Source organism: Sphingomonas faeni, from assembly GCF_023195535.1.
Taxonomy (GTDB): domain Bacteria; phylum Pseudomonadota; class Alphaproteobacteria; order Sphingomonadales; family Sphingomonadaceae; genus Sphingomonas; species Sphingomonas faeni_B.
Genome location: NZ_JALPNF010000001.1, coordinates 57,480 through 115,150 on the forward strand (window position 1 = coordinate 57,480; position 57,671 = coordinate 115,150).

Sequence of the window (57,671 nt, forward strand, 5' to 3'; positions counted from 1 at the left end):
TGATCTGCAGAATTCCTATCGCATCGGCGAGGAAATCGTCGCGGGCTATGGCCGGGTCGATTTTGCCTCCTCGGTCGCCACGATCCCGGTGACCGGCAATCTCGGCCTACGCTATGTGCGGACCTCGACGTCCGTCGACGGCACCACGGTGTCGCCGGTGCAGGGGGCGAACGGCAAGGTGACCACCGCGGTCACGCCGCTGACCACCAAGGGCAACTATGCCGAGTGGTTGCCGAGCGCGAACGCCAACTTCAAGATCACGGACGGCGTGCGGTTCCGGCTTGCCGCCGCGCGCACGATGACGCGCCCGTCGCTGTCCGAACTGCGCAACTCGATCAACACCAACAGCGCGACCGTGACCAGCATCTTCAACGAAGGGGCCGCTGCGCTGCGCGATCCGTCGATCATCCTCACCGCCGCGGCGGGCAACCCCAATCTGCGGCCCTATACGTCGTGGAACCTCGACGCGTCGCTCGAATGGTATTTCCCCAGGTTCGGCGCGTTCACGGCGGCGGCCTTCTACAAGGATATCAGCGACTATATCGCATCGGACTTCGAAACCCGGTCGCTCGCCTTTGCGGTCCGCGACGGGACGACATTGCCGGTCGACGTGTTAGTCGCCACCCCCACCAATGTCGGCGATGCGAAGATCTCCGGTCTCGAATTCGGCTACACCAACAAGCTGCCGGTCGGCCTGGGTGTGACGGCAACGGCAACCTTCGCCACGTCGAAGCTGGAACTGAACCTGGCCGGGATCGGCGCGGCGAACGCCGGGATGCAGGGCGTGTCCGATCTCAGTTACTCGATCACGCCGTTCTTCGAAAGCGGACCGTTCGAGATCAACGCCAGCTACACCTATCGCAGCAAGTACCTGACCGATTCGGGGGCGGTGGTGACGTCGCTGCCTACGCTCGAGGACGTGGTGGGCAATTATCAGGACGGGTTCGGCATCGTCGACATGGGGGCCAGCTACCAGATCCGGCCGAACGTGGAGGGCTTCGTGCAGGCGACCAATGTCCTGAACGCCCGGCAGGTTTCCTATGCCGGAACCCGCGACGACGTGACCGAAATCCACACCTTCGGTCGCAGCGTCAATTTCGGCGTGCGGGCCAAGTTCTGAACGCAATCCGTCCTGATCACCATGATGGAAGGCGGTAGGAAGAAAATCCCATCCGCCAAGGGTGTCCATGAGCGTAGCGACGCGATCTTGAATGTTCACATCCCGGGCACAAACTCGGCCAGCCGCCGGGATTGGTGAATGACACTGGTCCGCCTCTTGACGCCCAGTTAATGAAGCGGACCTGCGTCGCCTTCGGCAACCAGCTGTTGCCATGGTGCCGTGCAGTGCCGTCAATGATATCCGAGATGCAGCACCCGACGCTCCTGCAATGTCTTCATTGAATTTACCGTATGACAGGACAAACCAAGATAGCAGGGGGATATATTCGATGCTCGTCGCACTCGCTTTGGCCACAGCCCACGCATCAGCCGGTAATCCACCCTCAGCACCCGCGCTTACCGGCAATATATCTACGGACATCATGTTTCGCCCGGTTTCTGCAACGACGGCAACGCTCACTATCCGATCGGCAGGTTCGCCACAGGCCATCGAAATCAAGCGCCTTGACGACACCTTGGCGCTGTTGGCGGACAAGCGCCTCGCAGCGATATGGCCGCAGGTTACGGAATGGGCCGGGATGGGACTCGAGAAGTTGCGCGACAGCGCGATCGGTGCAGCTCAGGTCTTATTTGCAAAAGGGCGCACGAAAGATGCCGATACTAGTCTTGGCTCCGTTGTCGGCCCCAAGCTTCGTGGCACCTTCCTGTTGGCGGACGCACTTCTGAACGCGGGCAGGATCGATGAAGCGACGCGCCTGATGGAAAACGCCCGTGGGACCGCCCCCAAAAAAGGCATGAGGGGACCAATCGAATGGGCAGCGACATCGACCTGGCTGGCGAAAGCCCAGCACGTACAAGGCCACGTCGATGCCGCTATCGGCATCATCGAGGCCAGCATTCCGCCAATGGGAAATGATCGGACGAAGGTAAATCTGGAAGTAAATCGCGCAGCGATGCTTCTTGAGGTCGGTAGAGCGGCTGAAGCCCTGTCTGCGATCGAAGCGGCACAAGATAGCTTCGCCGCGCCAGGCGGGGATGGGCCATTCACGACGAACGCCCGCGTTCGAGGAAGCGACCGTCAGTTCGCCTGGATCAAATCTTGCGCATTAAGCAAGCTTGGACGCACCGCAGAGGCTGCAGCCGCTGCGATGCCGCTGCACGCCGCGGTCGATCCGCAAGAAAATCGTTTCGTGATCGACCCTACTATCACGCTGCGCACCACATGGGCGCGCTGTACCGGAAATGTCGCGGATGCCGCGCAGGCCTATGCTGACGCTCTGGCAGGGGAGCCGTTCGGAGGGGATGCGTTACTAGAACTACAGCCTGCTCTGGTCCAACCTTCGTTCGATCCGGCTTTCATGGCGAAGGTTCGTCAGCACCCTGTTCTGGTCCCGCTACTCGCAGACCGAATGCAGCGTCTAACGGGTGATCTTGTTCTCGCACTCAACGGGTGGCGACCAATGCCAAGATCGAAGTCACTGACATTGGCTTCGGCTGATCGCTGACACCGAGTTCGGGAACTGACGGTTGGACCGGGCCTACTCAGAAGCCGCCGATTGAGACGATGAACGAACGTCCGATTTCGGTAAGCAAGAACGGGCTGCTGATCATCTGCAACTGGGGCGAATTGACACGGGCGAGACCGGTTGATCTTGATCAGTCTCCGCGAGTGTCCACAGCGCGCGCAGTCGCTAGCGGATGAAACCGGACATCGGTTCTCCGAGCTATTTTATCAAATTATGGAGCGCGCATATCGGCCGATGACGCTCAGCCTTTACGAAGCGCCAGCGTTGCTTCCAATCCGCCGCCGGGATGATTGGCAAGGCTGATATGCCCGCCGATCGCGGCAGCCTGCGCGCGCGCGATGGTGAGGCCGATCCCGGTTCCGTCGCCGCTCGACCGTGATGTGTCGGCGCGCACGAACGGGTCGAACGCGTGCGCCAGCATGTCTTCGCTCATCCCGGGTCCGTGATCGCGGACGGTGACGATCACTGTCTTGCCGGCCCGCCTCGCCGCGATATGGGCGTCGCCGCCATGTTTGATCGCGTTGTCGACCAGGTTCGACAGGCACCGGGTGAGCGCGTCGGGGCGTACGCGGACAATTTCGCCGCAGGGCTGCGTGAAGCGGACGGCATGGCCGAACTCCGCGGCGTCGTCGGCGATGCTCGACAGCACGGAGTCGAGATCGACCGTCGACCAGTCTTCGCCGCTTTCGCCGCTGCGGGCGAGGTCCAATCCGCGCTTCATCATCGCGAGCGTCGCCGACAGGTCCGCGACCAGCCGTTCGCGCAGCGGCTCGTCCTCGACCTGTTCGAGGCGAAGGCGCAGCCGGGTCAGCGGCGTCTGCAGGTCGTGGCTGATCGCCGCCAGGATGCGGGTGCGCTCACGCAGGCCCGCGCGGACCCGCTCCTGCATCAGGTTGAAGGTGGCAAGAGCGGCGCGCACGTCGGTCGGACCGGTTTCCAGCACCGGCTCGGCGTCGATCGACCGCGCGAAGGCGTCGGCGGCGGCGGACAATCGGCGCAGCGGCGCGGTTGCCAGGCGCGCGACGATCAGCGAGAGGGCCAACGCCGCGGCGATGACGAGCAGCAGGAACAGCCGGTCGGTGGTCCAGCTCGGCGGTGCGGGCAGTTGCGGAAGGTTGAGCGCGACGACGAGCGAGCTACCATCCAATACCGTCGCCATCAGCCAGCAGTCTAGCACCAGGGGCTGGATACCGGCAGTACGCGGGCGTTCCTGCAAGGGGTCCTTGACGTGGCATGCGGTGGCGGGCGCAGGCGAGATCGCGACTTCCACGCCCGGTGCGCGTCGCGCGGCGAGCATCTCGCTCAGCGTGCTGTTCGGGTCGATCAACGGCCGTGTCCGGCCATCGACGAGATGGGCACCGACGAGTCTGCCGTCGCTGAGGTTGCGCAGCGTGCCCTGGGGATCGCGATGCAGGCGGGCGAGGACGTCAAGCGCGCTGGCGATCACGCGCTCGTCGCGGATCCGCATGAACTCGCTGCGCCGCCCCTGCTCGGCGATCAGCAGCGCGCCGACCGAGGCGATCAGGATGCCGACGGCGAGGATCATCGCGATCCGGCCGGTCAGCGAGCCGGCGAAGCGCACCATCCGGTCGATGGCGGGCTTCATCCGAACGTGACGGTCGCGGCGAGCATATAGCCCTGGCCGCGGACCGTGAGGATCAGGTCCTCGCCGTCGGGTTTCAGCTTCTGACGCAGGCGGCTGATCTGGTTGTCGATCGTCCGGTCGTACGACGCGGTCGCGGCGCGGGCAGGAACCAGCGCCTCGCGCGACAGCGGACGCCCTGCGGCGTGGACCAGATGGGAGAGCATGTCGAACTCGGCGGCGGATAGCATGACGACATTGTCGCCGGGGGCGAGCAGGCGGCGCTTGACGAGATCGAGCCGCCACCGGCCGAAGGTCGCGATCCGCGCCGGTGCCGCCGCGCCGACGTCGCGCGCACCGCGGCGGAGCAGGTTGCGGACGCGTGCGGTCAGTTCGCGCGGCTCGAACGGCTTGGTGAGATAGTCGTCGGCGCCCAGTTCCAGGCCGAGCACCCGGTCGATCGCACTGTCGCGCGCGGTGACCATGATGATCGCGCCCGGATAGCCCTCGCCGCGCAGTTCGCGGCACAGCGTCAGCCCGTCACCGTCGGGCAGCCCGAGATCGAGGACGATGAGGTCGATGCTGTGCGCCGCCAGCGCCGCGCGGATCCCCGCAACGTCGCCGGCAGCGGTCAGCGCATAGCCCTCGCGCGCCAGCTGTGCGGTCACCAGGTCGCGAATATCGGCGTCGTCGTCCGCGATCAGGAGGTGAGGGCGGTCCGCCGCCGTGCCGGGCATCATGTCGTCATCCATCCGATCGGGCGGCGTCATGTCGAGGCCGTGGCGCAGGCATAGCCCGCCCGGCCAGGCATGCCCAGCCGCACCCCGGTCACCCTAATCACAACGTGTCGTCCGACCCGATGGCCTGGTAGAGCGTCACCCGGTTCTGGAGATCGGTAAGCACGGTCGTGATCGCGGTCTGGCGGGCGGAATACAGCGTGCGCTGTGCGACGAGCGCGGTCAGGAAACTGTCGGTGCCTTCGCGGTATCGTGCCTCGCTGATCGTGTAGCTCTTTTGCGCGGCGGCGACGAGATCGGCCTGCGCCGCACGCTGGCGGGCGATCGTGCCGCGTCGGGCCAGGCCGTCGGCGACGTCGCGATACGCGGTCTGGGCTGCCTTGCGGTAGGCGGCGAGGTAATAGTCGACCTGCGCCCGCGCGTAATCGAGGTTGCCGCGATTGGCCCCGCCGAGGATCGGCACGCTGGCGGACGGCGTCGCGGACCAGGTCGAACCCGAGAATAGGCTGGTTAGCGCGGAGCTGGCAACGCCGAGCGCGCTGGTCAGCGAGATCGTCGGGAAGAACGCCGCGCGCGCCGCACCGACATTGGCGTTGGCGGATTTCAGCTGGTGCTCGGCCTCGACCACGTCGGGTCGGTCGAGCAGCACGGTCGAGGACAGCCCGGCGGGCACGGTGGCGATACCCGTATCGAGCGCACCGAGGCTGGCAGGCAGCAGTGTGTCCTCGACCGTTGCCCCGACCAGCAGCTCGAGCGCATTGCGGTCCTGCGCCACCTGCGTCGTGTATTGCGCCACGTCCGCCCGCGCCTGGGCGAGCAAGGTCCGCGCATCCGCGGGGTCGGAGCCGCTCACCAGCCCGACGTCGTGCAGTTCGTCGTTGAGCCTGACCGTGCGCTCGCTGCTGGCGACCTGTGCGTTGGCAACGGCGAGCAGGTCGCGGTCAGAGAGCAGCGTGAGATACGCCGTGGCGGTCTCGGCAACGACGGTGAAGCGCGTATTGCGCGCGCCGCTCTCTGTGCCGAGATAGGTCTCGAACGCGGCTTGCGACAGGTTCTTCTGGCGCCCGAACAGGTCGAGCTCGAAGCCGCTGATCCCGACGCTGCCCGAAAACAGCGTGCTCGACCCGGCCGAGGCGGTGCCGCCGCCGGTCACCGCACGGTTGATCGTCGCGCCTGCATCGGCGGACAAGGTCGGCAACTGGCTCGACTTCTGGACCTTGTACAAGGCGCGGGCCGAAGCGACGTTGGCGACCGCCTGGGCGAGATCCTGGTTGTTGGCCAGCGCGCGCTCGATGACCGTCCGCAGCTTCGCGTCGATCACCAGCGTGCGCCATGGCATCCCGGCCTGGCCCGCCGCATGGGGTGCGTAAGACGCGCCGGTCGGCCACGCCGGCGGCACGAAGTCGGCGACCGAACGGACATAATGCGGTGCGAGGTTGCAACCGCCGAGCGCGGTGGCCGCGATCAGCGCCGCCGCGATACGCACGCGGATCATGCCGCTTTCTCCTTTTTGCCGTGGAACAGTCGGGCGACGATGACGAAGAACATCGGCACGTAGAAGATCGCCAGCACGGTCGCGGTCAGCATCCCACCGACCACCGCGGTGCCGATCGCGATCCGGCTGTTGGCCCCCGCGCCGGTCGCGACCGCGAGCGGGAACACGCCGAAGATGAACGCGAGGCTGGTCATCAGGATCGGGCGAAGCCGGGTCCGCGCCGCCTCCAGTGCGGCCTCGACCACGTCCTTGCCGTCGCGTCGCGCCTCTTCCGCGAACTCGACGATCAGGATCGCGTTCTTGGCGGCAAGCCCGATCGTGGTGATCAGCCCGACCTGGAAGTAGATGTCGTTGTCGAGCCCGCGCATCGTGACCGCGATCACCGCACCGATGATCCCGAGCGGCAGCACCAGCAGCACCGCGATCGGCACCGACCAGCTTTCATACAGCGCCGCGAGGCACAGGAAGACGATCAGGACCGACAGCCCGTACAGCATCGGCGCCTGTCCGCTGGCCTGGTTCTCCTGGAACGACAGCCCCGCCCAGGCATAGCCGGTGCCGGGTGCCAGTTCCTTCTGCAGCTTGATCATCTCCTTCATCGCCGCACCCGAACTGCCGCCCACCGCCGGCTCGCCCTGGATTTCATAGGACGAGCGACCGTTGAAGCGGGCGACGCTATTCGGCCCCTTCTCCCACGACAGCGTCGCGATCGCCGAGAACGGGACCATCGTGCCGCTGGAGGTGCGGACGAACCAGCCATCCAGGTCGTTCGGCAGCATCCGGAACGGCGCATCGGCCTGCATGTAGACGCGCTTCACCCGGCCCCGATCGACGAAGTCGTTGACGTACACGCCGCCCCACGCGCTCGACAGCACGTTGGTCACGTCGTTCTCGGTGAGCCCGAACACCGCGAGCTTGGCATCGTCGAGCGTCACGCGAAGCTGTGGCGTGTCGGGCAGCGTGGAGGCGCGGACCTGCGCGAGCTTGGAATCCTTGTTGGCCGCCGCGATCAGCTTGTCGCGCAGCGCGACGAAGGCGTCCCGGCTGAGCCCGCTCGTGTTGGTCAGCTCGAACGTGAAGCCGTTGGACTGGCCCAGGCCTGAGATGGCGGGCGGGGTGAGCGGAATGACGGTCGCATCGCGGATCTGGCTGAAGCTCTTCATCGCGCGGGCATTGATCGCCGATGCGCTCTGGCTCGCATCCTTGCGCTCGTCGAACGGCGCGAGGCTGGCAAAGGCCATGCCTGCATTCTGACCCGATCCGCTGAACCCGAATCCGGTGATGCTGAAGGCGTTGGCGACCGTCCCATTCTCGTGATCGGTGAAATAGCTCTGGACGCGGTCGCGCACGGCCTCGGTCCGCTCGTTGGTGGCACCGGCGGGCAGCGTGTACATCACCATCACCTGGCCCTGGTCCTCGGTCGGCAGGAAGCTGGTCGGCAACCGGAGGAACAGCACGGCGAGGACGATCGTGATGACGCCGACCACCGCCATGTGCAGCCCGCGCCGGCCGATCACCGCGCGCGTCGCTCCGACATACCGATGCGTCGAGCGATCGAACCACCGGTTGAACTTGCCGAACACGCCGCGGCGCTCCAGCGGATCGCCATGCGTCGGCTTGAGCAACGTCGCGGTCAGGGCGGGGGTGAGGACGAGCGCGACCAGCACCGACAACAGCATCGCCGAGACGATCGTGACCGAGAACTGGCGATAGATCACGCCGGTCGATCCACCGAAGAACGCCATCGGCAGGAACACCGCCGACAGGACGAGCGCGATGCCGACCAGGGCCGATCCGATCTCGCTCATCGACCGGACCGTCGCGTCGCGCGGGCTGAGCCCTTCCTCCGCCATTACCCGCTCGACATTCTCGACCACAACGATCGCGTCGTCGACCAGCAACCCGATGGCGAGCACCATCGCAAACAGGGTGAGCGTGTTGATCGAATAACCGCACACCGCCAGCACCCCGAACGTGCCGAGCAGCACGACCGGAACCGCGATCGCCGGGATCAGTGTCGCCCGCCAGTTCTGGAGGAAGACGAACATCACGACGATCACCAGAATGATCGCGATCACCAGCGTCTCGACGACTTCCTCGACCGACAGTTTGACGAACGTGGTGGTGTCGCGCGGATAGGCGATGGCATAGCCGGCGGGCAGGTTGGTCGACAGTTCGGCCATCCGCGCCTTCACCGCGGTCGCGGTCTCCAGGGCATCGGCCCCGGTCGCCAGCTGGATCGCCATCCCCGACGCCGGATGGCCATCGAGTTCCGCCGAGGAATTATAGCTGTCCTGTCCCAGTTCGACGCGGGCGACGTCGGACAGGCGAACGATCGATCCGTCGGTCTTGGTCTTCAGCACGATCGCACGAAACTGGTCGGGGGTCGTCAGGCGCGATTTGGCACGGACGGTGGCGTTCAGCATCTGCCCCTTCACCGCGGGCAATGCGCCTACCTGTCCGGCCGAGACGTCGACGTTCTGCGCCTGGATCGCGCTCTGCACGTCGGACGGCATCAGCTGCACCGCCGCGAGTTTGGTCGGATCGAGCCATACGCGCATCGCATATTGCGCGCCGAACACCTGGGTCTGGCCGACGCCGTCGACGCGCGCGAGATCGTCCTGGAAATTGCTGATCAGGTAATCGGCGATGTCGTTCGCAGTGGCCTTGTCGGTCTTGTCGTACAGCGCGACGATCATCAGGAAGTCGCTGTTCGACTTCGACACGGTGACGCCCTGCGACGTTACCGCGCTCGGCAGGCGCGCCTCCGCCTGCTGGACCTTGTTCTGGACCTGGACCTGCGCGGTATCCGCATCGGTGCCCTTGACGAAGGTGACGGTGATCGAGGCCGATCCCGATGAATCCGAACTCGACTGGAAATACTGCAGGCCGTCGATCCCGGTCAGCTGCTGTTCGATGACCTGCGTCACGCTGGTTTCCAGCGTTTCGGCGGAGGCGCCCGGATAGGTGGCGCTGATCGATATCGTCGGGGGTGCGACGTCGGGATATTGCGCGATCGGCAGGGAGCGCAGTCCCGCGACCCCGCCGAGCATGATGACGATCGCGATCACCCACGCGAAGATCGGGCGTTCGACGAAGAAGCGGCTGATACCCATGTCAGTTGGTGGTCCCGAGCTTGACGGCGACCGGCTTCACGGTCGCGCCGGCCTGTGCCTTGTCCACCCCCTGGACGATTAGCCGGTCGCCGGCCTTCAGTCCGGCGGTGACGATCCATGTGTCGCCGACCGCCTGCGCGGTCGTGACCTGGCGGAGTGCGACCTTGTTGTCGGCGCCGACGACCATCGCGGTGGCGTTGCCCTTGGCGTCGCGGGTGATGCCCTGCTGTGGTGCGAGGACCGCGTTGCGGATCACGGTCTGCGGCACCGTCAGACGCACGAACATCCCGGGCAGCAACAGGTCCTTGGGGTTCGCGAACCGGGCGCGCAGCGTCACCGTCCCGGTGGTCGTATCGACGACGGCCTCGCCGAACTGGATCGTTCCGGTCTGCGGATAGGCGCGACCGTTTTCCAGCGACAGGCGGACGGTGGTGCTCGCCGGCAGCGCTTCGCCGGTGGCAAGGCTTTGTCGCAGATCGTACAGCGCACTGCTCGATTGCTGGATATCGACGAAGATCGGATCGAGCTGGGAGATCGTCGCCAGCGCCGTGGTCTGCGCCGCCGTGACGAGCGCACCCTGGGTATAGGTCGATCGACCGATCCGCCCTGAAATCGGCGCATAGACCCGCGTGAAGCCCAGATTGACGTTCGCGGTGCGCAGGTTTGCGCGATATTGCGCAATGCTCGCGCTCGCCTGCCTGGACGTCGCGACGGCATCGTCGACGTCCTGCCGCGCGACCGCATCCGCGCTTTGCAGGCGGTTATACCGCTGCACCTTGGCCTGTGCGGTGACGGCCGAGGCCTGGGCGCTCGCCAATTGTGCGGCGACCTGGTCCCGGGTGGCCCGGTACAGGCGGGAATCGATCTGGTACAAGGGCTGGCCGGCGCGGACCAGCGTGCCCTCGGTGAACAATCGGGCCTTGATGATCCCGTCGACCTGGGGACGTACCTCCGATATCGCCGTGGCCGCCGTTCGACCGGTCAGCTCGGTCGTGGTCGTTACCGGCTCCGTCTTCAACGTGACGATGCCGACCTCGGCGGGCGGCATTTTGGGCATGGCGTCCTTGGACGCGCCGCAGCCGGCGAGCGCCACGGTCAGCAGGAGCGTAACAGTCCCGCGCGAGGTCGATGAGATCATGGTCAGGGCCTGCTTAGCGAGGGCAATTCTGGCGCTTGCCGCGGGCGTCGCGAAATGTGTCGGTCCTTGCGTCATAGCCCTTGTGGGTCTTGCCGCAGGCCGCCGTCTGCGCGTGGTTGCGGGTCTGGCGCTGGTCCGTCTTGGCGGATACGCCGCGAGCAATGGGGCGGGTGGCGGCGGGGCGGGTGGCGGCGCGGGTAGCCGGCCGGACGGTTGCCGATTGGCGGTCGGGTTTTATATATTGTGGCGCTGCTGCCATACCCAGCAGGGCGGCCGCCAGTTCGAGTGCGATCATGACAAGGACCTTTTCTATGGTCCTCCCGAACTAGTCCCTATGCCCCACGCCAAACATGCTCAGTGGGTAAGCAAAGGTAAGCGTTCGTAACGGTCGTCCCGATCCCCACGAAAAAGCATTCCGATCCAGGCGACGAAAAGGGAAGAGCACGATCTCACTACGATCCGCCAGGTCGTTGATCGATACAGGTCAGCGACTAGGCAACGTTACGTCCGGCAACCCGACGACAACCGGACGTCCAAGTTAACGTCCGAAGACGCCCGATGCGGTATTCATCGCGTCGGCACAGGCGGTCGGTCGCTACGAGATCACGCGCTACGAGATCACCCGCCAAGGTACACTTATTGCTCGTGCCAACAACGCGGCCGCAGCGAGATTGCAGCGATTCTGAAGGAGACGCTGGACGAGGAATACGCAACCGATGATAAACCAGCCGCACTGGCTATATCGAAAGTCGATCCCACGGCCGAGGCGGTTACCGCTTGAATCATTTCGACTCTATAAGATGACGGGCCGGTGATCAGAATCGCCGGCCCGTTTTTGGTTTAGACCTTCTTTCGCGCGCGCTTTGGGCTCGCGGCGGCGGCAACGTCTTCATCCTCGTCCGGTGTATCTTCGCCGGCTTCGGTCAGCGCATCGCCGAGCATCTTCAGCTTCTCCTGCGACGTATCGGCCTTTTCGGCGATTTTGGTCGTCGCAGTGCCGAGACGGTGGAGCAGGGCGTGGACGCGATCGGCGTCAGGCTCGGACCGCTCCAGTTGTTTGCGAAGCGAACCCAAGTCGCGAAGAATGCCCTTGGCACCAGGGGTGTCGATCTCGGCCAACGCGGCTTCCCAATCCTCGACCATGTCGGTACCCTTGGAGGGCTTCGTCGCGTCGAGCCCACGATTGATCGCGTTCATCGTTCCTGCAAATTTAACGGCCATTTATTCTCTCCGCATGCCGTGATGGCTATCGTCAACGCGATGCCGCGGCGGAAATGTCCTCGTGATCGTACTGACCCGGATCAGTATCTAAAGCCAAGATAATGCTGGATATCGAGCGCTTGCGATTGTCAGATAAAGTTGCCAACCGCTCACTACTTCGACTCTTCGCCTGAGGTGGATCGCGGTCAGCACACGCGCCGTTCTCCCGAGATCTGGCGGCCTGAAGTGACGATCGACGATGGCGCGATCACCATTTCGTTGGCCACTAGATAAACCAAGCCGTCGGTTTAGGTCGGGATGACGATCGCGCACCGCCGCCGACCTGACCCGTCTCAGTGTCCGTATGGCCCGGGCGTCAAAATGAACGCCTGTCCAGAGTTGGCAATTCGCAAGGCCGCGGTGCATGTCGGCAGACGGGTCAAATCAGGCCCGTGCCGCGGCGAGTGAGATACGCGCCAACGGCTGCGCTCTGGAGTGTTGAAGGGATGACGATGCGCTACCTGATCCTTGCCGCTCTGGCTGCCGTGGCGACTCCCGCGTGCGCTGCGACATATGAATTGAAGGCGACGCCACAGACGGTCGCCTGGGGGCATTACGATGCCACGGACAAGCCGGTGCTGACGATTCGGTCGGGCGACACGGTGGTGATCCATACGCTGCTGACCAACAGTCCGGCAGGTCTCGAAAAGGCGGGAGTCGCGCCCGTGCAAATCGAACCGGCGCTGCGTGCCGTCTATGACGGCGTCCCTGCCAGCGCGCGCGGCCCGGGCGGCCATATCCTGACCGGGCCGATCGCGATCGCAGGCGCGGAGCCCGGCGACATGCTGGAGGTGCGCATCCGCAAGGTCGATCTCGCGATACCCTATGCCTATAACGCGTTTCGGTACGGGGCGGGCTTCCTGACCGACGATTTCCCCTATGCGCGCATGAAGATCGTCCCGCTGGATGCCAAGCGCATGGTCGGCCTGTTCGCACCCGGCATCGAAGTGCCGCTTGCGCCGTTCTTCGGCAGCATGGGGGTCGCGCCGCCGCTGGCGTTCGGCCGCTACGACAGCGCGCCGCCGACGATCAACGGCGGCAACATGGACGACAAGGCACTCGTCGCCGGGACGACTCTGTTCCTTCCCGTCTACGTCCCCGATGCACTTTTCCAGGTCGGCGACGGTCATGCCGCGCAGGGCAATGGCGAGGTCGATATCACGGCGCTGGAAACGTCGTTGACCGGCACGTTCGAGTTCGTGCTGCACAAGAAGGCTGCGATCACCTATCCGCGCGCCGAGACGCCCAAGGCCTATATCGCAATGGGCTTCGACGACGATCTCAGCCACGCGACCCGCAAGGCGCTGCGCAACATGATCGATTTTCTCGTCGCGGAAAAAGGCATGACGCGCGACGACGCCTACATGCTGATCAGCGTCGCGGGCGATGTCGAGATCACCGAGCTCGTCGACCGCAACAAGGGCGTCCACGTCGTCTTGCCGAAGGCGTTGTTCACGAAGGGCTAGCGCCAACGGCTTACGCCTGTTCCTCCGTCGCCGTGTATGCCGTTCGGGTAAGAGGCCTATGGCAAAGCGGCGGCAATGTCCGCCACGAACTGAGCGACGTTGAACCGGGCGGAGCCGGGATCCTCGCCACGCCTGACCACCACCAGGTGCCGGGACGGGATCACCATCACATACTGACCCCGGTTGCCTTGCGCGGCAAAGCTGCCCTCGGGCAGGCCCTGCTTGGGGCCGAACAGCCACATCGTCGCGCCATAGCCCGGTCCGCTCGCGGGCTGCGGTCCGCTGGGCGTTGTCATGGTGAGCATCCACCCTGCCGGCAACAGGCGCTTGCCCTGCCAGACGCCGTCCTGCGACCAGAACAACCCCAGCCTCGCCAAGTCGCGGGCGGTCGACCAGACCTGACTGGAGAGGATGTAATTGCCGTGCCAGTCCGTTTCGGCAACGGTGTGCGACATGCCGAGCGGGCGGAACAGGGTGCCCGGCAATGCGCGGTACCGGGGCTCGCCGATTGCCTGTCGCGTGGCGTAGGCCGCGAGTAGGATATCGGTGTTGGCGTAGCGAAAGCGTTTGCCGGGCAAGGCTTCCAGAGGCCATGACACCGCCTGTTCGTCGACGGTGGTGCCGCCGAAATAGATGGCATCGGTGCGATTGCCGGCGGTTTCGCTATGCAGCCCGGATGCCATGCGTAGGAGATTGTCGAGCGTGATCGCCTGACGTGGATCGCCCGTCTTCCATTGCGGCACGGCGGCGGGCGCCTTTAACGCGCCTGGATTGGCGAGACCTATAAGCGTGCCGGCGATCGACTTGCCGACCGACCAGGTCCGATTGGACACGAACGGCCCGAAACCGCGGCCATATTGCTCGGCAAGAACCTGGCCGTCCTGCACGACGATCACGCCGACCGTTTTGGTGGCGGCGCCATATGTGATCCCGAATGCCTTGCCGACGGCGCCGCTCAGTGTGGCCGACGGGCGCGGTGCGATGCCACTGTCACCCTGCGGCCAGCGACGAGGATCCGCCGCCGTAATCGACGGTGCCGCTGTCGACTTGCGGCCAGTCGGTGCCGTGTCGCCGATCGGCAGCGTCACGCACCCCCGTCCGCTGGTCCAAGCTGCGCGTCTTGGCGGTAGCTGGGGATCGAATGCTACGGAAACGGACTGAAGACCACGGTCGACGTTCGCCGTCAGAGTGGGCACGATCTTATCATATTCGGGGTAGATGCCGGCCAGTTCATCCGCATCGATCTGCTCAGGCGTGCGACCGGCGTTGAAGATGCCGGAGCAGTAGAGCGCCGCCTTGTAACCCGCTGCTACCGCGCGTTGGTACGGTCCTGCCGAGGGCTGTGCGACAATTTGGGCATTGCCGGGCGCTGACGCGAGGAGCACGAGGCCGGCCGCTTTTAGTATTTGCATGACCGCATCTTTCCATTGCACCACGCGATCGGCAATTCGTTTCTCTGATCTGGAGCAATCGGAGAGTCCCGGGCAGGCGTATCATCGATCCCAGGTCGGGCCGGGCGCGGTTACATATCGATCAGAGCCCGAGACCGCGACGCTTGATCTCGCCGAGCAGCGCTTCCGCCACCGGGTGGCCAACTTCACCGCCCGACTGGTCATAGGCGCTCGACAGATCGGCGTCCGATGCAGTGTTCAACAGGTCTCGGACGTCTGCGGTGAACTCGTCGACTTCCTCCGCCGCCGCCGCTGCGGCGTCGTCGCTGGTGATGGCGGGCTCGTCGCCTGGCGCGGGTGCATGGGCCATCACGGCATCCTGCTTGAACACGTCGAAGGCGTCGGCTGCTTCGTTGCGCTCCTCCAGGGCGATCTCAAGGAGGGTGAAAAGGTCGAGCGATTCAGTGTTTTCCATAGCGCAAGCCTACCCGGTTTGTCGTGTGGCGCAATATGGCACTAACCGAACGCTTCTTCGGCAATCCCGATGTCGCGTACTTGCAGGCGCATTACGCAACACGAGGATGTCATGCCGCTCGTATCATTCGGGCCGGACCTCTCGATTGGGTATCGGACCAAGCGAGTGCCGCACGCCGGGTCCTGACTCCGCGTGATCGGTCAAATCCTCAGGCGGCCCGGCGGGTCGCGCGGCGCACCACGTCGCGATAGCCGTGCGAGAGCGAATCGAACCCGTCATAGAAGCCGCGCGCTTTCAGCAGGCGGTGCATCCGCGCGAGCCGGTAGGGCGGGACACCCGCCGCCACGTGATGCTCGACATGATAACTGACGTGGTTCGGGGCGACCAGCAGCCGCTCCCACCAGGATACCATCGTGGTCGCGGTGTTCATGCGCGGATCTGCATCGCCGCGATCGGGCACGACACCATGTTCGCCGATCTGGCGGAGGCGCGCGATCACGGGGTAGGCGAAGATCTGCGCGACCCACCACAGCCCGTACGCCCACCAGCCGCCCGCCAGCGCAAGCACGGCGAACAGACCGATGTGAAAGGCGACCCAGGGCCATTGCTTGGCGATCGTGAAGCGCGCGAGCGACTGGACGAGATCGCGCCAGCCGGTGCGGCCGGTCACGTCGCGCATCAGCTTGCGGCGCAGCGCCTGGGCGGTGATCGGATAATTGGCGACGAAGCCGAGATCGGGATCGTCGGGGGTTCCGGCATGTCGATGATGCGCCAGATGGTAGGTGCGATAGTCCTGGAGCGACAGGTTGATCGGCGTCCCCGCGAGCCATTGCCCGACGACCTCGTTGGTGCGTCGGTCGGTGAACAGCGCGTTGTGCGCGCAATCATGCACGAGGATGCCGAGCCCGAGCTGGCGCGCGGCGATAACCGGGATCGCGGCGAGGATCGTCAGCGGGTTGGGCCAGATGATCGCGACGGCGAACGCGCCTGCGATCAACCCCCAGTTCACCGCGAACGCCCACCACGCCCGCAGATTCGATCGGCGCGTCAATGCGGCCAGTTCGTCCCTTGCAATAAAATCTCTTACCTTCATGCTGGCGATCCTTCCGCAGCCTGAGTAACACGATAGCGCAGCATGAGTCAAAAGATGTTATATGATTGGCGCGCGCCGGTGACGCCGAAGTCGCTCGCGCTGTGGTTCCTGTCGACCGCCGCGCCCGCGCCGCTGCGCGCCGGCACGCTGATCGATCGTGCCCGCATCTTCGACATCGAACCCGCTGCGATGCGCGTCGCGCTGGGACGGCTGGTGCGGGAGGGCCTCGCCGACCAGGCCGAGAGAGGCGTCTATTCGCTGGGCCCAAACGCGGCCGCGCTGCATGCAAAGGCGCGCCAGTGGCCGCGCCTCGAGGATGGCGTGCGCCCGTGGGACGGGGCGTGGATCGTCGTGCTGACGCACCATCTGGGCCGCATCAACCGGCCGCGGCTCCAGGCGGGCGAGCGGGCGTTGCGGCTCACCGGCTTTGTCGAGGCGGATACCGGTGCCTGGGTGCGGCCGGACAATCTGCGGCGCGATACGGCGTCGCTGGCCGGCGAACTCGCGGGGCTGGGGCTCGACGCGCAGGCGACCATCCTCGCCGGATGCGTCGCGCAGTCGGCGGACGATGCACGGTTCCGCGCCTTGTGGTCACCCGACCTGCTCGAGGACGGCTATCGCTTCTGGATCGGCGAGCTGGAAGCCAGCGAGGCCAGGACCGCGCGGATGCCCGTCACCGAGGCGGCGCGCGAAACCTTCCTGCTCGGGCAATCCGTCATCCGCGCGATCAACTCGGACCCGCTGCTGCCCGACGATCTCGTCGATACGGAGCTGCGCGGCACGCTCGTGAACGCGATGGTCGGCTATAACGCCATGGCCCTGCACCACTGGAGCAAGGTTAGCTGAGGCGGACGCGACAGGTGCGCGGTGATTCAAGCTTACGTCATGACGAGCACTTCCGTCCCCCCCGGCTCGACGAGAATTCAGCGCATCGCCAAGACCTGATCGCACTGGCCGTCGATATCCTCGCGGCCGGTGGGTGCGGATCGTCGCCGACCAATATGAACGCACGACCGAAGTCGGAGCCTCGGAACGCCCGCGCGAGCGTCCAAATATGGGTCAGCAAATCCGTCTAACCATATGCCAAAGGTTCGACTGGACTGCGTGACATCACGACCCTGCGTCATCCGCTATGTCGAAGGTTCGAGGGCAGTCAAGAAAGCCAGGTGCGGTTCATCTCGGCTGCCCTTCGAGGTCGCCGCAAGGCTGACGCACGCGTACGGGATTGCAACGTGCGACCTGCCCGCCGGGCAAGGCCACATGATAGCCGCCGACCAAGCGGGGGTCGGTCCAGAGATAGTCGGTCGAGGCATATTGCGCGCCGCCGGCCAACGCGGTGTCGCGCGGGACGGTATCGTTGGCGCGAGCCTCACGGGTGTTCGCGTCGGCGCGGGTGCGGACGATGAAGCCCGCGGCGACGTCGCGGCGGATACGCTCGGCATCGTGGACCGGGTCGTTGAGCGTCAGATAGGCGGCAGCGGGCGAGTCCTCGTCGGTGTTGATGAAGAACACGCGGCCCTCGAGCGAGCGCCGCGTGCCGCGGTACACCGCGACCTTCGCCGGCGGCTCGTCCATCGCGAACAGGAATTTGCCGCGCGACGCCTCCAGCAAGGGCCAGTTGTCGGCGAGCACGGCCTCGCGCAGTGTTGCATAATGGCCCTGCACGTCGTCGGGGACGATCAGCTTGCCGGGCGGCAGGATCGAGCGGATCTCCGCATCGAGCGCGTCGTAGGCCGCTGCGTCGAACGGCAGCGCGTCGATCCCACCGCGCGCCGCGTTCTGCTCGTCCTTGGTGTTGAACATCAGCATGATCGGCACGTGGCGCGGATGCTTGGCCGACCAGTCGCGGACGATCGTCAGGCACTCGGTCAGCAGCACGCAGCTCGACGCATTGTCGATGCCGGGAATGTGCAGCACCTTGAAGCCGGGTCTCAATAGCGTCGGATCGTTCGAGCCCCGCGCGTAATGGCCGCCGTGCGGATCATAATTGACGTCGATCTCGAGTTGTCGAGCACCGGCATCGAGTTGCGCGACGAGGCTGCGGTGCGCGTAATCGAGCGCGTCGGCCATCGCAGGATCGGTCGCGCGGATTTTCGCCATCGTCGCGGCGGGCATCGGCTGCTTGTAGCTGTTGTGCGTGCCGATGACCGCAACGTCGTTTATCCGCAGCGCACGCGTGGGGGCCGGGTCTTTGGCCATCGCGGTGGCCGCCATCAGCGCGAGGGCCGGTCCTATTGCGAACGATCGTGTCATGCGTCTTCCTGTCCGATTGCGAGCGACGACATGGTTCACCGCGGCAGCGCGCAGCCGGCGGGCGCGTTGACCGGGTTGCACCGCGCGGCACCGCCGCCGGGCAGCCGTACCACATAGGACGTGCCATAGCCGTTGCCGGGCCTGTAGAAGTCGGTCGAGACGATCTGCGCACCGCTGCGGAACGCCTGCGTCGCGCGCGCGGGGTCGTTGATCCGCGCTTCGAACGTCTCGATGTCGGCACGCGCGCGGACCAGATAGCCCTGCTCGACGAGCGCCGGGATCTCCTTGGCCCGCATCGTCGCGTTGTCCATTAGCAGGAACGCGGCATAGTTGTCGCCCGGACTGGCGCGCAGGAACGCGGCACGACCCTCGAGATTGGGGTGGCCCTCGTGATACGCCGCCAGCGCGATCGGATCGAGTGCGGTCAGCAGCAGGAAGACGAACTTGCCCCGCGCCGCCTGCAGCGTCGGCCAGTGATGCGCGCGAACACCGGCTTCGAGCGTCGCATAGCCGCCGCGGACGGCGTCCGGCGTCACGAGGTGATCGCGCCCGATCACGTCGTAGATCGACGCATCCATCTCCGCGAACGCCTTGGCGTCGAACGGAAGCGGCTTGGTCGAGCCGCGGAAGATCGGCAGCGGATCGCTCTTGGCCTCGACCAGGATGAAGATCGGTTCGTGGTTCGGATGCGCGTCGGACCAGGTGCGCAACTGGCCGAGGCAGGTGCGGAACAGGTTGCAGCTCGACCGCACGTCGAAATCGGCGATGTGGAAGACCTTGAGCCCTGGCTTGTCCATGTCGGTCTTGTCGAGCGGCAGCGGGTCGACGATGCCCTTCGCCTTCAGCGCCGCATAGCCGGCCGGGTGCGCGTAACGGCCGCCGTCGGGATCGTTGTTGATGTCGATCTCGAGGCTACGCATCCCGGCGTCGAGCTGGGACGCGAGCGATGTGTAGCGATAGTTCAGGCCCTGACTGAGGCTGCCGGGATTGGGATGATATTCGAGCCCGGCGGCTTTGGCGGCGCCGGTGAGCGAGGCGTTGCGCGCCATCAACTTGGGGCCGACGATGGCTTCCGCCATCGCCATCAGGCGCGGGTCGATGCCCTGCGAATAGCTGTTGTGCGTGCCGACGACCTGAATCTCGTTGAGCAGGAGTTCGGGCGCGCGGTCCTTGGCGGTGGCCAGCGCGGAGAGCGCGCCGGTCGTAGCCAAGGCGATTGCGAGTGTCTTCATGCGGATATCCCTCTGATCGGTATCGTCAGAAACCGAATTTCACGTAAGCACCGAGCGTCCGATACGCGGCCGGGGTGCTGTAATGGAGCAGGCCGAGCGTCCCGTAGATCTGGTAGCCGGTCGAGAAATACGTGTTGAACAGGTTGCGCGCGTAGACGCCGACTTCGACCGAGTCGTTGATCTTGGCGACGCTCAGGCGCGTGTTGACCAGGCCGTAGGCGGGGATGAACGAATAGCTCGCGTTCGGCGTGGTGGTACCGTCGGCGTTCTTGACCGGTGCGGCGAGCCAGTCGCCGAGCAGCGCGCCAGTGACGGTCTGCGTGCTGCTGCGATACGCATAGTCGATATGCGCCTTCACCTTGAGATCGGACGAGATTTCGGTGTCATAGTCGCCGTTGATCGTGAACGACCAGCGCGGCGCGTTGGTCAGACGCGTGCCGGTGTAGTTAGCGGTCGGGCTGGCGACGTAATCGGTGAACTTGGAGTCGTTGAAGGTCACCGCGCCGCCGAACGAGAAGTCGCGCACCGGCTTCACGGCCAGCGAAGCCTCGAACCCGCGCGAGCGAAGGCCGGGGGCGTTGCCGATCGCCGAGGCGAGGATGAAGCCGCCGATACCGGTGGTCACCGGGGTCAGGATCGTCGCCTGGAAATCGGTGTAGTTCGACGAGTAGACGTCGAAGTTGAGCCGCACGCGACGGTTGAGGAATTCGGACTTGATGCCCGCCTCCCAGCTTTTCACCGTCTCCGAGTTGTACGGGTTGTACTTGTTGCCGACGAAGGCGATGCCGCCCGGCTTGTAGCCGGTCGAATAGGTCGCATACAGCATCACGTCGGGGCTGATCGTGAACTGCGGCGCGATCCGATAGGTGAGCTTGCCGCCATTCTTCGAGCCATTGCGAAAGTCTTCGGTCGGCGCCGCGCTGGCCGCGGTGAAGGTTGGAAAATAGCCGGTGATCGGTACGGGATCGGTGTCGAAATAGCCGATCGACTGACCGTTCCAGTCGTAATTATAGCGCCCGCCGAGCGTCAGGCTGAGCTGCGGGCTGAAGGTGAACTTGGTCTGGCCGAACACCGCGGCGGTCTCGTTGTACGATTTGAACCGCGCGGTGTTGCCGAGCAGCTTGCCGGTCACCGGATCGTTCGCGCCGGTGTTTGCGGACAGGGTGGGGCGGCCGACGCCGTTCGCATCGTAAACCGGCGCGCCGAGCGGGCCCCATTGCAGCTGCGTCTGCGTGGCGTTCAGTCGGTTGTAGAACGCGCCGACCAGATACTCGAAGAAATGCCCGGTCGACGAGGCGACATGGACCTCCTCGCTGAACTTGTTCGAGCGCAACCGGCCCATGTTGAACGGCAGATACGCGTTGACGTCGACCGGCAGCAGATCGGCGGGGGTGTCGTTGTCGTACACCGTCTCACGGTAGGCGGTGATCGAGGTCAGCGTGACGGCGCCGAGATCGTAATTGGCGTGGAGCGAGCCACCCTTGTTGGTCATACCGATCGAGCCGAGATAGCTGTCGAGAGAATCGGTGTTCTTCTCGCTCGCCACCACGCCGAGCGCGGCCATCTGCGCGGTGATCTCGGCGGAGGGCGCGAAGACCGATCCGGCGGGGCCGCCGACGGGCGTGCGGACCGACGTGTCGTAATGGCGGGTGTATTCGCCCGCGAGGACGAATTCGAGGTTGTCGAGCGGCCGGTAGAGCAGCTTTGCGCGGACGCCGTATTCGTCGACGCGGTTGAGATTGCGGTTGAGCGTCACATAGCGACCGACGCCGTCCTGGCCCTGCTCGAACGCCGATACGCGCAGCGCGGCGGTATCGCTGATCGGCACGTTGACCGTCCCGTTGACGATGCGGTCGTTGCGCTCGCCATAACTGCCGTAGAAATTGCCCGAGCTCTGGCCGATCACCGGGTTGTTGGTGGTCAGCGAGATCACACCAGAGGTCGAGTTCTTGCCGAACAGCGTACCCTGCGGCCCCATCAGCACGTCGACGCGCGCCACGTCGACCAGTCCGATCAGCCCATTGTCGCGCTGGTTGTCCATGACCACGTCATCGACGACGACGTTGACCGACTTGGCGTTGGAGAGATCGAACGACGAGCTGCCGACGCCGCGAATCTGGAAGGCGGCGCCCTGGGTCGGGTTATACTGCACGCCGGGGACGACATATTGCAGGTCGGTGAGGCCGATATAGCCGGTCTTGGCGAACTGCTCGCCGCTGACCGAGGTGATCGAGATCGGCACCGACTGCGCCTTTTCCAGACGGCGCTGCGCGGTGACGACGATGTCGGTCAGGCCCTCGCTGTCCTTGGCCGCGTCTGCCGCCTGCGCGATGGGCTCGCCCGATTGGGGAGCAACCTGCGCATACGCGTGTTCAGCTACCAGGCCGCCAAGCAGCAAGGCCGTTCCCGTCATCAGATGTACGAGTTTCTGGATGTTCACTGCAGTTCCCCAATTGCCGTCGATCCAACGGCAGGCATGGCGGTCCTGTAGGAGCAGTCCGTGACAGGAGAATTACAGTTGTTCAGCGGCTATCAATTTCGATCCGGTTGGTAGCGATTTGCCCGAGGGGGTATTTGGCGTCGTTGTGCTGCGGGTCCTGACTATCCGGATCGAGGCCATCATCAGCAGCACCGCACACAGGGCTGGCATGAGCTGCACCGATAAATACGGGTGTTCAGCGCCTTGTGACGTCGCCGGATCGAATCCGAACAGCCGATAGCCTGCGAACAACAATCCCGTCGCAAGTGCGCCGCACAGATTGAAGGGCAGGTGGAAGCCGGCATAATGCGCCGCGGCGCGCGCATTCATATCGCCGGAGCGCGCCGCGAGATCGAGCCGCTCGCCGAGCAAGAGCCGCAACGCCATGAAGTCGACGGCGGATACCAGCCCGAACGATGCGGTCCAGAGCATCAGCGCCGCCGGCCGTCCGGCGGGAAGCGCGATCAGCGCGAGGGCGAGCAGCAGGTTGACCCAGAATACGGCTTGCAGTGTCCGCGCCGGCGGCACGCGTGTTCCACAGGCGATCGCCGCGGCGATGCCGATCGCGGCGCAGGCCGACTGGACCAGGACGCCGGTCGGTCCCCAACCCGGGAGCGCAAGCGCGGTGCCGACGAGGTAGAGATAGGCGGTGCCGGTGACGGCGGTATGCGCGCCGTTGAGCGCGAACAGCGCAGCGAGCCGGCTATTCTCGCGATCGGCGAACAGCAGGCGTACCGGTTCCAACAGCGTGTCGTGGTGCCGCGCCCTTGCCAGCGGCGCGCGGTCGGGGACGAACAGGATCAGGCCGGCATGGGCCAGCGGGGCGCCGACCGACACCACCAGCAGGATCGCCGCGAACGGGGACCAGTGGCCGATGTGTAGCGCGCCGATCGAGGAAAACGCCACCGTGCCGAGAATTCCTGCAAGCGACCGCAGGCCGAACACGCGGGCGCGGCCGGCACCGTCCCGCGTCGCCTCCAGCGCCCACGCGCCGTGAGTCACGTTGCAGATCGCCCAGCCGACGACCAGCGCGACCAAGGCGAGAGCGACAAGCGAAAGGCTGCTCGCTCGATCGAGACACAGCATCGTCACACCGCCGGCGACGAGCAACGCGGTGCCGCACAGCATCCACGATACGCGCGGCCCGAACCGCCCCGGTCCGCGATCGCACAGCGCGCCGGCGATCATCTCCGCCGGGATTGCGGCAAGACCTGCGAGGATCACGAGCCAGCCGACCACCGCGATCGGCAAACCCAGATCATAGGAGAGATAGGCCGCGAGGAAGGTGCGTCGCGCGAGGTCATAGCCAGCGAAAACCCAGGTAGGCATCGATAGCGCCAACATCTGGCCGGCTGATGGCGCACTCCGTTTGGTTATGCCGCGGTCCACGCCGCCGCTTAGGCGGAAAATGTTCCCGTTCGATGACAGCGGCGCGAGAGCACGGCGGTCAGTCGGCGCGTTCGTCGTTCCAGGCATCGAGCGCCGCGAACGCGCTACGATAACACGTATCTTCCGGGAGGTTGCGGCTCATCGCGACCATCCGCATGCCGAACAGCGCGATCGAGATGACCTGTGCGGTCGCGCGATCGAACCCCGCATCCGCGCGCGAACCGAACCCCAGCGTTACCAGATCGGCGGCGCGGATATTCTCGCCGCGCCGTCGGCGCATGTCGAGCGCATAGGGCCGCAGGCTCGGCTCACGCACACTGGCCAGCGCGATCATCGACGTCGCCTTGACGAGATCGCGCGCCTCCGCATCGTCACCCGGCGCGGTCCTGTCGGCACGTGCGCGGTCGCGTGTGCCGTGGAAACGAGCGATCACCGCATGGAGCCCCGCCACGACCAACGCCGCTCGGCCCCCGAAATGATAGACCACGGTCGATGCCGGCACCGCCGCTGCCAGTGCCACCGAGCGGTGGGTGACCGCGTCCATGCCGCGCGAGACGATGATCCGCGCGGCGCTGTCGGCGATGCGTTGGCGTTTCGGATCGTCGGGCATCGCGATGGGAAGATCGTCCGGTTCGAGCAGCGCGATCAGCCGTTCGATGGCCGAGCCGCGCGCGCCGCCGCGCGGCCGGAGCCCGTCGGCGAACCGTTGCAGGCACAGCACGCGCAACGACACGTAGGCGGGGTCTTCGCCTGCGCCGAGCGCAAACCCTGCCTCGTCGAGGACATAGCCCAGTGCGAGGTCGGCGAGCGTCGGGGAGCCGAACACCAGGGTCGACCAGAACGTGCCGGCTCGCGTGAGCCACCGATCGAGCATGCGCGACGGGGCCTGCTGCAACGCGCGATGATGGACGAGCTCGATCAGGAAGATCGCCTGCTGCCGCCCTGCGGTCATCCAGTCCCGGAACGCCAGATCCGCGAGTGCGGCGCGCACGGCATTGTCGCCCGGCGTTATCTGTGCGGCCAGGTCCGACCATCGGTCGAAGAAAAGCTGGTCGCGTTGCGCGGCATCATCGACGATACGGTCGATCAATTGGTCTTTGGTGCCCATCCGCGCCGAGATCGCAGCGACGCTGACCCCGAGGCTCGTCGCGAGCGGGCGCAACGTCAATCCGGCAAAACCGGTGCGAACGATGATGTCGATGGCGGCATCGACGATCGCGTCCTGACAGATGCCTTCCCGGCTGACAGAGTCGTGCACGTCCACGCGGCTGGAGCTAGCGTACGGCGCGCACAACGTCACGACCGATCGCTGCGCTTTTTGCGGGCTGCCACCAATCCGGTCCGCTTACGGCGAGGTGTGTCGAGGACACCGACCGTTCAACCGAAAATTATGATGCATTAGACACGTGAACGACCGGCTGGTTGCGGGATGCGGAATGGCAGCCGCGAACATCCGCTACTGATACGGCCGTTCGGGCTATCCGGTCAGCGTATGAAGAGGACTTCTCGACAGACCTGGCCACTTGGCTTTCGAGAGCAAGAATCCTTGACAGTGGAGCCGCAGGGTATCGCTGATGATTGGCGAAGCTCCGCGACCGGCCCGCGCGAGGGAGAAGCAGATCGCGTCGCCTGATTGACCGCGGTCAATGTCGCGCGCCAAAGCGCATGCGACCTAGGCTCATGGGGAGCCGCGATGATCGAGCATGACGAGTTTGCCGCGCGCGTCGTGCCGTTTGCCGGGCGCTGGCATGTCATCCACGAACTCGATCTGGCGCGGTTGATCGCCGCCCATGCACGGCTTCGCGACGTGTGCGATCGGCTGGAGGCATGCGCCGATGCGTTGCCCGGTTGGTTGCCCGATCCCGAGGTCGACGCGGTCTGTCATGACTTGCGTGCCGTCGTCGTCAGGCATCCGCGCGATGAAAATGCGGTGATCGATGCACTGTTCTCGCAGGGTCTTGGCGATCCGCTCACCGCCGCGGTGGTGGGGCGGATTCGCGCGCATCATGTGAGTAATGCGTTTCAGGCGGACAATATACTTGCCGCCTTTTCCGGCGTCGCGACGCCGTGCGCGGAAGCGTTCGGCTATATGTTGCGGAGTTTATTCGACGGGGCCCGGCAGGCGATGGACTTTACCCAGCTCGCGATCCTGACGCTTGGCGCGGGGCGGCTTACGCGTGGCGCGCGCGAGATGCTCGTAAGCGGACTTTGCGAGCGCGGCGTGGTTTAGGCCGCCTCGGCGCGCCCCTGCAGCGCATCCGGGTCGGAGATGGTGATCGCGCGACCGCCGGGCAGTGCGATCACGCCTGCCGTCTTGAGCCGGGTCATCTGGCGGCTGACCGTCTCGATCGTCAGCCCGAGCACGTCGGCGATCTGTCCGCGCGTGAGGGGCAGGTCGAACGTCATCGGCCCATTCGGCGTTGCGCGACATCCGGTCGCGGTGGCGCGCGTGGCCATGTCGAGCAGAAAGCCGGCGATCTTCTCCTGCGCGGACTGTCGTGCGAGCGACAGAATCCGCGTCCGGGCGACGCCGAGCGCGGCCAGCGTCCGCTGCAACAACAACCGCTCCATCCGCGCGTGATCGTCCAGTACGCGTTCGAAGGCGTCGCGCGGGAAGATGCACAGTTCGGACTCGGTCAATGCGGTGATCGTGAAATCGGCGTGGCCGGCATAGGGCTGGCCGACGAAATCGGCGGGATACAGCAGCCCGACGATCTGTTCGCGGCCGTCGGGCGTCGCCGCCACCAGCTTGAGCACGCCCGACAACAGGTTCGCGCAGATGATGCTCTCGTCGCCCGCCCAGATCAGCGTCTGGCCGCGCGCGATCTTGCGGCGACGGCCAAGTGTATTCAGCGCGCCCAGCTCGACATCGCTGAGGCTGCTGCACAGCGCCTTGTCGCGGACCGCGCAATCCGCACAGATGTCGTGGTGAGCCATTGATCGAGTATAGTATGAAAGCGCACGATATCCGCGCGAATTATTTACGAGACGGTTATGAGTTTGCTTGCGCGTCGGCGTCGTCTTCGATCGGCAAATGGAACTCGTGCCAGATGCCGTTGAGGATGCCGAAGCCGACCGCGAGGCCGAGGCCGAGTACCCAGGTGAAATACCACATGATCAGATGTCCTTAGTGATCGGGGATCAGTAGAAATCGGGGTTGGTCGCGACCTCCCGCGTCGTCACGCGGCCGAACATCACCTTGTACGCCCAGGCGGTGTACGCGACGACGATCGGCAGCAGCACCACGGTGACGAACAGCATGATGCCGAGCGTCTTGGCGCTCGACGACGCGTTCCAGACGGTCAGGCTGGAATGCGAGTCGATGCTGGACGGCAGTATGAAGGGGAACATCGACAGTCCGACGGTCGCGATGATGCCAAGCGCGGAGGCCGACGACCCCGCGAACGCCGCGCCTTCCGATCCGCGCCGGATCCCGAACAGCGCGAGCGCCGCGCCGCCGAACCCCAGTGCGGGAGCGATCATCATCCACGGATACAGGGCGTAATTGGCGAGCCAGCCGCCGCGGGCGAGTTCGCTGGTGGTGCGCAACGGATTGGACGGGCCCGAGGGATCGATCGCGCCGACGATCCGGTAGCCGATGTCGCCATACGCGACGAACCCCCAGCCGATCGCGAATAGCGCGAGCGAGGCGAGTCCAGCGACCGTGCCGAACTTGCGCGCGCGGTCGTGGACCGGGCCGTGCTCGATCTTGATCGCCAGCCACGCGCTGCCGTGGAGCACGAGCATCGCGACCGACAACAGGCCGCACAGCAACGTGAACGGCGTGAACAGCCCGAGAAAACCGCCGTCGAAGAATGCGCGCAGATCGCTGTCGAGACGGAACGGCGCGCCCGATAGGACGTTGCCGACCGCCACGCCGAACACGAGCGCCGGCACGAATCCGCCGACGAACAGCGCCCAGTCCCAGCGCGAGCGCCAGGCGGGGTCCGGCCGCTTCGAGCGGTATTTGAACCCCACCGGCCGCAGGATCAGCGCCGCCAGGACGAGGAACATCGCGAGGTAGAAGCCCGAAAAGCTGATCGCGTAGACGAATGGCCACGCCGCGAAGATCGCGCCGCCTGCGAGGATGAACCACACTTGGTTGCCCTCCCAGGTCGGGCCGATCGCATTGATCACCATGCGCCGTTCGGCATCGGTGCGCCCCACGAACGGGAGCAGCGCCGCGACGCCGAGATCGAAGCCGTCGGTCAGCGCGAACCCGATCAGCAGGATTCCCATCAGCGCCCACCAGATCAGACGCAGCGTTTCATACTCGAACATCGTCGTGTCTCCTGTCAGGCGGCCAAGGGAAGGGGTGGGGTCGGTGTTTCGAGGATCGGGCCCGCAACCGGCTGCGGATCCTCGTCATGCTCGAACGGCCCTTTTCGGATCGTCGCGAGGATCAGCCGCACCTCGATCACCGCCAGCGTGCCGTAGATCGCGGTGAAGCCGATGATCGTCGTCCACAGCACCCCGCGGGTCAGCGACGAGGCGGCCAGGAACGTCGGCAACACGCCCTCGATCGCCCAGGGCTGGCGACCGATCTCGGCGAGCATCCAGCCTAGCTCGATCGCAATCCATGGCAGCGGGAGGGCGATGACGGCGAGCTTCAGGAACCAGCGCGTCTGGGTGTGCATCCGGAGCGAGGTCAGCACGAACGCGGTGCCGAACAGCGCGATCATGAAGAAGCCGATGAAAGCCATGATCCGGAAGCTCCAGAACATCAGCGGGACGTTCGGCACCACGTCCCATGCGGTCGCGGCGATCAGTTGCGGGCTCGCCATGCGCGGATCGGCGACATGGCGTTTCAGCAACAGCGCATAACCCATATCGCGCTTGTGCGCCTCGAACCGTGCCCGCTGCGGGACGTCGGTTCGATCGACCTTTAGATGCTCGACCGCGTCATAGGCGATTACGCCTGATGTAATCCGCTCCTGCGCCTTCAGCACCAGTTCGGACATCCCCGTCACCTCCTTGTCGAGGCTGCGCGTCGCGATCAGGCCGAGCACCCAGGGGATCTGTACCTCATACCGCGTCTCGCGCGCGGCGACGTCGGGCAGGCCGAACAGTGTCAGCCCGGCGGGGGCAGGCGCGGTGTGCCACGCAGCCTCGATTGCCGCGAGCTTCATCTTCTGGTTGTCGGTCAGCGCGTACCCGCTCTCGTCGCCGAGCACGACGACCGACAGCGACCCGGCGAGCCCGAACGCCGCGGCGACCGTCATCGAACGGCGCGCGACCGCGGTGTAGCGCCCCTTCAGCAGCCAGAAGGCGGAGATGCCGAGCACCACCACCGCGGCGCAGACATAACCGGCGCTGACGGTGTGGACGAACTTGGCCTGCGCGATCGGGTTGAACAGCACCGCGCCGAAGTCGCTGACCTCCATCCGCATCGTGTCGGTGTTGAACTCGGCGCCGGTCGGGTTCTGCATCCAGCCGTTCGCGACCAGAATCCACAGTGCCGACAAATTGGTGCCGAGCGCGACCATGAAGGTGACGATCAGGTGGCCGAGCTTCGACAGGCGGTCCCAGCCGAAGAACATCAGCCCGACGAACGTCGCCTCGAGGAAAAACGCCATCAGCCCCTCGATCGCGAGCGGCGCACCGAAGATGTCGCCGACATAATGCGAGAAATACGACCAGTTCGTGCCGAACTGGAACTCCATCGTCAGCCCGGTGGCGACGCCCAGAACGAAATTGATCGCGAAGATCCGCCCCCAGAACCGCGTGATCACGCGCCAGATCGGCCGGTTCGTCATCACGTACACGGCCTCCATGATGACCAGCATCATCGACAGCCCGAGCGTCAGCGGTACGAACAGGAAATGGTACAGGGCGGTCAGCGCGAATTGCAGCCGCGACAGATCGATGACCCCAAGGTCCATGATTAAGCTCCCCACAGTGCCGTCGACGGCCCTGTCTGGGTGCCGGGCTAGCTGCGGGCGGCGGCGCGAACATTGACCGCGGTCAAAGACGCGCGCGGTTTCGGCCCTGCATGCGATCGGCATGAACAGCATCGCCAAAGACCGGACACTGGCATCGCGCGCCTATCTGAAGGGGGTCGTCGCGGACGGCGGCGGGGTGCGGCTTTCCACCAGCCTGCTTCTGCTCGACACCGTCGCGGCGATCGGCTTTGCGGCCGGCCTGGCCGGCGGCGTGGTTGCGGTTCCTCAGGGCGTCGACGCCATGCTGCCCTGGGCCCTGCTGGCGGGCGCATCGGCAGTCGGACGCGGTGCGTGCGCGATGCTGGCGGCGCGTGTTGGCGCGAGCGGCGCGTACCGGGCGAAGACGCAGTTGCGGCAGCGGATCGTCGATGCGGCACTCCACCGCGCGCCCGGATCGGACGCGACGACGGGCACGCTGATGAGCGCGGCGGTGGACGAGGTCGATGCGATGGACGGCTATGTGTCGCGCTTCCTGCCCGCGCGAATGGCGGCGTCGATCGCACCCCTGATCGTGCTCGCCGCCACCGCGATCGCCAGCCCGATCGCGGTGGCGATCCTGGTGGCGACGGTCTTTCCCTTCCTCGCGGCAATGATCCTCGCGGGCGGGGCTGCGGCGGACGAGTCCCGCCGCCAGTTCCTCGCGCTCGCTCGGCTGTCGGGTCTGTTCGCGGACCGGATCGGCGCGCTGCCGGTCGTGCTCGCCTTTCGTGCAGAGGAGCGCGAGGCGGCTGCGCTCGGCGATGCTGCGGAGGATCTGGCGCGGCGGACGATGCGCGTGTTGCGCGTCGCGTTCCTGTCGTCCGGCGCGCTGGAGTTCTTCGCCGCGCTGTCGGTCGCGCTGGTTGCCGTCTATGCCGGGTTCAATTTGCTGGGCTTGCTCCCGTTTCCGGTGCCGGAAAAGCTCGACCTCGGCCGCGCGTTCTTCGTGCTCGCGCTCGCCCCCGAATTCTACGCACCGATGCGGCGGCTGGCGGCGGCGTACCACGACCGACAGGCAGCGGAGACCGCGGCGGAGCGATTGGCGGCGGTCGAGAAGGCCAGGGTCGCACCGCTCCCGGTCGCACCCGTCTGGTCGAGTGCCGCGCCGGCGATCCGCTTCGAGTCCGTCTCGATCCGCTATGACGGGCAGGACCGCGCCGCGGTGTCTGACGTCTCGCTTGAGGTCCGGGCCGGCACGATTGTCGCGCTGGTCGGCCCGTCGGGCAGCGGCAAGAGCAGTCTGCTGCACCTTCTCCTGGGCCTAGCGCCCTTGTCCGGGGGACGGATATCGATCGGCGACCATGACCTCGCCGAGATCGGCAGCCTTGCGCCGATCGCCGCGTGGATGGGACAGTCGCCGCTGATCCTGCCCGGAACGATTGGCTCGAACATCGCGCTCGCCGACCCCAGCGCATCGGTCGAGCGGATCGCCGAGGTGGCGCGGATCGCAGGGCTGTCACCCATGCTGCTCGCACGCGGCGGGTTGGGCGCGGTGATCGACGCCCGGGGGAGCGGGTTGTCCGGCGGGGAACGGCGTCGGATCGCACTGGCGCGTGTCCTGCTGAAGCCGGCCCCCGTGGTATTGCTGGACGAGCCGACCGCGCATCTCGACGCCCCGTCCGAAGCGCATTTGATCGCGGCGATTGCGCGCGCCTGTACCGGACGCACCACGATCATCGCCACGCACAGCGCGAGGCTGGCCGCGATCGCCGACGTGGTGATCGACCTTGGAGCGCGGGCGTGACCGCGTTCGACACGCTGATCGCCCATGAGCGTCGCCGGCAACGCCGCGGCCTGTGGCGCGCAAGCGGTTATGCGGCGATCGTCGCGATCGCCTCGGTCATGCTGCTCGGGCTGTCGGGCTGGTTCATCACCGCCGCCGCGGTCGCCGGACTTGCCGGGACGATCGCCGCGCAAGGTTTCAACTACATGCTGCCGAGCGCTGGAATCCGCCTGCTCGCGATCCTCCGCACCGCCGGGCGTTACGGCGAGCGGCTTGCCAGTCACGAAGCGGCGTTCGGCGCGCTGGCGCGCATCCGCCCCGCGCTGTTCCTCGGTCTCGCACGTGGTCCGGTGGAGCACGCGCTGGCGTTGACGCGGGGCGAGGCGACCGCGCGGATCGTCCAGGACGTGAACGTCGTCGAGGCGGAGTTCGTCCGGCTCTCCGCGGTGCCCAGCATGATCGCTGCGTCCGCGAGCGGCATGCTCCTATGTGCCCTGAGAGGGTTGCGGCCGGCAGTCGCGCTACTGCTGTGTTTGGCGGGTCTGCTCACGCTCGCGACCGTGCTCGCCCGACGCCTCGAAGCACCGGGGCGCGAGGTACAGCGCGCGGGCGGTGCGTTGAAGGACGCCTTTGCCGGGGTGGCCGATGCCGCCGCGGACCTGCGCTGCTACGGCGTCGAGGCGCAAGCGATGGCGGCGGTCGAGGCGTGCAGCCGGCGTCTCGCAAAGGCACAACGCGCGCAGGCCGGTGTCGCGGGCTGTTTCGAGTTCATCCAGGCGGTGATGCTCGGCGTGGCGGGAATCGCGACGCTGCTGCTCGCGGCCCCCGCGGGCGCGCCGATCGCGGCGTTGTGCGCGCTGGCGGCCGTCATGACGATCGACGGTGCGGGACCGGTGTTGCGCAGCCTGGGCCAGCGCAGCGCGATGCGCGAAGCCACCGCGCGGCTCGACGACCTGTTGCCCGGCGCCGTCGCTGAGGACGATGCGGTCGCGATCGACGCCGCGCCGTCGATCGACCTGCTCGGCGCGCATGTGCCCGCCGGCGCACGCGTCGCGCTAATCGGCGCATCGGGGACGGGCAAGACCACGCTTGTCGAACAGCTTCTCGGCCTGCGTGCGGGGAAACCGGGGACGGCGGCCATCGACGGTAGGGATATCGCGGGTATCCCGCTCGCGGTCCGCCGCGCGACGTTTGGCTGGGCACCGCAGGACGCCGCGCTGTTGGCGGGCACGATCCGCGACAACCTCGCGCTGGGCGACCCGCTGGCCGACGATGCGGCGATGTGGGCGGCACTTGCCGACGTCGCGCTGGGCGACGTGATCGCCGCGCTGCTGAAGGGCCTCGACAGCTGGATCGGCGAGCACGGCGTCCGCCTGTCGGGCGGTGAACGACGGCGGCTGGCGCTGGCGCGGGCCTATCTCGTCCGCGCGCCATGGCTGGTGCTCGACGAACCGACCGAAGGGCTCGACGCCGACACCGAGCACTGTGTCGGCGAACGGCTGTGCGCCCGGCTAGCAAGGACAGGGCAGGGGCTGGTGATGGTCAGTCATCGACCTTCGATGGTTGCGCTCTGCGACCGCCACATCGTGGTCGCGCCCGATCCTGTTGTGATCGTCGCGCTACCCACGGATACGGTGCCGCAACGGCGTCGGTCTAGCCGAGATTGAAGACTGTCGGGCTCTTCGCCGGCCGTTCGACGCGGCGATAGAGCGTCCTGAACACGCGATCCCAGGTGAAGTTCGTGATCCCGAAATTGCCCGTCTCGTCATGGAAATGATGGTCCATGTGGCGCGTCTTCATCACCGCCAGCCAGGTAACCCGCGGCTTGTAGGGAAGGTGCTGGATGCGTGGAGGAACGCGTAGAAGCACGTGCACAGCAGCGAGCGTCGCCAGAACGGTCGCTCGCGTGCCACCGGAAGAGCGCTCACAATCGAATGCCCAGCCCGACGCCGAACACCAGGGGATCGAGGCTGATAGCGACGCGCTGCGTGCCGGCCGCCGTCGTTCGCAGCCGCGCGGTCGTGTCGATGTCGATGTATTTGACGTCGAGATTGAGGAACATTCTCGGCGTGATGTCGATGTCGACGCCCGCCTGCGCAGCCCAGCCGAAGCTGTCCTTCATGTGGACGTCGGTCGATCCAACCGCTGCGACGAGCCCGTCGGACGCCTTCTCGTTCCAGAAGATCGTGTAGTTCACGCCGGCACCGACATAGGGCCGGATCTTGCCTGTCGGGTTCAGGTGATATTGCGCGGTCAGCGTCGGCGGCAATACCCAGGTCGAGGCGAGCTTGCCGATCGAACCTGTCGTGCCGGTGCGGCCATCGGCGTGATGCTTGGTGGTGGATGCGATCAGCTCGAAGCCGATGTGATCGGTCGCCATATAGGTGATGTCGACCTCGGGCATGAAGCTGTCGTCGACGCGGACATGCTCGCCGGGAAAGGTGGGCAGGATGCTGCCCGATTTCTCGTTGGGCGCGACCAGGATCGTCCGGACGCGCAGCAGCACGTCGCCGGCGGCGATGCCCTGGCGCGGTATCGCGTCGGTCTGGGCGACTGCTGGCGCCGCCGCTGTCATGACGGCACATGCCGAACCGATGGCGAGGCTCTTGATCGACGATGTCATGGTGCGGCTCCTGTAATCCGATGCCGTCGGGCTAGGCGCACGTCGCCGCGCGGGCGTTGACCGCGGACAAGGATCGGGTTGACCGCGGTCAAAGTCGTCGCGCCCGCGGCCGCCCGCGTCGCGGTTCGCCAGACTGGTGGAGTGTATCACGTCCAGCCTTCGGTGCGACGATCCCGTGCTTTCGGTCGAGATCGACCCGCGTGGGTTCACCGCAGAATGGGCCGCAATACCCGGCGGCGTCCACGTCTCGCGCATGAGGGTGGGCGTGGAGACGCTCGATCCGACGATCGAGGCCGCGGTTGGCTCGCAGTGTTCGCTCTACCACGCTTCGGCAGAAGAGGGCGTCGATGCGCGCACCGTCGCCGAGCCGATCGGTAAAGGTACCGGACTGCGGGGCCGCTCGGTCGAAGACGATGACATCCAGCATTACTGCGGCTGGATGTCACCCGTTGCTGCACTCGATATGATCGCATCGAGTATTTGGTCGCAGGCACGCCTTGGATGGACGCCCACCGGGCGGCATGGCCGATCTTGTAGCTGCACGCCTGCCCGGGCGAAACGCAATAGCGCGCGACTTTGCGCGGCGAGCGCCCGGGACGAAGCGGATCGTGTCAGCGCGATTTCTCTGTCGCGATCCACGTCATCATCTCGGTCTCCATCGCGGGCAGGGGGACTGAGCCCATGTTGAGCAGGGCGTCGTGAAAGCGGCGCTGGTCGAAGTGGTCGCCCAATTCCGCCTCCGCTTTTGCGCGCAGCGCGCGCATCTTCATCTCGCCGAGCTTGTAGGCGAGCGCCTGGCCCGGCCAGCTGATGTATCGCTCGACTTCGATCTCGACGTCGAGCTTCGCGAGCGCGGTGTGCTCGGCGAGGTAGTCGATCGCCCGCTGCCGGCTCCATCCCATCGAATGGATGCCGGTGTCGATGACGAGGCGCGCGGCGCGCCACATCTCGAAGGTTTCGCGACCGAATTCCTCATACGGCGTGCGGTACATGCCGAGCTTGGTGCCGAGCCATTCCGAATAGAGCCCCCAACCTTCGCCATAGCCCGAGAAGTACGTCTGGCGGCGGAAGGCGGGGCGGCTGGGGGCTTCCAAGGCCATTGCGGCTTGATGGCTGTGACCGGGGACGCATTCGTGCAGCGTCAGTGCAACGATGTTGTAGAGCGGGCGCGACTTCAGGTCGTAGGTATTCATGAGGCATGCGCCGAGCCCACCGCGACCCGAGGTGTAGACCGGCGCGATCGCGTCGGGCACCGGCTGGATGGTGAAGCGGTAACGGGGAAGGGTGGTGAAGACGTCTTTGAGCCGACCGTCCATCCGCTTCGCCACATAGGCCGAGAAGCCGAGCAGCTCGTCGGGGGTTCGGGCGTAGAATTGCGGGTCGCTGCGCAGGAATGCGAGGAAGTCGGCGAAGCTGCCCTTGAAGCCGGTGGTGGCGATCGTCGCCTTCATGTCGGCGTCGATGCGCGAAACTTCCTTGAGGCCGATCTGATGGATCGCCTCCGGTGTGAGATCGAGGGTCGTGTATTCGCGGATCTGGCTTTTGTAGAACGATTCGCCGTCGGGCAGTGCGGCGGCGCTGACCGTCGTGCGCGTGCCGGGCAGGTAGGTGCCGCGGTAGAAAACGAGGAGCTTCGCATAGGCGGGGGCCGCGGCGGCATCGACCGCAGCCAGTCCCTCGGCGCGCAGCGTCGCCTGCTGGCTTGCCGGGATCGAATCGGGCATCGTCTTGAACGGTTCGGCGAGCGGGTTGTCGGCGCCCGGCTTGGTGAAGGCGGCAATGGTCGCATCGCGCCCGGCGAGCGACACGCGCGGTGGCGTGAAGCCGCGCTTCAGTCCGGCGCGCATGTTGGCGATGTTCTGGTCGAACCAGCGCGGCACGTCCTTGAGCCGGCCGATGTAGCGGCGATAGTCGTCGGCGGTCTCGAGCGGGGCATAGGGCTTCACTTGGCCCCAGAAGTAGGAATCGCTGTTGAGCGGCGCCTCGTAGGTGCGGAAGTCGATGTTCGCGACTTCGCCGCGGAGCGATTCCTCGAGGACGGCGGCGTTCAATCGCTCTTCGGGCGAAAGTTGCGTCGCGGGAATACGCGCGATGCGATCGAGAACTGTGCTCCAATAGGTGCGCCGGCGCGCCCAGTCAGCGGGGGCGACGGCGGGGAAATGATCGTCGGACTTGCTGCGCAAGCCGTCCGTAATCTGCGCGAACTCCTTCTGTCGCCATTCCCATTCAGCGTCGTAGATTGCCTTGAGCTGCGCATCGGCCGCGCTTGGCTGGGCCCACGCCGTTGCTGGAGCAAGTGCGAGAAGCACCGTCGCCGCGACATATTCAAACCTCATCGTGTCCCCTTTGGTTGCTGCAGTCGTATCTGCCCCGGTCGGCAAGGGAAAGCGCGCCGGCTTCACTTTGGTCGGCCGCTTGAAATTCGACGGTATGGTGTCCTCGTTGCCGCTTCCCGTCAGCCGTGGATGAACGAACGGCGCAAATTAGGAAGCGCTTAGATCAGGCTGAGCGTCTGCAACTGGGTCGTTCCGTTCATCGATCTGGTCGAACATTGTGGTCTGTGAACGCTAACCGATCGTAAGATACGAGCGAATTGCGTGGCGGGAACGCGGTGAACCGAGTGCAACGCTATGCGCGCGCTATGCGATCGGCCGGGATCGATCTCGAAGCGCTATGCCGCACCTCGTACATCCGGGGGGCGGGCAGGACGCTCGTGATACGAAAGGCACTGAGGCGAAATGTCGTCTGACTCCATATCGGAGCCCGATCCTACCGGGCTCGTCATCTACGTCGGCCAGGATCGCGCAGGCCATTGGCTGGTCCAGGACAGCAGGCGAAACCTCGAAGGCCGCTTCATCTCCTACGGCGCCGCGATGGCCTATGCGCAGGCCGAGCGGGATATCTACCAGGCGAGCGTCGAGATCGTCGATGCGCCGCTCACCCCGCTCGTGTCCTTTGCACCTGTCGGGCGCGACGAGCACGCGCTGCCGCGTGCCGCTTGATCGGGAGACTGCGATGAACGTCCATGCTCTTCCCGTCGGGTTGCGGACGGCAGTCGGCGAGGTCCCGTCTCGCCACCCGTCAAAGGCCGCCGTGCAAGACCCGCGCTGGCCCCGGATAGCGGCCGCCCTGTCGGCATTGCGTACGAATGGCCGACACGCGGTGCGGATCGTCGATGGCCAATGTGGTGTCGGGACGCTGCTGTTGCAGGCCTTGGCGGAGGCGCGGCGGCTCGGCTTTACGGCGATCGAGGGACGCGGCATCGACCGATCGCCGCCGTTGATCGGCCGCGCGCGGTCCGCCGCGCATCGCGTCGTCGACCCGGCGATCGGTGTGGACTTCGTGGTCGCGGACATGGTCACGGCCTTGCGCGACGAGCAGGACCTGCCCGCCGATATCGTGATCTGCCACGACCTTCCGCAGGAGCGACAGCCTGACGCGAGGCTTATGCTGCACAAGGCCGGGCGGATCGTCATCGACGATCGGGCTGGTTCGCACGATCGGGACATTGCGGCATGACCAGGCGCGATATTGCGTGGCGTACGGTCGGGTTGGTCATGGCGGCCGGGGCCTGTTGGGTCGCGACGGCAATGAACGGGTCGGCGCTGGCGATGCTGGTGTTTCCGTTCGCGCTGCTCGGCCTGACGCTGATGATCAACGGCAAGCGCGTGGCGGTGGTGCTGCGGGCCGAACGTCACGGCCACGGGCATACCGCCGAAGCGATCCACGCCGTGCGCCTCCGTCGCACCCGCCGGCGCGCCGACCCACCGCATTCCCGATAACCGGACACCGACCACTCATGACCTATTTCAGCCCGCGGGACGGCGTCCTGTGCGCCGAGGGCGTGCCGCTGCCCGTCATCGCCGAGGCGGTGGGAACGCCCGTCCATGTCTACTCCGCCGCCGCGCTGCGCGATGCGGCGCAGCGGTTCAGGTCGGCGCTGTCGATCCTGCCACGCGTGCGCGTCGCGTTTGCCGTCAAGGCGAACCCGAACCGCGCGGTGCTGCACCTGCTGGCCGGGTGCGGGTTCGGCGCCGACATCGTCTCGGGCGGCGAGATGCGGCGCGCGCTCGACGCGGGGATCGCGGCGTCGGACATCGTCTTTTCGGGCGTCGGCAAGACCGACCGCGAACTCGCGGATGCCCTTGCTGCCGGCGTCGGCCAGTTCAACCTCGAACTGGAGGAGGAGGGGCAGGTGCTCGCCGCGCTGGCCCAGGCGCGGGGCAGGCGCGCGACCGCGGTGCTCCGCGTCAATCCCGACGTCGATGGCGGCACGCATGTCAAGATCTCGACGGGGCGGCGCGGCAACAAGTTCGGCGTGGCGATCGCCGACGTGCCCGCGATGTACGATCGCCTGTCGCGGATCGAGGGTCTCGATCTGGTCGGGGTCGCCTTGCACATCGGCAGCCAACTGCGCGATCTCGCGCCGCTGGAGGAGGCCTATGATCGGATCGGTCGGCTGGTGGCGGACTTGCGCGCGCGCGGCCATGTCGTCGGCCGCGTCGATCTCGGCGGTGGCCTCGGCATCCCCTACCGCGCCGACGACATCGTTCCGACGGTCGACGCCTATGCCGCCATGGTCGCGCAGGTCACGCGCGACTGGGATGTCGAACTCACGTTCGAGCCGGGGCGGGTAGTCGCAGGGCTTGCCGGCGTGCTGCTGACGCGGGTGATCTGGGTGAAGCCGGGTGCCGACCATCCGTTCGTGATCGTCGATGCCGCGATGAACGACCTGGCGCGGCCGGCGCTGTACGACGCCTTTCACCGGTTCGAAGCGGTCATGCCGGACGGGGAGCGGATGGTCGCGACGATCGCCGGCCCGGTCTGTGAAAGCGGCGACGTGTTCGCGGTTGCGCGCGACATCGACCGGGTCCGTCGCGGCGACCTCGCCGTGCTGCACGCCACCGGCGCCTATGGCGCGGCGATGGCCTCGACCTATAATTGCCGCGCGCTCAGCCCGCAGGTGCTGGTCGATGGCGACCGGTTCGAGATCGTCGCCGATCGCTATCTGCCCGAGGAATTCGCCGCATAGACGCGGCGGCGGGGATCACGTCAGGCATATGTGGACCCGGTCGTTCACTGTCGCGAGCAGAAAGCGCACGAGGATCGTTCTTGATCGGCGACGCTCTGCGAGAGTGGATACCGGGTGCCCATGGGCCGGGCTGACGAGCACCCCGCGTGACCGCGACGTCACCCGCCTGGGCGGTAGCTGCGCTCGACGTGTCCCTTGAGGTCTTCGGGATGGAAATAGACCGGGCGCAGCTTACCCTCGGCATAACGCTGGGTCTGATCGGCGAAGTGCGGTGACGCCGGGTCGCCGCTCTGGCCGCCGGCCATCACCGCCATCGCCTTCACCCGCGGGCCGAACTCGACGACCGCGACGAAGCTGTTGCCGCTGGTGCCGCAATAGCGTTTGGTCCCCGGCCAGGGTTTGGCGCCGAACGACGCCAGGCTGCCCCATTGTGCCGAGGTGAACGGCACTGGGATAGACGCACGCGCGTCGTCGAAATGCGGCTGGATCGCGTCGTCGAGCCGTTGGAAGCGGTTGATCTGCTGCCACGGCGTGCGCCAGTCGCCGAAGTCGCGCGTCAGGCGGGCGACCGCGGCGGACAGCGCGGTAAGCTTGGCGTCGGGCGACACGCGCGCGGCGATGTAGTCGGGCACGTTCAACCGCTCGGCCTGTGCGAAGCTGCCGACCTCACGCCACAACTGGTCGCCCCAGAACACCGCCAGGCTGGTCGCGACCGAGTCGTAGCTCCAGCGGTGATCCCATTGCTTCAGCACCGCGATTGGCGCTGCGAGCGACGCCCGCCGAGGATCGCGAGCGGGTAGCGCGTCCCAGGCCTCGACCAGTCCGGGCAGCAATCGGGCGAAGGCGGGCAGATAGGAATCGAATGCGGCGGCGCGGAGCGTGTCCGGAGTCCAGCCGCGTTTGCCGGTCAACAGCAGGTCGGCATGGACGCCCCTCGCATTGCCGCCGACCTGATCCATGTAGCGCGGATAGTCCGCCGCCTTGGGGCTGTCCGGACCCGCCGCGCTCCACGGCCAGTCGTTGGTGTTGTGCGCCCAGCCGGTGCGTGGGTTGGCGACGCTCGGCAGGCTGGCGAGCGTGTGGAGCCCGTGCCAGTCGGTCGCGGGATCGCTGCCGTCGACGGGACGGGTGTAGTCGAACCGGTCGCTGCGGATCGGCATGAACTGCGGCATCAGGAATGCGATCTCGCCCTTGTCGTCGGCGAACAGCGTGTCGTTCGACGAATTCGCCTTCCGCTCGGCGACTGCGATATAGCTTGCGAGATCGGTCGCCTTGGTCCGCAGATAGCTTTGTTCGAGCGCGGGCACGGGTTTCCACATCAGCGCAGTCGCGATCCAGCGCCCGGCCTTGATCGCGACGATCGGCCCGTGATGCGTGGCGTAGGTGGTGAAGCCGCGTTCACCCATCGTGCCGTCGGCTCGGCGATAGCGTATCGTGACGGCGCGGGTCGTGACCGGGCGGACTTCGCTGCCGTAGCGATACGCATAGCGATTACCGGTCCGCGCGATCCGCTCGGCGAACTCGTCGATGTTGTCGACCGTCGCGGAGGTGTGCATCCAGCCGGCTTTGGCGTTGAAGCCTTGGTACACGAAAAACTGTCCCCAGGTGCTCGCGCCATACGCGTTAAGGCCTTCATCGCTCGTCATCTGTGCCTCGGAGCGGAAATAGAAGCTGGTGTGCGGATTGATCAGCAGCAGCGCGCGACCGTTCGCAGTCAGGCGGGGCGCGATCGCGATGCCGTTAGACCCCGATGGCTCGCGCGGGACCATGCCGCGTTCCTCCGGGGAGGGCGGGGTTGGCATGCCGTAGAAGGTCTTCAACTCACTGAGCGAGATGCGTTCGATATCCCCGCCGATGCTTCCTTCGGTGAAGCTGAGCGCCATCCAGGGCTCGAATCGATCGAGGACTTTCGGTTTGGTCTGTGGATGCGTCGCCAGATAATAGTTCAGCCCATCTGCCCAGGCGTGCATCAACGTCCGCAACCAGGCCGGGCTGGCGGCATATTGGCGCTTCAGGTCCGCGGGATCGACGAACAGCCGCTGGCGAAGGTCCGCCCAGACCGCGTCTTCGCCGTCCGCTTCGGCGCTACGCCCGAGTGCGGTCAGGTAATTCGCCTCGATCCGCGCGAAATCGTCCTCCGCCTGCGCGTAGATCAGCCCGAACACCGCATCCGCGTCCGATTTTCCACGAATATGCGGGATGCCCCAGTCGTCGCGCGCGATCGTGACCCGTGCGGCCTGCGCCTGCCACCGTGCCATCTCGATCGGTGGGGAACCCGGCGCTGGCGCCGTCGTCAGGAGGGCCAGCAGGATCACCGGATTGCGCGCGTGCCGAAGAAGCTTATCCATGTGCGCAGCGTAAGGCGAGAATTGGCGAAAGACCATGCGGTGGCTGACGGAGGTATCCGCTATCGACCGGATGCTGGCGGCGGTGCGCCGTGCGACGCTCAGCCGCGTCGAGATCATGGCGGTTGTGGCAACGGCGTGCGACGCGGGCCGGCCAGTCGCTGTCCATGCTGCGACCACCGAAGGTATGCGTCGTGCGATCGCCGCGGGGTCGATACCATCGAGCACGGCTATAGCGGCACGGCCGCAATCTGCGCAGGCATGGCGACCAAGCGGTTCGCGCTTCGTCCGACACTCGCCACAAAAAGCAAAGTTAATGCCAAATCGTAACATGCGCGTCACAAGTTTCACGCATTAAACCTCAAGGACGTTCGGGGTGATTGGGAATATGATGGGTTTTAATATTGTCTAGTTGTCGACGTTGTTAAGACAACGGGCAGAGCGGGCCGACGATACGTTGCACGCACCGTGCTTGCCACTGCAATACGGCGGCGAGGATCGGTATCTGATCTGCTCGATCAACGGTTCTCGCGTTATCTAGAGATCACGCATCTCCGCAAGTGAAATGCCGTTCAATCAAAATCTATCAATATCTCGAACTCATCGAGTTCGGGCGCGCGATGTCGCACGTCTGGCGCTCAGCGCCGGCGTGCCACGGGCATATAAGTACCGGGGGAAGCAGAAAATGATTCGTAGTTTTAAGCATGTCGATCGCATAACGCCCCTTCTGCTGGGAACGGCGGTCGTAGCACTATCCGTGGCCCCAGCCGTCGCGCAGACCGTACCGGCTTTAGTCGACCAGGAGACCGAGACGGGGGAGGAGATCGTCGTCTCCGGGTACCGTCGCAGCCTCGAAGAAGCCATCGACATGAAGCGCAACACGATCGGCTTTTCGGACTCGATCATCGCCACCGATATCGCCGATTTCCCCGAGCAGAACCTCTCCGAAGCGCTGCAACGCGTGCCCGGCGTGACGATCGAGCGCGAACGAGGCCTTGGCACGCGCGTCAACGTCCGCGGCCTGCCGAGCGAATTTACTTTCGTGTCGATCAACAAGCTGGCGACCGCCTCGGGTTCGGGCGGGCGCGACGTGGAATTCGACATCTTCGCCTCCGAACTGATTCAGTCCGTCACGGTGCAGAAGTCGCCGGTGGCGGCAGACGAGGAAGGCGGCATCGCCGGCTCGGTGCTGATCCGTACCGCGCGGCCTTTCGATAATCCCGGGCTGCGCCTGGTGGGCAGCGCCGACGGCGCGTACAATTCGATCTCCGAGAAGATCGACCCCAACTTCTCGTTCCTCGGCAGCAAGACCTTTGGCGACTTCGGCGTGCTGGTCTCGGTCGCCAAGCAGCAGCGCAGCAACCGCACCGACTCGAATTCGGGCATCAACTTCCGGCCGATCGCGCGCTGGACCGATCGTACCGGCACCGTCTACCGCAACCAGGCGATCGCCGTGCTGCAGCGCGACGCCGGCATCACGTTTGCCAATGCCGACAAGAACAAGATCGTGTTTCTCGATAAGGTCGGCGACCGCGTCTACCAGAACGATCAGGATCGCCTCGGCCTGTCGGGTTCGGTGCAATATAAGCCGAGCGACAATTTCAATATCGCCTTCGACGCGTTTCTCGGCTCGTACGATACGACCGAGGACGAATATGATGCGGCCGGCTATGCGGCGTCGAGCAACTCGACGCTCGAGACGATCCACGATTTCGACGCCACGACGCTGGCCGACAGCGGCATCGTCGTGCTGCGCGATGTCTCGTACACCAACACGCAGCATGAATTCCTGAGCAAGGAATATATCAACGAGACCGACTATCGCCAGTTCGGCAGCGAAATGAACTGGTCGACGGGCAACTGGAAGATCAATGCGCTGGGCGGCTATTCCGGCGCGAAGAAAACACTCGATACCTCGAACCTCAAGCACGTCGCCTATGCGCCGTCGCGCACCCGCTATACCGAGAATGGCGGCGAGACGATCCCGAGCGCCAATCCGCGCACGATCGACATGTACAATGCGCCGAACGCCTATCTGTTCGAGGCGTATGAAACCTTTCGCGAGCAGATCAAGGACGACAAATACGCCGCGCAGATCGATCTGAGCTATAATTTCGAAACGTCCTTGCTCAAGCGCTTCAACTTCGGCGGCCGCTACACCAACAAAAGCAACGAGCGCGAATATGGCGAGGAGAAGATCCAGGGCCCGACGCGTGGCAGCACGGCCTATGTCAATGTCCGTAAGCTGGGCGACAGCCCGCTCGAGAACGTGACCGACATCACAGGCGGCAAGAGCTATCAGGCACGCGACCTTAGCTGGGCGCAGGTTTCCAATGCCTATGCGCGCGACTTCTTCCGGCCGGACGGGTTCGTCACGCCGTTCAACGACGCCAATTATTACAAGGTCCAGGAAGAGACGATCGCCGGTTATGCGATGGTCGACCTCGAATTCACCGTGGCCGTGCCGGTGTTCGTCAATGTCGGCGGCCGCTATCTGCGCACCAGCATCCATTCGGAAGGCTTCCAGCAGGTCCAGAACCCGAACGGCTCGATCGGGCTGACGCCTGCGCCGGTGTCCAGCGACGGCAGATATGAAAAGTTCCTGCCGTCGTTCAACGCGCATGCCGAGCTCACCGACAGCCTGTTCCTGCGCGCCGCGGCCTCGCAAACGCTGATCCGTCCGGCGTTGACCGATCTTGCCTACAAACGGATCGCGAGCATCGGCAATTTTCGCTACACCGATGGCAATCCGGGTCTGGAGCCCACTTTGGCCGACCAGTGGGAAGTCGGCGTCGAGAAATATCTCCCCCGCGGCGGCATTCTGGCAGCGTCCTATTTCTGGAAGAAGATCAAGGGGGTGGTGCAGAGCCAGCTGACCGGTGTGGTGCCCGGCGTGACGGTCTACAACGCCAACGGCTCGGTCAACGGCGTCTACGAGTTCGACGTCTACCAGCCCGTCAACGCCGAGGGGTCTTACAAGGTCAGCGGCGTCGAGGTGAACGCGGTGATCCCGTTTGGCATGTTTGCGGATTGGGCGGACGGCTTCGGCATCAACGCCAACGCCACCTTCCTCGACAGCTCGCTCACCGGCGAATCCGACCTCGGCATCGATACCTCGCCGATCGGTCTTGCCGACAAGACGTACAATGCCACGGTCTTTTACGACAAGGGGCCGCTCTCGCTGCGCGCCTCGTACAACCGCAAGGGCGCCTATGTGGAGCGGATCGAGCGTAACATGTATCCGGTGTACCGGGATGCGTACGGTCAGTTCGACGTCGCCGCCAGCTATCAGGTGACGCGCAACTTCCGCGTCGAGCTGCAGGGCATAAACGTCGGGAACGCGAAGACCACCGGCTACACGATGGATCCGTCCTTTCCGACGACCTACGAAGCCTCGGGCAGCCGCATCAGCCTGGGCGTCCGCGGGCAGTTCTGATCCTCCGCAGGCCCTGCCGCGAAGGCGGGGCCTGCCATGCCATATCCAGTTCCGGAGCATCCCCATGATCTCGCATATCGCCCTTGCTGCGCTGCTCGCCGCGTCCGTCCAGCCCGCGGTCGCCCGGCGGGCCGCACCCGATCTGTCGCGCGCGGCGCGCGGCGATGTGCGCGCGCCCGGCGGCGCACGGCGTCTTCCCGGCGACATGCGCGAAACCTATCGTGCGCTCGCCGACACGAGCGAAGTGCGCAACGTCATCCTGCTGATCGGCGATGGCATGGGGGATTCCGAGATCACCATCGCGCGCAACTATGCCGAAGGGGCGGGCGGCTATTTCAAGGGCATCGATTCGCTGCCCTTCACCGGCCAGTACACGCATTATTCGCTCGACCGGGAAACCGGCAAACCCAATTACGTGACCGACAGCGCGGCCTCGGCGACCGCATGGGCATCGGGGGTCAAGAGCTATAACGGCGCGATCGGCGTCGATATCTATGGCAAGCCGCACAAGACGCTGCTCGAGCGCGCCAAGTCGGCCGGGCTCGCCACCGGCGATGTATCCACCTCGGAAATCCAGGACGCCACGCCGGGCGCGCAGATCGCTCATGTCGCGCAGCGCAAATGCTACGCGCCGGCCGCGACGAGCACACTCTGCCCGCAAAACGCGCTGGAGAATGGCGGCGCCGGTTCGATCACCGAACAGTTGCTCGATACCCGCGCCGACCTGGTGCTGGGCGGCGGCGCAGCAAGCTTTGCCGAGGCGGCAACGGCAGGCCGGTACAAGGGCAAGACACTCTTCCAGCAGGCGCAGGCGAGGGGCTATCGCATCGTCCGCAATGCGGCCGAGCTCGACGCCGTCTCCCGCGCCGACGACACGCAGCCGCTGATCGGACTGTTCGCCGACGGCAACATGCCGGTGCGCTGGACCGGTCCGCGCGCCAGCCACCACGGCAACATCGACAAGCCCGCCATCACCTGCCAGCCCAACCCGCAACGCCTGGCTACGGCCCCCAATCTGGCGGCGATAACCCGCAAGGCGATCGCTTTGCTCAAGAACCGGCCCAAGGGCTTCTTCCTGCAGGTCGAAGGCGCGTCGATCGACAAGCAGGATCATGCCGCCAATCCGTGCGGCCAGATCGGCGAGACGGTCGATCTCGACGAATCGGTGCAGGTCGCGCTGGAATTCGCCAAGGCTGACGGGCATACCCTGGTGATCGTCACCGCCGATCACGCACATACCAGCCAGATCATCGGCAACGGCGCCCGCGCGCCGGGCCTCACCGCCGCGATCAACACGCGCGAGGGCGGCGTCATGACGGTCAGTTACGGCACGGCCGAGGAGGGCTCACAGGAACATACCGGCACACAGCTGCGCATCGCGGCCTATGGTCCGCATGCGGTCAACGTGTCGGGACTGCTAGACCAGACGGATCTTCACTACATCATCCGGCATGCACTCGGTCTGGATTGAGCGAGATAAAATCCCAAGGCTGCATGACACGACCCTCAGTTGCACGCCGCGGGCCTGTGCATAGCGTGGTACGCTGGGAGCCAGCGATGACGGCCGTATAGCTGATCGCATGGCCCTCGCGCCCCAGTCGCGATGCGAGATTTAGCACGACGGACGCGGCGCTTACGTTAGTCGCCGACTGCGCTCATCCCTGACCTACCGCCGCCTGCGCGCGGACGTGGAAGAGCGTATCGTCATCGACGCGGGTACCGTCAGCGGCATAACGAGCGTCGGTCCGTTGGCGTGATCGGCGATGATGAGGTTGACGGCCTGTGCGGTGACTTCGGCGATCGGCTGGACGATGGCGGTCAGGGGCGGATGCGCCAGGCGGATGATCGGAGTGTCGTCGAAGCTGACCAGCGACAGGTCGTCGGGCACCGCGAGGCCACGTTCGCGCGCCAGTTCGAGCGTTGCGAGTGTCATCTGATCGTTGCTCGCGATGATCGCGGTCGGCGGTTTGGCCAGCGCCAGCAACTGTGCCGTAGCCGTGCGTCCCGACGCGTGGCTGAAGTCGCCGACCGCGAGCAGGTCGTCGGTCGCTAGCCCCGCCGCCGCCATCGCCGCGCGCCAGCCATCGACCCGCCACGCGCTCAGTTCATATTCGGCGGGTCCGGCGATAAAACCGATCCGTGTGTGACCCAGTTCGAGCAAATGCTCGGTCGCGATTCGCGCCGCTCGCGTGTCGTCCATGATAAGCCGGATCCCGGGCCCTTCGGTCAGCGAGCCTATCCGCGCGAAGCTGATGCCCTGCGCCTCGAGCAGGTTGATGATCAGCGGGTTGCCCGAATGCGGCGGCGTCAGGATCACGCCGTCGGGTTGCAGCGCCGCGATCGCCGCCATCAGCTCGCGCTCGATATGGTCGCTGTGCGTGTCGACCAGCTCGACGATCAGCCGATAGCCGTGTTCGGCGCAGGTCAGCATCCCGCCCAGCATCATCTGGTCGAACCAGTCGGTGCCCTGCCGCGCGCGCCAGTCGGCGATCGTCCGCTCGCGGTCGTTGAGCGCCAGGATCAAATACGAGCGCGAGCCGCCCATGCGCTGCGCAGCGATCGACGGGACGTAGCCGAGCTTGTCGATCGACGCCTGCACGCGTTGCATCATCTCGGGGCGGACGCCCGAGTCCTTGTTCACCACGCGGCTGACGGTTTGCAGCGAAACGCCCGCATCCGCCGCGACATGCTTGATCGTTACCGCCTGACGTCGCCTTGCCATGCGTCTGAACTCAGGCTGCAAGGACGGGCGAGGGGGCAGGGGCGGGCGCAGTGCCGCAGTAGCGCGCGACATAGGCGGCGTGCTCGGGCAGCCCCGCGACCGTCGCGTTGGTGCCGTCGCGCAGGCCGCCGAGCAGCCGCGCCAGTTCCTCGTCGCGCAGCTTGGTCGCGATCGGGTGATAGCTTTGCGGCACGATTCCCTGGCCGAGCATCACCTGCACCCAGCTATTCTCCGCGAACAGCTCTTCGTTCTTGCGGAACACGCGGCCGGTTTCGCGGAACAGCTCGATCTTCTGTTCCAGCGACTCCGGGATCGGCATTGCCGCGCAGTGCCGCCAGAACGCGCTGTCGCGGCGCTCGGTCGCCTTGTAGTGCAGGATCAGGAAATCGCGGATCTGCAGCATGTCGGTATGCTGCTGGTCGTTGAACTCGGCGACGTCGCGCGGACTGACCGCGCCCGACGGGAACAGACGCAACAGCCGCAACACCGCGCGCTGGATCAGGTGGATGCTGGTCGATTCGAGCGGCTCCATGAACCCGCCCGACAGCCCGATCGCGATGCAGTTGCGATGCCATTGCTGGCGCCGAGCGCCGGTGACGAAGCGGATCATGTTCGGCTCGGTGAGCGTCTTGCCCTCGATATTGCCGAGCAGCCGGTCGAGCGCGGCATCGCGGTCGAGATAGCGGCTGCAATAGACCAAGCCGTTGCCGGTGCGATGCTGGAGCGGGATGCGCCATTGCCAGCCCGCGTCGTGCGCCATCGCCCGCGTATAGGGGAGGGCCGGGCGGACGCTCTCGGTCTGGATCGCAATCGCGGAATCGCACGGCAGATAATGCGTCCAGTCGTCGAACCCGGCATGCAGCGCACCCTCGATCAGCAGCGCGCGAAAGCCGGTGCAGTCGAGGAACAGGTCGCCCTCGATCCGCGCACCGGACTCGAGCACCAGCGCGGCGATGTCGCCACTCTCGCCGTTCAGCTCGACCTGCGCGATCTTGCCTTCGAGGCGGCGCGTGCCGTCCGCTTCGGCCATTCCCCGCAGATATTTCGCGTAGCGCGTCGAATCGAGCTGATACGCGTAGTTCATGCGGTCGTCGGGGAGATGCGCGAACTTGCCCTGCAACGCCGCGCGCAGTTCGAGGCAATAATCGTCATAGGGCTGGTCATGCCCCTTGGTCAGGCCGTGCAGCCAGAAATGCTGGAAGCCCGCGGACCAGTGATCCTTGCCGGTGATCCCGAACGAGTGGAAATAGCTTTCGCCGCGGACCTTCCAGTCGTCGAACAGGATGCCGAGTTTGAACGTCGCCTGCGTCTCGCGCATGAACTCGGCCTCGTTGATCCCGAGCAGGCGGTTGAAGGTGATCATCGGCGGGATTGTCGATTCGCCGACGCCGACGGTGCCGATCGCGTCGGACTCCACAAGGGTGAGTTCGATCGTGCTGCCCATCGTGCGGGCGATCGCGGCGGCGGCCATCCAGCCGGCGGTGCCGCCGCCGGCAATCACGATGCGGCGCATTGGGTGTTCGGTCATCGGCTGAGCGCTCTCAGGAGGAAGGCACGGAGGCGACCAGCGGTGTCGGGGGTAAGCGGCGCGAGCACGCCGCGCGCCGGTTCGGGGATATGGTCCATGACGTCGGGCCCGTTGGTGAAGACGTAATGGTCGAACATCTCGCGCCAGTGCTGCTTCTCGTCGGCGGGCAGATCGCGGATCGCCAGCATCGCGTGGTTCAGCGCATCCTGCGGCTGGCCGAGCCAGCGCGGGCTTTCGCGCCACCAGTAATTCACCAGCACGTTGAAGTCGGACAGTCCCTCGACATGGTGCCACCACATCGCCGGGATATAGAGCGCGTCGCCCGCCTCGAGCTCGGCGACCTGCGCATGCGCCAGCGCCTCGCGAAACCTGGGATGCGCGGCGTAATCGGGATCGTGGAAATCGACCATGCTGACCGCGCGGCCCGCCGGCGTGTTGTCGACCGGGCCAAGGTAGAGGTTGCGGAACTGGTCGCGCGGGAAGACCGTGAAGCGCCGCCGGCCGACCGCGACGCAGGCGAGGTTGTCGGGGACATCGTTATGCGCCGCGATCCGCGTGCGGGTGCCCATCCAGATGCTGGCGAGCGGCGTCCGCGCGCCGAGATCGACATGGTTCGCCTCGTGCAGCCCGGCGAAGAACTGCTGCAGGTCGATCGACGCGAGATAGATCGCGTGCGCGTCGGCGGTGCCTTCGTTGGCGTCGATCCGCGCGAAGATCTCGGGCAGTTTCGCGCGCAGCATCTGGAAGTTCATCCCGTGCGTATCGTCGTAGAACAGCCGCCCCCGGCTGTCGGGCGTCCCGACCGAGACCGCGAACGGCAGGTCGCGCGCGTGACGCTGGATATAGTCGCGCGCCGCGCGTGACGATCGGCGACCGGCCTGCACCATCGGCCAGTCGGCGATCAGCCCGCGCACGATGAACGGCGTCGTTGCCTCGCGCAGACGCAGGTCGAGGTCGGCGGGACTGTCGACCGCGATCTTGCGAACCTCTGCCATCTCAGCGAAGATGCCGGACCTCGCCTCAGCCATGCGCGATCCGGCGGTTCTTGCGCGCGATCAGCGCGCCGATATTGCCGAGCGAGGCGAGCGCCATGAAGATCGGCATCAGGTGGCCGCGGGCGTGCAGGTCGGCGACCGCGGCGTCGTCGAGCGCGACCAGCCGATCCTCGTCGATGACGTGGAACCCGACCAGCCGGTTCTTCGCGGCATCGTCGAGCGTGACGTCGAGCGTCAGCGGTTCGAGCAGGTCGTAGCGCTGCACCGCCGCGAAGAAGTCGGCCGAGGCGACGAAGTCGGTGTCGAGCGCGCGGAGCTGGTCGGCGATCCGTTCCAGAAACGGCGTCGGGCGCCCGGTGTCGTCGAACACGCGCATGCCTTCGCCGCTGTCCCCGGCAATGCGCGGGCTGGCCATGTCGATATGGACCTGACGCACGTCCGAGCCATCGGCACCGCGGCCGACGAGGAAGGGCTGGCTGTCGATCGCGAGCGGGCGATAGCGCGCGTCCCAGCGGCCGTCGACGAGGAACAGATTCTCGCCCTCCTCGAACCCGAACAGCGCAACCGCGGTGACATTGCCCTGTACCTGGTCGCGCTGGAACAGGATCGGATAATCGGTCTGGACGCGGCGAAACTCGCTCGGGACGGTGATGCACGCCATGAGTCCGTCGCCCAGTTCGGGCGCGCGTTCGGTGCGGATCCGCAGGTCGCGGTGGGCATCGGCAGTGAGGATGGCGTGGTCGGGCATCAGCAGATCGGTTCCATGGCGGGCAGGGTCGCATGCCGCAGGGCATCAAGATAGGCGCGATTGGTCGGCAGGCCAGCGGTCAGCATCCGCCTGCGCTGATCGACCTGGCCCAGCAAGCCGTTCGTGCGCGATCGGTCCGCCGTGGCGATCGGCCCGCGCGACGGTGTGGGGAAGCCCATGCCGTACAGGACATACTGATAGCTGGCGGCGGGGAAGATCTCGTCGATCATCGGAAAATCTGCGCGCGACGGCGGCTGGTAATGCCAGAGCTGGAGCAGTTCGACGAGCCGTGGCGGGATCGACGCCGGATCGCGGTGGTCGCGCCAATAGGGTTCGTCGCGCGCGCTGAGGACGTAATGCAGCTTCAGGAACTCGACGATCCGGTCCCAGCGATAGCGGAACAGCGCGTTGAAGCGGTCGGCGTGGATGGCCATCGTGCCGCGCGTGGTAGGGAAGTTGTCGAGCAGCGCATCGAGCGACAATTCGATCAGCACGATCGCCGACGCCTCAAGCGGTTCGAGAAAGCCGGCCGACAGCCCGACCGCGAGGCAGTTGCGGTGCCAGAAGCGGTCGCGGTGGCGCGATCGGAACCGAAGCTGGCGAAACGACGGCGGCGGCGCGTCGGGGGCGGTGGCGCGCAGGTAGCGGGTCAGCGTGTCCGCCGCCGCATCGTCGCTCAGATGCGCGGACGAATAGACGCAGCCGATGCCGCGCCGGGTCGGCAGGCCGATGTCCCAGATCCAGCCCGCCGCGTGCGCGGTGGCGTTGGTCTGCGAGGCGATCGCGCTGTCGGGCGCGACCGGCAGCTGCACCGCGAGCGCGCGATCGTTGAACAGTTCGCCGCCCCGATCGGTGGACGCGACGCCGTAATGCCCCTCGATCAGCAGCGCGGCGTGGCCGGTGCAATCGAGGAACAGGTCGCCGGCGATCGCGCCCGACGCGCGCGTCCGCACCGCGGCGATGTCGCCGTCGTCGGTCGCATCGATCCCGACGACGTGATCGCGGACATGGCGCACGCCCAGCCGCTCGGTCGCATGGCGCATGAGCAGCGCGGCGAGCTTTCCGGCGTCGAGATGGTACGCGTAATTCTGCGTGCCGGCATAATCGGGCATTACCCGTTGGCGCGGTGCGAGGTTCTGGCGGCAGAGTTCGGCCTGCGCGCCGACGGCGTCGGCGAACCGGTCGCCGCGCTCTGCCCAGGCCGCGACGATATCGCGCGGATCGCCCTCGACCGGCGCGGTGAAGGGGTGGAAATAGCTGTCGTCGGGTGCGCCGGTGCGCCAGCCATCGAACCGCGATCCCTGCTTGAACGCGGCATCGCATGCCAAGAGGAAGTCGGACTCGGTGATGCCGATCCGCTCGAGCGTCCGGCGCATCGTCGGCCAGGTGCCTTCGCCGACGCCGATCGTCGCGACGTCGGGAGATTCAACCAGAGTCACGCGTATCGGCCGGGCGGCGCCGGAATCGGCCCGCGCGGCGATCAGGCAGGCGGCCAGCCAGCCGGCGGTACCGCCGCCCACGATCACGATGTTGGCGATCGACCCGTCCATCGTCTGTCCGTCTACTCCTTAGTATGCGCGTCCGAAGCCTGTCCTAACCCGTCATCCTGACGAGGGTTTCGATCGCCTCACTATACCCTAGCAATGCTCCCCCGCCAGGGGGAGGTGTCGCCGAAGGTGACGGAGGGGGAGGACACGCAACGGATGTGTCCTCTACCGCCCCCTCCGTCAGGCTACGCCTGCCACCTCCCCCTTGCGGGGGAGGATCAGCCTCCTCAGAAGGTGAAGCGCATCCCCGCCGAGTATCGCGCAAAGCCGGGCTGCGCGAAGGTGACGAAATTGTCCGAGCGGCGATGCCCGCGGCGACCCTGGCCGGTGAGGTTGATGGCCTCCACGAACACCGCCAGCCCCTTCTTCACTTCGGCAGATGCGCTCGCGTCGATCTGGCCGTACGCCTCGACATAGGTCGGGTCGAACGCACCGCCGGCGTAGAACTCGCCGCGCCAGTTATAGGCGACACGCGCCTGGATGCCGTTCTTGTCGTAATAGGCGACCGCGTTGGCGCTGTCGCTGAGCCCGGTCAGCGCGAACTGGCCGACATTGGGGTCGAGCGTGTTGTCGTATTTCGCGTCGCCGTTGACGATGGTGTAGTTCAGGATGACGCCGAACCCGGTTTCCCACAGCCGGTGCTGGATCGCGAATTCCCAGCCGTTGATGTTGGCGGTCTGGTCGCTGTTGAACGGCTGGCTCAACTGGAAATTGAACAGATCGTCTTCGGGCAGGCCGAAGATGTTGCCGTTCAACAACCCGGAATCGCTGGTGCCGGTGACCTGCGACGAGGCGGGGAAGTTGCGCAGGATGTAATCGCGAACCTGGAGGTTGTCCGTCGTTCCCAGCGCCGCCACTGCCTGACGATAACGGGGGCCGGAGCCCGGGTTGCGCAGGTCGAACGCAGGCGTGTTCAACTGGTTCGTGCCGATGAAGTTCTTCACGTCCTTGTTGAAGTACCCGACCGAAATATAGCTTTCGGGTCCGTAATACCATTCCGCCGACAGATCGATGTTCTTCGACTTGAAGGGAAGCAGGTTCGGGTTGCCCTGGCTACCGGTGCCGCCGCCGATGCGCGGGTTGGAGTCGATGTTCAGGCCACCCTGCAGGCTGCCATAGTCCGCGCGCGTGATGGTGTGGCTGTACGAGGCGCGCAACTTGACGTTGCGGAGCGGTTCGATGTCGAAATCGACCGCGGGCAACCAGTTGTTGTACTTGCCCTTCAGCGAGGTGAACGAATTGGCCCCGTAGGTAAGCGCGAATTCGTTCGCGCCCGTCCAGCGCGTACCATTCGGGATCGGCACCAGCGCCGACGAGTCGACCTGCGTTTCGTCGTACCGAATGCCGCCGATGATGTGTGCCGGCATGTCGAACACCGAGAATTTGGTGTTGAACTGGATGAAGGGCGAGATCGTCCGCTCGCGGATGCGGCGATCGTTGGTGTAATTGGCGAGGCAGGTGCCGGGCGCCGCGACACCCGTCTGCGGGGCGCTGCAGATATTATACTGCGCGCGGAGCAACTCGGCCATCTGCTCGAAGTTGAAGGTGTAGATCGACGACGGCAGCGCGGGATCGTTCGATCCGGCGACGCCCTTGAACTTGTCGGGCAGGCTGGTGAGGTTGAAGAAATCGTCGGGCACCGCGGCTGCGCCGAACGATGCGCCGCGCGGGTCGATGCCGCCCCAGGTCTCGTTCTGGATGAAGCCGTATGCCGATCGAACCTTGTTATCGACATAGGAGAAGCCCCAGTCGATGCTGCTCAGGAAATCGCCGTCGTGATCGTAATGCCCCTTCAGCTGGAGCTGGTTGATCTCGTCCTTGAAATACGCGTTGCGGAACGCGTTGCCGGTCGGCGTGATGAGCGACGCGTTGAGCGGGTCGATCCCCGGATACATCTGGTACGAGATGATCGGCAGATCCTTCTCGAAATTGACGCTCTGCGACTGGACGCCGAAGATCGCGCCGCCGATCGACGTGCTGCTGCCGTAATCGTTGGTCGGCTTCGAAACCGCGGTCGAGTGATGCGCGTCGAGCGACATCGTGACGTTGCCGGGCGCTTCCCAGGTCAGGTTGCCGCCGAGCGACTTGTTCTCGGACTTGTTGGCGCTCAGCGAACTGCTGTACGACAGATCCTTGCCGGGCGCGAAATTCTCGGAATAGAAGATCGGGCCCGCCGAGGGGCCGTCGGTCCACGCGCTGCGCGTGTCGCCGAAGTTGAACCAGATGCCGACGCTGCTGTCGCGCACCTCGACCTTGTTGCTCGAATAGGTGAAGTCCAGCGTCGCGGTCAGCGTGTCGGTCGGCTTGGCCTGCAACACGAGCTGGCCGTTGATGCGCTCGCGATCGATGTCGACGACGTTGTAGTTGGCGCTTTGCGGGATCTCGTAGACATCGGTCGGGCCGGGGCGATTGGTGATGTTCGCAGCCCCCGGCGTACCCGGCTGTGCCAGCGTACCCCAGTTGTTCTCGGCGCCGAGGAAGCCGTCGCGAAAGCCGACGCCCGACGAGTTGTTGCTCGCCTTGCGCCGCTGGTACGAGCCACTGAACAGAACGCCGATCCGGTCGTCGGCGAAGGTGGTGGACAGGATCCCCGACACTTCGGGCGTGATCGGGTCCTTGCCGTTGCGCGAGCTGTCGAGCACGCCCTTGGCGGCGATGCTGCCGCGCGTACCCGGCTTGTCGAGCGGACGCGGGGTACGGATGTTGATCGACGAGCCGATCCCGCCCGAGGGCACTGCGGCACGGCCGGTCTTGTAGACCTCGACCGCGGCGACGCCTTCGGACGCCAGGTTGGCGAAGTCGAACGAGCGCGATGCGGGCGCACTGGCGCCGTCGCCAAGCGTCGAGGTCGGCATCTGGCGACCGTTGAGCGTGACGAGGTTGTATTCGGGACCGAAGCCGCGGACCGTGACGGTCGAGCCTTCGCCGTTCGAGCGGTCGATCGACACGCCGGTGATGCGCTGGAGCGACTCGGCGAGGTTGGTATCGGGGAACTTGCCGATATCCTCGGACGAAATCGCGTCGACCACGCCCTGGCCGTTGCGCTTGATATCGATCGCCTCGCGCAGCGACGCGCGGATGCCGGTCACGACGATGTCGTCGGTGGTCTCGTTGGGATCGGCGGGGGCAGCCTGCGGGGCGATGTCCGATGGTCCGGGATTGCCGACCGTGGCGGCAGCGTCCTGCGCCAAAGCGATACCCGGCAGACCGACGAGCGCCAGTGCCGAAGTGCCGATGACAAAACGCGAAAGCGAGCGAGCTGCGAAGCCACGCATGGTATTCCTCCCCTGTAGACGGCGCTATGAGTTGCGCCTTCCCGTGAACGTTCACATTCTCCGCCCGCGTTTCCGAGTCAAGCACGGTAGCGCTATCGTTGTGAACGTTCTCAAATTATGTCGTCAGTAGTGGTAATGGGGCAACATGCCGTCACGGACTGTCGCCTTAGAACCCCGCCAAACCCTGGGAGGAACCGAAGATGTCTAAGGGGTCTCGCGCCACGCTGTTGCGCGCATCCCGCTGAAAACGGGTAAAACGCGCCGCGTCTTGCTGGCGCACGATACGCAGGATCGGACGTTGGAGCAGATGGCGACGCTCGAGCCCGCAACGATGAAGCCATAAGGCCCGCGCGGTCGTGACAGTCCTGCCGGTCCGGCGGGAGCGATCCGCGGACGGCATTTTCCAGACGCGAACTAGACTTGGTTCCCCGCGAAGAGAATCCAGACTGGGCTCCTGCCTTCGCAGGAGATGAAGGCGCGGTGGCGATGGTTGCCGGCTTCATACTCGGCGGGACATGCCGGAGGAAGGCGAGCGCGGTTGCCTGCCAAGCCTCGGGCGGCTTAGGGGGAAAGCGATGGCGCGCCCTCTCGCTTCCCCCGACACCGTCGCCATGGCGGACCGTCGCTCGACCGGTTTCCTGCTGATCTTCGCGCTGGCCTATGTCGGCGGAGTCATCGCCTATCTCCCGTTGCTGACCTTGTTGCTGCCGATCAAGGTGCAGGCCGTCGCGGGATTGCGGCGGTTGGATGTTCTGACCGCGATCGCGATTGCCGGCGCGGTGGCGGCCAGCGTGGCCAATGTGCTGTTCGGTTATCTCAGCGACCGATCCCGCGCGCGGGGCGGCGGGCGGCGCGGCTGGCTCGCCGGCGGGGTCGTCGCGACGGCGGTGGCATATGGCGCGATCGCCGTCGCTGCGACACCCACCGCGCTGATCCTGTCCGTCATCGGGTTCCAGGTCGCGGTAAACGCGGTGCTCGCGCCGATGCTGGCGATGATGGCGGACGAGGTGCCCGATGCGCAGAAGGGAGTCGCGGGAGGCCTGCTGGCGATGGCGAATCCGGTAGCCTCGACGGTCGCGGCGATCCTCGTTGGGGCCGCGTCGCTCGGGGACGCGATGCGGCTGGCGATCGTGCTGGCGGTGGTGGCGGGTTGCACGGTTCCGCTGTTGCTGACGCGGGTACGCCCGATCGCCGATCCGGGCCCGAGACCGGAGGGGGGGGCGATGTCGCGTCACGACCTGTTGCTGGCCTGGGTCGCGCGACTGTTCGTCCAGGTCGCGGGCAGCGCGCTGTTCATCTATCTTCTCTATTATCTCGAAAGCGTCGCGCCGGGGATGCCGCCGGCGACGATCGCGGCACGGATGGGGACCGTCATGATCCTCGCCTACACCCTGCCTTTGCCGATCGCGGTCTTGGTCGGCCGGCTCGCGGATCGGTCGGGGCGCATCAAGCCGTTCCTGTTCGCCGCGGCGCTGGTCGCCGCCGCCGGGCTGGTCGGGATGGCGCTCGCGGATGGATTTACAAGCGGTGCGGCGGCGTTCTGCGTCTATGCTACCGGCGAATCCGTCTTCCTTGCACTGCACGCTGGGTTCGCGATGCAATTGCTGCCCGACCCGCGCCACCGCGGTCGAGACCTGGGGTTGCTCAACCTGACCAATACGCTGCCGGCACTGCTCGGGCCGACGTTGACTTGGGCGCTAGCCACGCCAACCGACTATGACACCGTGATGCTGGTGCTCGCAGCGCTGACGCTGTGCGGCGGGCTGACCATTCTTGCGACGCGTCGGCGGCGTTAGCGGACCGGGTAATCGGCGCCGGTCGTCGCCGTCACCCTCGCAGCCACCGTCGTCTTCCGGCCATGATCGATGCGGTAATGACCCTAGTGCGCCTTGCCCTCGGGCAGGGTCTGTTTCGCACGAGCTACCACCGTCGATAGCGGGCCGGAAGATCCCGTGCGTTCGTCGCATGGCGTTGCGACCGCCTCGCCGATCAGCAGCAGCGACGGATCGTGGTCGCTGATCGTCT

Annotated in this window: 43 protein-coding genes and 1 pseudogene (2 of these 44 cut by a window edge); 14 read left to right on the top strand and 30 right to left on the bottom strand. The window is 65.8% G+C overall.

From position 1 onward, the window contains the following. Positions 1–1,120 carry the end of a TonB-dependent receptor gene (locus SPHN_RS00275; protein ID WP_248520479.1) on the top strand. 1,910 nt of this gene lie to the left of the window's left edge, so only the last 1,120 of its 3,030 coding nucleotides appear in the window; its start codon lies beyond the left edge, outside the window; its stop codon occupies positions 1,118–1,120. Positions 1,121–1,448: 328 nt separating this feature from the next. Further along, positions 1,449–2,624: a hypothetical protein gene (locus SPHN_RS00280; protein WP_248520480.1), complete on the top strand. Its 1,176-nt coding sequence runs from the start codon at positions 1,449–1,451 to the stop codon at positions 2,622–2,624. A 262-nt stretch (positions 2,625–2,886) separates the two neighbouring features. Here SPHN_RS00280 and SPHN_RS00285 read toward each other — a convergent pair whose 3' ends face one another. From SPHN_RS00285 to SPHN_RS00315, 7 genes are all read right to left on the bottom strand, one after another. Further along, positions 2,887–4,251 carry an ATP-binding protein gene (locus tag SPHN_RS00285; RefSeq protein ID WP_248520481.1) on the bottom strand — a complete coding sequence of 455 codons (1,365 nt, stop codon included), beginning with the start codon at positions 4,249–4,251 and terminating at the stop codon, positions 2,887–2,889. Beyond that, entirely contained in the window at positions 4,248–4,964 is a 717-nt protein-coding gene (locus SPHN_RS00290; RefSeq protein ID WP_248521422.1) for a response regulator transcription factor, read from the bottom strand. Before SPHN_RS00290 ends, SPHN_RS00285 begins: the two co-directional genes overlap by 4 nt. A 100-nt stretch (positions 4,965–5,064) precedes the next feature. Next, positions 5,065–6,459, bottom strand: a complete 1,395-nt coding sequence (locus tag SPHN_RS00295; RefSeq protein WP_248520482.1) for an efflux transporter outer membrane subunit — start codon at positions 6,457–6,459, stop codon at positions 5,065–5,067. Continuing rightward, a complete protein-coding gene (locus tag SPHN_RS00300) occupies positions 6,456–9,575 on the bottom strand; it encodes an efflux RND transporter permease subunit (RefSeq protein WP_282580368.1) in 3,120 nt (1,039 codons plus the stop codon). Before SPHN_RS00300 ends, SPHN_RS00295 begins: the two co-directional genes overlap by 4 nt. A 1-nt stretch (position 9,576) precedes the next feature. Then, entirely contained in the window at positions 9,577–10,713 is a 1,137-nt protein-coding gene (locus tag SPHN_RS00305) for an efflux RND transporter periplasmic adaptor subunit (RefSeq protein WP_248520483.1), read from the bottom strand. Between the two features lie 13 nt (positions 10,714–10,726). Continuing rightward, entirely contained in the window at positions 10,727–11,008 is a 282-nt protein-coding gene (locus SPHN_RS00310) for a hypothetical protein (RefSeq protein ID WP_248520484.1), read from the bottom strand. A 545-nt stretch (positions 11,009–11,553) separates the two neighbouring features. Next, complete coding sequence (locus SPHN_RS00315; RefSeq protein WP_248520485.1) at positions 11,554–11,934, bottom strand: hypothetical protein; 381 nt, start codon at positions 11,932–11,934, stop codon at positions 11,554–11,556. A 491-nt stretch (positions 11,935–12,425) separates the two neighbouring features. On the opposite strand from SPHN_RS00315, the gene SPHN_RS00320 reads away from it, so the two are divergent. Continuing rightward, positions 12,426–13,439 (top strand): acetamidase/formamidase family protein, encoded by a 1,014-nt coding sequence (locus tag SPHN_RS00320; RefSeq protein WP_248520486.1) that lies wholly within the window; start codon positions 12,426–12,428, stop codon positions 13,437–13,439. 56 nt (positions 13,440–13,495) lie between these two features. Here SPHN_RS00320 and SPHN_RS00325 read toward each other — a convergent pair whose 3' ends face one another. The 3 genes from SPHN_RS00325 to SPHN_RS00340 all read right to left on the bottom strand — a co-directional run bounded on the left by SPHN_RS00325 (position 13,496) and on the right by SPHN_RS00340 (position 16,398). Then, positions 13,496–14,851, bottom strand: coding sequence for a serine hydrolase domain-containing protein (locus SPHN_RS00325; RefSeq protein WP_248520487.1), 1,356 nt, complete (start codon positions 14,849–14,851; stop codon positions 13,496–13,498). A 121-nt stretch (positions 14,852–14,972) separates the two neighbouring features. Next, positions 14,973–15,305, bottom strand: a complete 333-nt coding sequence (locus SPHN_RS00330) for a hypothetical protein (RefSeq protein ID WP_248520488.1) — start codon at positions 15,303–15,305, stop codon at positions 14,973–14,975. Between the two features lie 208 nt (positions 15,306–15,513). After that, complete coding sequence (locus SPHN_RS00340) at positions 15,514–16,398, bottom strand: fatty acid desaturase family protein (RefSeq protein WP_248520490.1); 885 nt, start codon at positions 16,396–16,398, stop codon at positions 15,514–15,516. A gap of 42 nt (positions 16,399–16,440) precedes the next feature. Between SPHN_RS00340 and SPHN_RS00345 the strand changes: the two genes are divergently transcribed. Then, on the top strand, positions 16,441–17,244 hold the full coding sequence (locus SPHN_RS00345; protein WP_248520491.1) for a hypothetical protein: 804 nt from the start codon (positions 16,441–16,443) through the stop codon (positions 17,242–17,244). A gap of 327 nt (positions 17,245–17,571) precedes the next feature. Here the strand turns inward: SPHN_RS00345 and SPHN_RS00350 are convergent, their stop codons facing one another. The 5 genes from SPHN_RS00350 to SPHN_RS00370 all read right to left on the bottom strand — a co-directional run bounded on the left by SPHN_RS00350 (position 17,572) and on the right by SPHN_RS00370 (position 25,009). Beyond that, positions 17,572–18,651 (bottom strand): Ca2+-dependent phosphoinositide-specific phospholipase C, encoded by a 1,080-nt coding sequence (locus SPHN_RS00350; protein ID WP_248520492.1) that lies wholly within the window; start codon positions 18,649–18,651, stop codon positions 17,572–17,574. A 35-nt stretch (positions 18,652–18,686) separates the two neighbouring features. Beyond that, positions 18,687–19,883, bottom strand: a complete 1,197-nt coding sequence (locus tag SPHN_RS00355) for a Ca2+-dependent phosphoinositide-specific phospholipase C (protein ID WP_248520493.1) — start codon at positions 19,881–19,883, stop codon at positions 18,687–18,689. 25 nt (positions 19,884–19,908) lie between these two features. Next, positions 19,909–22,323, bottom strand: coding sequence for a TonB-dependent receptor (locus SPHN_RS00360; RefSeq protein WP_248520494.1), 2,415 nt, complete (start codon positions 22,321–22,323; stop codon positions 19,909–19,911). Between the two features lie 72 nt (positions 22,324–22,395). Next, positions 22,396–23,691 carry an MFS transporter gene (locus SPHN_RS00365; RefSeq protein WP_248520495.1) on the bottom strand — a complete coding sequence of 432 codons (1,296 nt, stop codon included), beginning with the start codon at positions 23,689–23,691 and terminating at the stop codon, positions 22,396–22,398. Positions 23,692–23,809: 118 nt separating this feature from the next. After that, the gene (locus SPHN_RS00370) at positions 23,810–25,009 is read right to left on the bottom strand and encodes a TetR family transcriptional regulator (RefSeq protein ID WP_248520496.1); all 1,200 of its coding nucleotides are present in this window, start codon (positions 25,007–25,009) and stop codon (positions 23,810–23,812) included. Between the two features lie 435 nt (positions 25,010–25,444). Here SPHN_RS00370 and SPHN_RS00375 point away from each other — a divergent pair, with 435 nt between their 5' ends. Then, positions 25,445–25,981 (top strand): hemerythrin domain-containing protein, encoded by a 537-nt coding sequence (locus SPHN_RS00375; RefSeq protein ID WP_248520497.1) that lies wholly within the window; start codon positions 25,445–25,447, stop codon positions 25,979–25,981. On the opposite strand, the gene SPHN_RS00380 is transcribed toward SPHN_RS00375, so the two are convergent. Genes SPHN_RS00380 through SPHN_RS00395 form a run of 4 tightly spaced genes read right to left on the bottom strand, consistent with a single transcriptional unit; the run spans position 25,978 to position 29,633 of the window. Beyond that, entirely contained in the window at positions 25,978–26,688 is a 711-nt protein-coding gene (locus SPHN_RS00380; protein ID WP_248520498.1) for a Crp/Fnr family transcriptional regulator, read from the bottom strand. The two genes, SPHN_RS00375 and SPHN_RS00380, sit on opposite strands and share 4 nt — an antisense overlap. Positions 26,689–26,743: 55 nt before the next feature. After that, the gene (gene cydX, locus SPHN_RS00385) at positions 26,744–26,866 is read right to left on the bottom strand and encodes a cytochrome bd-I oxidase subunit CydX (protein WP_248520499.1); all 123 of its coding nucleotides are present in this window, start codon (positions 26,864–26,866) and stop codon (positions 26,744–26,746) included. Between the two features lie 26 nt (positions 26,867–26,892). Next, positions 26,893–28,032 carry a cytochrome d ubiquinol oxidase subunit II gene (gene cydB, locus SPHN_RS00390; RefSeq protein ID WP_248520501.1) on the bottom strand — a complete coding sequence of 380 codons (1,140 nt, stop codon included), beginning with the start codon at positions 28,030–28,032 and terminating at the stop codon, positions 26,893–26,895. 14 nt (positions 28,033–28,046) lie between these two features. Continuing rightward, positions 28,047–29,633: a cytochrome ubiquinol oxidase subunit I gene (locus SPHN_RS00395; RefSeq protein ID WP_248520503.1), complete on the bottom strand. Its 1,587-nt coding sequence runs from the start codon at positions 29,631–29,633 to the stop codon at positions 28,047–28,049. A gap of 121 nt (positions 29,634–29,754) precedes the next feature. Here SPHN_RS00395 and cydD point away from each other — a divergent pair, with 121 nt between their 5' ends. Together cydD and SPHN_RS00405 are read left to right on the top strand one after the other, a co-directional pair. Then, complete coding sequence (gene cydD, locus SPHN_RS00400; RefSeq protein WP_248520505.1) at positions 29,755–31,416, top strand: thiol reductant ABC exporter subunit CydD; 1,662 nt, start codon at positions 29,755–29,757, stop codon at positions 31,414–31,416. Beyond that, positions 31,413–33,062, top strand: a complete 1,650-nt coding sequence (locus SPHN_RS00405; protein WP_248520506.1) for an amino acid ABC transporter ATP-binding/permease protein — start codon at positions 31,413–31,415, stop codon at positions 33,060–33,062. Before cydD ends, SPHN_RS00405 begins: the two co-directional genes overlap by 4 nt. Here SPHN_RS00405 and SPHN_RS00410 read toward each other — a convergent pair. The 3 genes and pseudogenes from SPHN_RS00410 to SPHN_RS00420 form a co-directional block, all read right to left on the bottom strand. Continuing rightward, positions 33,052–33,275, bottom strand: a pseudogene (locus tag SPHN_RS00410) (sterol desaturase family protein); the annotation flags it as partial. The gene SPHN_RS00405 and the pseudogene SPHN_RS00410 overlap by 11 nt on opposite strands. A gap of 44 nt (positions 33,276–33,319) precedes the next feature. Continuing rightward, positions 33,320–34,018 carry an OmpW/AlkL family protein gene (locus SPHN_RS00415; RefSeq protein ID WP_248520508.1) on the bottom strand — a complete coding sequence of 233 codons (699 nt, stop codon included), beginning with the start codon at positions 34,016–34,018 and terminating at the stop codon, positions 33,320–33,322. Between the two features lie 611 nt (positions 34,019–34,629). Then, complete coding sequence (locus SPHN_RS00420) at positions 34,630–36,354, bottom strand: DUF885 domain-containing protein (protein ID WP_248520510.1); 1,725 nt, start codon at positions 36,352–36,354, stop codon at positions 34,630–34,632. A gap of 402 nt (positions 36,355–36,756) precedes the next feature. On the opposite strand from SPHN_RS00420, the gene SPHN_RS00425 reads away from it, so the two are divergent. From SPHN_RS00425 to lysA, 4 genes are read left to right on the top strand one after another with little or no spacing between them, the layout of a single operon-like run. Next, on the top strand, positions 36,757–37,020 hold the full coding sequence (locus tag SPHN_RS00425) for a hypothetical protein (protein ID WP_248520512.1): 264 nt from the start codon (positions 36,757–36,759) through the stop codon (positions 37,018–37,020). Between the two features lie 13 nt (positions 37,021–37,033). Further along, complete coding sequence (locus tag SPHN_RS00430; RefSeq protein ID WP_248520513.1) at positions 37,034–37,537, top strand: class I SAM-dependent methyltransferase; 504 nt, start codon at positions 37,034–37,036, stop codon at positions 37,535–37,537. Continuing rightward, positions 37,534–37,800 (top strand): hypothetical protein, encoded by a 267-nt coding sequence (locus SPHN_RS00435; protein WP_248520515.1) that lies wholly within the window; start codon positions 37,534–37,536, stop codon positions 37,798–37,800. Before SPHN_RS00430 ends, SPHN_RS00435 begins: the two co-directional genes overlap by 4 nt. Before the next feature lie 17 nt (positions 37,801–37,817). Then, positions 37,818–39,050 (top strand): diaminopimelate decarboxylase, encoded by a 1,233-nt coding sequence (gene lysA / locus SPHN_RS00440; protein WP_248520517.1) that lies wholly within the window; start codon positions 37,818–37,820, stop codon positions 39,048–39,050. A gap of 158 nt (positions 39,051–39,208) precedes the next feature. Here lysA and SPHN_RS00445 read toward each other — a convergent pair whose 3' ends face one another. Further along, positions 39,209–41,398: a penicillin acylase family protein gene (locus tag SPHN_RS00445; RefSeq protein ID WP_248520519.1), complete on the bottom strand. Its 2,190-nt coding sequence runs from the start codon at positions 41,396–41,398 to the stop codon at positions 39,209–39,211. 754 nt (positions 41,399–42,152) lie between these two features. On the opposite strand from SPHN_RS00445, the gene SPHN_RS00455 reads away from it, so the two are divergent. Both SPHN_RS00455 and phoA read left to right on the top strand, forming a co-directional pair. Further along, positions 42,153–44,831, top strand: a complete 2,679-nt coding sequence (locus SPHN_RS00455; RefSeq protein ID WP_248520521.1) for a TonB-dependent receptor — start codon at positions 42,153–42,155, stop codon at positions 44,829–44,831. A 64-nt stretch (positions 44,832–44,895) separates the two neighbouring features. After that, positions 44,896–46,302, top strand: coding sequence for an alkaline phosphatase (gene phoA, locus SPHN_RS00460; RefSeq protein WP_248520523.1), 1,407 nt, complete (start codon positions 44,896–44,898; stop codon positions 46,300–46,302). A 195-nt stretch (positions 46,303–46,497) separates the two neighbouring features. Here phoA and SPHN_RS00465 read toward each other — a convergent pair whose 3' ends face one another. The 6 genes from SPHN_RS00465 to SPHN_RS00490 all read right to left on the bottom strand — a co-directional run bounded on the left by SPHN_RS00465 (position 46,498) and on the right by SPHN_RS00490 (position 55,646). Then, positions 46,498–47,553, bottom strand: coding sequence for a LacI family DNA-binding transcriptional regulator (locus SPHN_RS00465; RefSeq protein WP_248520525.1), 1,056 nt, complete (start codon positions 47,551–47,553; stop codon positions 46,498–46,500). 10 nt (positions 47,554–47,563) lie between these two features. Continuing rightward, positions 47,564–49,081: a tryptophan halogenase family protein gene (locus SPHN_RS00470; protein ID WP_248520526.1), complete on the bottom strand. Its 1,518-nt coding sequence runs from the start codon at positions 49,079–49,081 to the stop codon at positions 47,564–47,566. Continuing rightward, positions 49,078–50,109, bottom strand: coding sequence for a cupin-like domain-containing protein (locus tag SPHN_RS00475; RefSeq protein WP_248520527.1), 1,032 nt, complete (start codon positions 50,107–50,109; stop codon positions 49,078–49,080). Before SPHN_RS00475 ends, SPHN_RS00470 begins: the two co-directional genes overlap by 4 nt. Next, a complete protein-coding gene (locus tag SPHN_RS00480) occupies positions 50,102–50,824 on the bottom strand; it encodes a SapC family protein (protein WP_248520528.1) in 723 nt (240 codons plus the stop codon). Before SPHN_RS00480 ends, SPHN_RS00475 begins: the two co-directional genes overlap by 8 nt. Further along, positions 50,824–52,374, bottom strand: a complete 1,551-nt coding sequence (locus SPHN_RS00485) for a tryptophan halogenase family protein (RefSeq protein WP_248520529.1) — start codon at positions 52,372–52,374, stop codon at positions 50,824–50,826. Before SPHN_RS00485 ends, SPHN_RS00480 begins: the two co-directional genes overlap by 1 nt. A 224-nt stretch (positions 52,375–52,598) precedes the next feature. Then, positions 52,599–55,646 carry a TonB-dependent receptor gene (locus SPHN_RS00490; protein ID WP_248520530.1) on the bottom strand — a complete coding sequence of 1,016 codons (3,048 nt, stop codon included), beginning with the start codon at positions 55,644–55,646 and terminating at the stop codon, positions 52,599–52,601. Between the two features lie 575 nt (positions 55,647–56,221). Between SPHN_RS00490 and SPHN_RS00495 the strand changes: the two genes are divergently transcribed. Continuing rightward, positions 56,222–57,442, top strand: a complete 1,221-nt coding sequence (locus SPHN_RS00495) for an MFS transporter (RefSeq protein ID WP_248520531.1) — start codon at positions 56,222–56,224, stop codon at positions 57,440–57,442. An 83-nt stretch (positions 57,443–57,525) separates the two neighbouring features. On the opposite strand, the gene cobA is transcribed toward SPHN_RS00495, so the two are convergent. Further along, positions 57,526–57,671 carry the 3' portion of a uroporphyrinogen-III C-methyltransferase gene (gene cobA, locus SPHN_RS00500; RefSeq protein ID WP_248520532.1) on the bottom strand. Its footprint extends 673 nt past the window's final position, so 146 of the gene's 819 nt are visible here — the last part of the coding sequence; the start codon falls outside the window, past its right edge; the stop codon is at positions 57,526–57,528.

Excerpts from the sequence above, each read along its gene's own strand:
- SPHN_RS00280 (WP_248520480.1), top strand. The coding sequence starts at position 1,449 with ATGCTCGTCGCACTCGCTTTGGCCACAGCCCACGCATCAGCCGGTAAT.
- SPHN_RS00285 (WP_248520481.1), bottom strand. The coding sequence starts at position 4,251 with ATGAAGCCCGCCATCGACCGGATGGTGCGCTTCGCCGGCTCGCTGACC.
- SPHN_RS00290 (WP_248521422.1), bottom strand. The coding sequence starts at position 4,964 with ATGCCCGGCACGGCGGCGGACCGCCCTCACCTCCTGATCGCGGACGAC.
- SPHN_RS00295 (WP_248520482.1), bottom strand. The coding sequence starts at position 6,459 with ATGATCCGCGTGCGTATCGCGGCGGCGCTGATCGCGGCCACCGCGCTC.
- SPHN_RS00300 (WP_282580368.1), bottom strand. The coding sequence starts at position 9,575 with ATGGGTATCAGCCGCTTCTTCGTCGAACGCCCGATCTTCGCGTGGGTG.
- SPHN_RS00305 (WP_248520483.1), bottom strand. The coding sequence starts at position 10,713 with ATGATCTCATCGACCTCGCGCGGGACTGTTACGCTCCTGCTGACCGTG.
- SPHN_RS00310 (WP_248520484.1), bottom strand. The coding sequence starts at position 11,008 with ATGATCGCACTCGAACTGGCGGCCGCCCTGCTGGGTATGGCAGCAGCG.
- SPHN_RS00315 (WP_248520485.1), bottom strand. The coding sequence starts at position 11,934 with ATGGCCGTTAAATTTGCAGGAACGATGAACGCGATCAATCGTGGGCTC.
- SPHN_RS00320 (WP_248520486.1), top strand. The coding sequence starts at position 12,426 with ATGCGCTACCTGATCCTTGCCGCTCTGGCTGCCGTGGCGACTCCCGCG.
- SPHN_RS00325 (WP_248520487.1), bottom strand. The coding sequence starts at position 14,851 with ATGCAAATACTAAAAGCGGCCGGCCTCGTGCTCCTCGCGTCAGCGCCC.
- SPHN_RS00330 (WP_248520488.1), bottom strand. The coding sequence starts at position 15,305 with ATGGAAAACACTGAATCGCTCGACCTTTTCACCCTCCTTGAGATCGCC.
- SPHN_RS00340 (WP_248520490.1), bottom strand. The coding sequence starts at position 16,398 with ATGAAGGTAAGAGATTTTATTGCAAGGGACGAACTGGCCGCATTGACG.
- SPHN_RS00345 (WP_248520491.1), top strand. The coding sequence starts at position 16,441 with ATGAGTCAAAAGATGTTATATGATTGGCGCGCGCCGGTGACGCCGAAG.
- SPHN_RS00350 (WP_248520492.1), bottom strand. The coding sequence starts at position 18,651 with ATGACACGATCGTTCGCAATAGGACCGGCCCTCGCGCTGATGGCGGCC.
- SPHN_RS00355 (WP_248520493.1), bottom strand. The coding sequence starts at position 19,883 with ATGAAGACACTCGCAATCGCCTTGGCTACGACCGGCGCGCTCTCCGCG.
- SPHN_RS00365 (WP_248520495.1), bottom strand. The coding sequence starts at position 23,691 with ATGCCTACCTGGGTTTTCGCTGGCTATGACCTCGCGCGACGCACCTTC.
- SPHN_RS00375 (WP_248520497.1), top strand. The coding sequence starts at position 25,445 with ATGATCGAGCATGACGAGTTTGCCGCGCGCGTCGTGCCGTTTGCCGGG.
- SPHN_RS00380 (WP_248520498.1), bottom strand. The coding sequence starts at position 26,688 with ATGGCTCACCACGACATCTGTGCGGATTGCGCGGTCCGCGACAAGGCG.
- cydX (WP_248520499.1), bottom strand. The coding sequence starts at position 26,866 with ATGTGGTATTTCACCTGGGTACTCGGCCTCGGCCTCGCGGTCGGCTTC.
- cydB (WP_248520501.1), bottom strand. The coding sequence starts at position 28,032 with ATGTTCGAGTATGAAACGCTGCGTCTGATCTGGTGGGCGCTGATGGGA.
- SPHN_RS00395 (WP_248520503.1), bottom strand. The coding sequence starts at position 29,633 with ATGGACCTTGGGGTCATCGATCTGTCGCGGCTGCAATTCGCGCTGACC.
- cydD (WP_248520505.1), top strand. The coding sequence starts at position 29,755 with ATGAACAGCATCGCCAAAGACCGGACACTGGCATCGCGCGCCTATCTG.
- SPHN_RS00415 (WP_248520508.1), bottom strand. The coding sequence starts at position 34,018 with ATGACATCGTCGATCAAGAGCCTCGCCATCGGTTCGGCATGTGCCGTC.
- SPHN_RS00420 (WP_248520510.1), bottom strand. The coding sequence starts at position 36,354 with ATGAGGTTTGAATATGTCGCGGCGACGGTGCTTCTCGCACTTGCTCCA.
- SPHN_RS00425 (WP_248520512.1), top strand. The coding sequence starts at position 36,757 with ATGTCGTCTGACTCCATATCGGAGCCCGATCCTACCGGGCTCGTCATC.
- SPHN_RS00430 (WP_248520513.1), top strand. The coding sequence starts at position 37,034 with ATGAACGTCCATGCTCTTCCCGTCGGGTTGCGGACGGCAGTCGGCGAG.
- SPHN_RS00435 (WP_248520515.1), top strand. The coding sequence starts at position 37,534 with ATGACCAGGCGCGATATTGCGTGGCGTACGGTCGGGTTGGTCATGGCG.
- lysA (WP_248520517.1), top strand. The coding sequence starts at position 37,818 with ATGACCTATTTCAGCCCGCGGGACGGCGTCCTGTGCGCCGAGGGCGTG.
- SPHN_RS00445 (WP_248520519.1), bottom strand. The coding sequence starts at position 41,398 with ATGGATAAGCTTCTTCGGCACGCGCGCAATCCGGTGATCCTGCTGGCC.
- phoA (WP_248520523.1), top strand. The coding sequence starts at position 44,896 with ATGATCTCGCATATCGCCCTTGCTGCGCTGCTCGCCGCGTCCGTCCAG.
- SPHN_RS00465 (WP_248520525.1), bottom strand. The coding sequence starts at position 47,553 with ATGGCAAGGCGACGTCAGGCGGTAACGATCAAGCATGTCGCGGCGGAT.
- SPHN_RS00470 (WP_248520526.1), bottom strand. The coding sequence starts at position 49,081 with ATGACCGAACACCCAATGCGCCGCATCGTGATTGCCGGCGGCGGCACC.
- SPHN_RS00475 (WP_248520527.1), bottom strand. The coding sequence starts at position 50,109 with ATGGCTGAGGCGAGGTCCGGCATCTTCGCTGAGATGGCAGAGGTTCGC.
- SPHN_RS00480 (WP_248520528.1), bottom strand. The coding sequence starts at position 50,824 with ATGCCCGACCACGCCATCCTCACTGCCGATGCCCACCGCGACCTGCGG.
- SPHN_RS00485 (WP_248520529.1), bottom strand. The coding sequence starts at position 52,374 with ATGGACGGGTCGATCGCCAACATCGTGATCGTGGGCGGCGGTACCGCC.
- SPHN_RS00490 (WP_248520530.1), bottom strand. The coding sequence starts at position 55,646 with ATGCGTGGCTTCGCAGCTCGCTCGCTTTCGCGTTTTGTCATCGGCACT.
- SPHN_RS00495 (WP_248520531.1), top strand. The coding sequence starts at position 56,222 with ATGGCGCGCCCTCTCGCTTCCCCCGACACCGTCGCCATGGCGGACCGT.